Below are 41,332 nucleotides of genomic sequence, written 5' to 3' on the forward strand. Positions count from 1 at the left end.
TTGTCGGAGACGGAGAGCAAGGCGCGGGCGATCTTCACGTCGGTCATTTTCTTCCTTTCGAGCGGTGCCCCGCCTCAGCCTGACCCGCGGCATTTTTCAAGGGCTGAGTTGGCCGCCCGCAGGCGGCTCAGTCGGTCCGTTCCTCCGGCCGATCGTCCCGCGGCAGCCGCCATTCGACGCGAAGCCCCGGATCCGCGGACTCGAAGCGGAGGTGCGATCGGTGGTAGGCGGCGATCGCCTGGACGACGGACAGGCCCAGGCCGAGCCCCGGGACGCCTTCCACGGAAGGCGCTCGGAAGAAGCGCTCGGCCACCTTCTCGCGATGCTCCGGCGCGATGCCCGGTCCCGTATCGGAGATGGCGACGAGAATTTCGCCGGCGACGAGACCGACGCTAACCGCGACGAGGCCGCCGGCCGGCGTGTACTTGATCGCATTGTCGAGCAGATTGCTCACCGCCTGGAACAGGAGGTCGCGATCGCCTCGGGTCTCGAGACCGGGCGCGACGCTCGCCGTCAGCCGCTGACCTTTTGCCTCGGCCGCCGGCTGATAATAGTCGACGGCGTCCAGCATGAGCTCGGAAAGATCAACGCGCTCGAAGGCCGCGGCATGACGGGACGCCTCGATCCGGGAGATTCGCAGCAACGAATCGAAGATGGACTGGAGCCGGTCGGCTTCCTCGATCGCGCGGCGGAGCGGCTCGGCCCCGGCCTCCGGCTCGGCCTCGAGCTCGATGAGGCTCGCTTTCAGTCGGCTCAGCGGCGTGCGCAGCTCGTGGGCGACACTGTCCGACACGCGCCGCACCGCCTCGAGCGACGCCTCGATCCGGTCGAGCATCAGGTTGAGGGTCTCGGCGAGACGGTCGAAATCATCCCCGGCTCTGCCCCGTGGTATCCGTCCCGAAAGGTCGCCGGCGATCACGCGGCGCGCAGTGGCGGTCATGGCGTCGATGCGGCGCCCGATCGCCCGGCTCATCAGGGCGCCGCCCGCCAGAGTCAGCAAGGCCAGCGCCGGCAGCAGCCAGACCAGGGTTTCGCGTACGCCTTCCTCGAGCTCGTCCAGATCCTCTATGTCGCGACCGATCAGCAGCCGCGCCTCGCCCTCGAGCGGCAGGTCGAGCGCGAGGGCCTCATATTCGTCCTCGTCACCCTCGCGCGCGACGTCGGCTTCGATCCGCAACCAGCGCGTCGTGAAGGACCTCGGCCAACTCGGCAGGTTGCTCGTGACGACGCTCCCGTCCGGGCGAAGCAGGGCATGATAGGCCAGGCGCGGCGACGGATCGCCGGCGCGGCGCTCGAGCAGGGGCGCGAGCGCGTCCGCGCCGCCTCGACGGTAGACGGCCGACAGCGCCTCGCCTTCCTGCGCTAGCTGCTCGCGCACCTGGCCGAGCGGACGAGCGATCGCTGCCCAGAAATAGAGACCGCCGAGCAGGGAAACCGATACAGTGAACAGGCCCGCATAGATCAATGCGAGCCGGAAGGAGAGGCTGCCGAACAATTTCATCCGGACCGCCGAATCGTGTAGCCCGCGCCGCGGACCGTCTCGACCAGCGAAGTTTCGAAGCCGCGGTCAAGCTTCTGGCGCAGGCGGCTGACATGCTGGTCGATGATGTTGGTCTGCGGGTCGAAGTGATAGTCCCAGACATGTTCGAGCAGCATCGAACGGGTCACGATCCGGCCGGCGTTACGGGCGAGAAATTCGAGGATCCGGAATTCCCGGTTCGTCAGTTCGATCCTCCTGCCGGCGCGCGAGACGGTCCGCCCCACCACGTCAAGATCGAGACCCGCGATGCTGATCCGCGCGGGTTCGTCGGGCGCGGGGCGGCGGCGGCCGAGCACCTCGGCCCGCGCGAGCAGCTCCGACAAAGCGAACGGCTTTGGAAGATAGTCGTCACCGCCGGCGCGGAGCCCCTTGACCCTTTCATCGAGGTCGCCGAGCGCGCTCAGGATGAGGACGGGGGTCAGGTCGCCAGTAGCGCGTATCGTCTGAAGGATTTTCAATCCGTCGACGCTCGGAAGCATGCGATCAAGGATGATCAGGTCGTAGCTTTCCAGCGAGGCCTGCAGCAGCCCGTCTTTCCCGTCCGAGCGGTGGTCGACGAGATGCCCCTCCTCGCGCAACGCCTTCGTAATGAAGGCGGCGAGACGCGCATCGTCTTCGATCAGCAGGACGTGCATGGACCGCTTCTGGCAGTCGGCTCGACGGAGTTGAAGGCCGGCCGGCGAAACATGGTCGTTTTCAAATGTTGCCGCAATCGGAGGCAAAGGTCCCGCGGATATTGCGGCGGCATGTGGCGGAAGCGCACGAAAGCCGAATCGACCGGTGCCGAGAGCGACGCCTGCGCCTGCTTTGCAGCAACGATATCCCTGCTCTTGTGGGCAACCCGAAACGCGCGGGGCGAGTCGCGGCGCCGCCTGACGGCGCTTCGCCCGTCGGACCGCATCGCACGAGGAGGATGCGCATGAGAATGGTCGCAACGGCCGCCTTCATTTGGGTCGGACTGGTCGCCGCGGCACCGGCCCAGGGCGACCGGCCGCCGGATGCACGCGAACGCGTCGCCATCGAGCGCGTGCTGCGCGCCCAGGGATTTGTAAGCTGGGAGGAGATCGAGCTGGACGACGACGGGCCGCGCTGGGAGGTGGATGATGCCCGCGACTCCTCCGGACGACGTCATGACGTCAAACTGGATCCGAGGACGTTGCGCATCGTCCGCCGCGAACGAGACCATTGATGCTTCGGCGCGGGAGGAGGGCGTGCAACTGATCTGCGGCCTATTCGGCCATCATCCCGCCCCTGGGATCATCCGCAGGGCCGGCACGCAACTTCGAAGCTGCGTGCTTTGCCACAAGCTCCTGGTTCGGACCGTCGACGGAAGCTGGAAACCCGCGGAGGAGGAAGGCGCGGCAGGTGAGTGCTGCCCCGAGCCACCGTCGAATGGTTGAGCCCGGCCCAGCGAGCCCGGCGATCATCGTGCCCGCTTGAGCTCCCAGGAGATGGTCATCCCTTCGGGCGGCGTCTGGCCGCCGATCACCAGCTGCAAAGTCGCGCGCGGCCGCGCATGGCCGTCGACCCACAGGCTGTCCTCCGTCGACAGCAGGCCGCCGCGGCAGCGGAACTGCCAAACGCCTCCGCCGCGAATGCGGAGCAGCGCGCCTTGACCGTCGGCAGTCGTGGTCGCCTCCACCGACGGGGCCAGATGGAAGCGCACGGCGAACGGAATATTCTGACTCCGCCTGCGCCGGCGCGCTGCGCCGTACAGACGATCCTCGCCGGTGAGTTGGAGGCCGTCCGACGAGAGGAGCAGTCGCCGCTCATGGATTAGACCGAAGCGCCGCATATAGCCGTCGTGGCTGGCCTCGACGCGAAGAATGCCTCCCGTTTCATCGCGCGACATCTCCACCTCGGCGACTCCCTTGCCGAGCGAGCCGTCCTCATGGATCGCGGTCGAGTTACGGTCGCCCAAGGTCAAGGTGGAATGGGCGGCTGTGGTCCTGAGCGCGTGGACCAGCGAGTCGGGAAGGGCTCCCTTGGCTTCTCCCACTCCGCCGCAATTGACGATAAGCCGGTTGGCGCCGTCGCTGAACTCGAAGGCGAGCGTCGAGGCGCAACCGCCGATCAGCGCACGCGGCGGAGGCGGCGGAGCGGCATCGAACACCAGTATGCTCGCCTTGGCCTGCAGGCGCTGATAGCCCCAGCCGCGCGGCCGCCGAAGCGGCGGGACGTCCGCGCCGGAAGCGTCCACCGCGGCCAGAACGCGGCGCCGGCTTGCCATATGCCCGCCCTGCCAGCTGGATAACGCTTCGTCGCCGAGCGTCGCGGCGAGCAGGGCCGCCGCGGCGGAGACCAGCGTTTCGGACAGCCATTCCGGCACGTCGCGCCGACCGGCGATGTAGACCGCCCGAAGCTGGGCCAGGGTCTCGACCAAGGCGAGCTGCTCGGTCGGAGATCGGCTCGCCAATCCACCATCGTCATGGACCGAAGTCGACAATGCGCGCATCAGCCCCGCTTCGCCCGTGCGGAGGCGGGCCGGGCCTCCCTGCACGACCAGAGCCGCTGTAATCACCCCGCTCCAGGCCATGATCCGCGGCAGTCCAGGCAGCACCTTGTCGGCGGTGCGGTCGAGATGGCGGGCACCGCGGGCGAGGGCATGGAGGAGCCGAGAGCGATAAACGAGATCGCGGCTCGACAGGATGTAGGGTGCATAAGCGGTCCAGAAGAGGATCCGCCGCCCCCATAGGTCCGCCCGCCAAGCCGGCTCGCATACCTCCTCGTCGAAGGCTGCGAGCCATTTGCGGACGAGTCCTTCGGCGACCTTGGCGCCGCGCTCGCGCGAGGCGGCCGCTGCGAGGTCGCGCAACCAGGCGAAGCTCTGGAGATAGAGGCTGAAGTCCTGGGGAAGGCCGAGCGTGGAGAAGTCCAGCCGCTCGATCGAAATTTCAGTCCCATTGTGAAGGAAGCGCCCGTCCAGCAGGGCCTCGCCGGCGGCTCGGTCGCCAGCGACCGGGTCCTTCGGCACCGCCAGCAGCCTCAGCGGCACTCGTCCCCGCAACCGCAATTTGTGCAGCGGCGTCCGCCACGCGAGACGATGGAGACGGTAGTTGAGCCGCTCGAACAGGGATAGCCCGCGATCGTCGCCGACTCGGATCAACCGCTTGCCCGGCGCGATCTCCTGCTCCTCGGCTTCGGCTTCCACCTGCTCGAACAGGCTCACCCCCTCAGCGCCCGAATATTGTCTGCATAAGCGGACGGGCCGCCGCGAAACGTGGCGGTGCCGGCGACGAGCGCGTCGGCCCCGGCATCGATGATCCTTCGGCAGTTGGATCGGTCGACGCCGCCGTCCACTTCAAGGTCGATCGACTTTCCAAGCTGGTCGATCCGCTTGCGTATCGCCTCGACCTTGCGAAGCTGGCTTTCGATGAAGCTCTGGCCGCCGAACCCGGGATTGACGCTCATCACCAGGACGAGATCGACCTCCTCGAGGATATAGTCGAGCGTCTTGGCCGGCGTCGCGGGATTGAGCGAGACGCCGGCCTTGCGGCCGAGCCCCTTGATCGCCTGAACGGTGCGGTGAAGGTGCGGGCCGGCCTCCGGATGAACCGTGATGATGTCGGCGCCCGCCTCGGCGAAGGCTTCCAAATAGAGATCCACGGGCGAGATCATCAGATGGACGTCGAAAGGCTTGGCCGTGTGGGGACGAAGCGCCTTCACGACCGCAGGGCCGATGGTGATGTTCGGCACGAAATGACCATCCATCACATCGATGTGGATCCAGTCGGCGCCGGCCTCGTCGATCGCCCTGACCTCCTCGCCGAGGCGAGCGAAATCGGCGGAAAGGATCGAAGGAGATATACGGACGGGCTGCTGCACGCGCGAATCCTATCATCGCCCCGACTCGGGGGGCAAGGAAGCCGCGCTACTTATCCCCCGCTATTTGCGAACGAAGCGGGTAATGTAGAAGCTGTCGGCGCCGCCCTGGTCGAGCCAGGCGCCGGGGAGGATGCGCCGGACTTCCTCGCGGTGGAAGCCCGCTTCGCTCGCAAGGAAGGAATCGGCGACCATCTCGCCTTCCTCCGGCTCGAGCGAGCAGACCGAATAAACGAGCGTCCCGCCCGGCTTCAGCCAGCTCGCGGCGCGGGCGAGCATCGCCTTCTGCGCCTCGGCCAGGCCGCCGATGGCGCTCGGCCGGACTCGATGGAGGACGTCGGGATGGCGGCGGAAGATTCCCGTCGCGGAGCAGGGCGCGTCGAGGAGGATTGCGTCAACGGGTTCGGACGGTTGCCACGACATGACGTCGGCCGCGACGATCTCGGCTTCGAGCCTGGTGCGGGCGAGGTTCTCGCAAAGTCGCGCGAGGCGACTTTCGGAAATGTCGACCGCCGTCACTCGCCATCCCGCTGAGGCGAGCTGCATCGTCTTGCCGCCCGGCGCGGCGCACAGGTCCAGCGCCGTCCGTCCGTCACCTGGCCCGAGCAACCCGGCCGGTATAGACGCGGAGATGTCCTGGACCCACCAGCGGCCCTCGCCATAGCCGGCCAGGCCGGCGACGGCGCTTCCTCGAGGCAGGCGCAAATGCCCGGGCACGAGACTGACTCCGTCCAGGCCGGCGGGCGCAGGATCGTCGGCGAAAATGAGGTCGAGGGGCGGCGGGACCGCGATCAGCCGGGCGGCGGCGTCGACAACCTCCGGGCCCCAAGCCTTGCGCCAGCGCTCCGCTACGGGTGCCGGAAGCGCTGGGACGTCGGGCAGCGACCAGCCCTTGCGCAACACCGTGCCGAACACGCCGTGCAGGAGACGGCGCGGGCCACCCTCGACGAGGGGCAAGGCGGTCGCGATGGCCGCATGGGGCGGCGTTCCGAGCACCAGCGCCTGGACCAGCGCAATTCGCAGCGCGGAGCGGGCCTTGGCATCCCCGGGTAGGCGGCGGCTGGTGGCCCGATCGATCAGGGCGTCAAGATCCGGAAGGCGGCGCAACGCCTCCGCCGCGATGGCGTGGGCAAGCGCGCGGTCCTCGGCCTTGGCGAGCTGACGTCCCGCCGATTCGAGCACCGATTCGAGGGGCAGGCCCTTGCGCAGTACGCCGTCGAGCAGGTGCAGCGCGAGGCGGCGGGCTGCGAGGCCAGGAGGATCGTCGACGGGCAAGTTCCGGGTCAGGCCGCGGCCCGGCGCGCGATCATCGGCTCAGTTCCGGCGCAGCGGATCGAGGGCGCTGGAGCCGCGGCGGCTGCGCGGCACCGCCGTGGCCGCGCCGACAGGCCTTTCGACCAGCGGGGGCGGCGAATGAAGGCCGGACTCGCCGGCCATCGCCTCGAGCGCGGCGATCCGGTTCTCGGTCGCAGGATGCGTCGAGAATAAGCTGTCGCCGCGGCTGAGGCCGGGGACGATGTAGAGGGAGGCGGCCGCGGGATTGCGAGCCGCCACCGGATTAGGGACGCGGGCGGCGCCGGCGGCCAGCTTGGCGAGCGCCGAGGCGAGATGGCGCGGATTGCCGTGGATTTCGGCGCCCGCGCGATCGGCGCCATATTCGCGAGTACGACTGATAGCCAGCTGGACGATCATGGCCGCAAACGGCGCGACGATGACCGCGAGCAACATGGCGAGCATGTTTCCGCGATTGTCGCCGCCGCGGAAGAACAGGCCGAAATTGGCGAGCATCGAGATCGCGCCGGCAATGGTCGCCGTCATGGTCATAATCAAGGTGTCGCGATTCTTCACGTGCGCCAGCTCGTGCGCCATCACCGCCGCGACCTCCTCGCGGGTCAGGATAGCGAGCAGGCCGGTGGTCGCGGCCACCGCGGCATTTTCCGGATTGCGGCCGGTGGCGAAGGCGTTGGGGTGGGGCGAATCCACCAGGTAGACGCGCGGCATCGGCAGGCCGGCACGGGTCGCCAGTCCTTTGACGATGCCGTAGAGCTGGGGCGCCGAGGCCGCATCGACCTCTTTCGCATCGTGCATGCGCAGGACGATCTTGTCGGCATTCCAGTAGGTGAAGAAATTCATGCCCGCAGCAACCAGCAAGGCGATCATTGCGCCGCCGGTGCCGCCGAGGGTGTAGCCCAGCGCCATGAACAAGGCGGTTAGTGCCGCCAGCAGCATCATCGTCTTGAAGCGGTTCATCTTGCCTCGTCAGCCTCCACGACCGAAATGTGGGTTCTGACCCGCCCTTATTCAAATGGAATCGATCATGTCCGGAACCCGCCCGCCCCACGTCAAGCCGCCCTCTCATTTGTCGAAGAGTCCGCCGGTGCCGGAACCCGAGCCGGCGATACCGGCGGAGGAGCAGGGCGGGCCGAAAGGCAAGGAGCCCACCCGCTATGGCGACTGGGAGAATAAGGGGATCTGCTGGGACTTCTGAGCCCCTTACACGCCCTCCGGCCTGAGCGGACGGGAGAGAAGTCCCTCGACCACCTCGTCGACCGAGGCGAGGCCGGCGAGAAGGGCGCAGACCGCGGCGACTATCGGCATGTCGACCCCGAGCGAGTCGGCGACCCGCATGAGCACCGGCGCGGTGAAGGCGCCTTCGGCGACGGTCCGCCGGTCCGCGAGCAGATCGGCGGGACGCCCACCCTCGCCGATCCCCTTGCCGAGACTGAAATTGCGCGAACTGACCGACGAGCAGGTGAGGACGAGATCGCCCAGGCCTGCGAGTCCGGCCAGCGTCTCGGCACGAGCGCCCTTGGCGAGGCCGAACCGGGTCATCTCGGCAAATCCGCGCGAGATCATTGCGGCGCGGGCGTTGAGGCCGAGCCTCTTCCCTTCGACCACGCCGCAGGCAATGGCGAGCACGTTCTTGACCGCGCCGCCGACCTCGGCACCGGCGACGTCGTCGGAACAATAAGGCCGAAAATGAGGGCGGGCGATTCTCGCCGCCAATGTCTCGCCCAGCGCAGGATCGTCGGCCGCCAGCGTGACCGCGGTCGGAAGGCCCGCCGCGACTTCGTGCGCGAAGGTCGGCCCTGAGAGGATGGCAAGCGGCGAGCCGGGCTGCACGGCTCTGGCGACCTCGTGCATGAGCAGGCCCGTGCCCTCTTCGATTCCCTTGGCGCAGAGGACGAGCGGCCGGCCGGCAGCGGGCAGCCCAGCGACTGTGGCGCGAAGATGCTGGGCCGGCGTGACGATCAGGAACGCGTCGCGGTCGGCGAGGTCGGCGAGGTCGGCGGTGGCGCGGATCGTCGGCGCCAGTGTCACTCCGTTCAGGAAGAGCCTGTTCTCACGGTCCCGATTGATCGTTTCGACAACCTCCGGCTCGCGCGCCCAGATCGTCACCGACTGACCGCCCGACGCAGCGACCTGGGCGAGCGCCGTGCCCCAGGCGCCGGCGCCGACGATGCCGATCCTCATGCCTTCACACCGGCGCCGCGAGCGGCCTCGGCGCCTGGGTCGAGCGGCCAGCGGGCGCGGGCCGGGGCATCGAGGGGGTCGGTCATCCCGGCCTCGTAGCGAAGCGCGCCGGCCCAGGCGATCATCGCCGCATTGTCGGTGCACAGCCACAGTGGCGGGGCGGCGAAGGGAAGCCCCCGTTCGTCGGCGAGGCCGGTCAAGGCCGTGCGGATCGCCCGATTGGCGGCGACTCCCCCCGCTACCACCAGGGCGGTCGGTCGATCCACGCCTGATGCGGTATCGATAGCGCGAGCGGTGCGGTCGATGAGGCAGTCGACCACCGCCTGCTGGAACGAAGCGGCGATGTCGGCAGCGCGATAGCGTCCCGATTCGCGGGCCCGCAGGACGGCGCTCTTCAGGCCGGCGAAAGAGAAATGGGGCTCTTCCGACCCGACCAGCGGCCGCGGCAGCGGCACGGCCGCCTTGTCGCCGGCCTCGGCCGCCGCCTCCACGGCGGGACCGCCTGGATAGCCGAGCCCGAGCAGCTTGGCGGTCTTGTCGAATGCCTCTCCGGCCGCATCGTCGATCGTGGTGGCGAGGCGCCGGTAGCGCCCGACGCCGCGAACCAGCAGGAGCTGGCAATGGCCGCCGGAAGCGAGCAGCAGCAGATAGGGAAAAGCGAGATCGGGATCGGTCAGCATCGGCGACAAAGCGTGAGCCTCGAGATGATTGATCGCGATCAGCGGCCTACCGCTGGCCAGTGCAAGCCCCTTGGCCGTGACCAGGCCGACCATGACGCCGCCGATCAAGCCCGGACCGGCGGTTGCAGCGACGGCATCGACCGAGTGGAGCGGAACGCCGGACTCCTCCAGCACCTCCTGGACGAGCCGCGGCAAGATTTCGACATGGGCTCGGGCGGCGATCTCGGGCACGACGCCACCGAAGGGTCGATGCGCCGCCTCCTGGCCGGCGAGCCGATGGGCGAGAATGCGCCTGTCGCCGGCGACCAGGGCCGCCGCCGTCTCGTCACAGCTCGATTCGATGCCGAGTATCAGGGTCATGCCGCTCTCCTGCCATTCCGTTCGGCGATGGGCCAGCCCCCGGCATTTCGGAGCACGAGGCTTCCGCAGCGATCGATCAGGCACTAGCAAGCGCCGGATGGATCGCCCCCTTCGCATCGGCACCCGCGGCTCGCCGCTCGCGCTCGCCCAAGCCCATATGGTGGCGAACGCGCTGCGTGCCCACCATGGCTGGCCGGAAGAAGCGGTGGAGATCGTCCCGATCACCACCAGCGGCGACCGGATCCAGGACCGACCGCTTGCCGAGGTGGGCGGCAAAGCGTTGTGGACGAAGGAACTGGACCGCTGCCTGCTCGACGGCCGCACCGACCTGTCGGTTCATTCGATGAAGGACGTCGAGACGGTGCGGCCCGAGATGCTGACGATCCCCGCAATGCTCCCGCGCGCCGATCCGCGCGACCGCCTGGTCGGCGCGGATAGCGTCGCGGCCCTGCCGCACGGAGCGCGGGTGGGAACGTCTTCGCCGCGGCGGAGCGCTCAATTGCTGGCGCGCCGGCCGGACCTCAGGATCGTGACGATGCGCGGCAACGTGCAGACACGGCTGGCCAAGCTGGAGCGGGGCGAGGCCGACGCCACCTTGCTCGCCGCGGCCGGTCTGGAGCGGGTCGGCCTGAGCGAAGTCGGCACGGTGCTCGACGACATGATTCCGGCGCCGTCGCAAGGTGCGATCGGAATCGAAGTGCTCGCGCAGGCTGAAGGCATATCCAAGCTGGTCCGACCGATCGACCATGCGCAAACCCACCGTTGCATCGACGCCGAGCGGGCCTTCCTCGCGGCGGTCGGCGGCGACTGCCGATCGGCCGTGGCGGCCCATGCGCGCTGCATCGGCGGCGGAATCCGGCTTCGCGCCGAAATCCTCCTCCCCGATGGATCGGAGGTACGTGGCGGCGAGGGCGAAGACCCGGCGGCCCTGGCGCGCAAGCTGCTCTCCGACGCCAGTCCCGGCCTGAGGGCGCTGTTCGCCGGGTGAGCCGCGAGCTCCTCATCATCCGACCGCAGCCGGGCGCGTCGCAAACCGCGGAGCGGGCACGGACGCTGGGGCTCGTCCCCATCGTGGCGCCTTTGTTCGCGTTCCGGCCGATCGCCTGGCAACCGCCGGACCCCGCCTCTTTCGACGCGATGATGCTGACCAGCGCCAATGCAGTCCGCCACGGCGGCGACGCCTTGGCGGCATATGTCGACTTGCCTTGCTACGCCGTGGGCGAAGCAACCGCCAAAGCGGCGCGGGCGGCGGGCTTCGAAAATGTCCACACCGGGCCGGCCGACGCCGCTGCTTTACTCGATCTCATGGCGGCAAACGGGGTGACCACGGCCCTCCACCTCGCCGGGCTCGATCGGCTCGAGCTCGCCCATCCCGCCCTGCGCGTCCATGCGGTCGCGATCTATTCCGCCGACGCGCTGGACGGACTGTCCGCCGCTGCAGAGGCGGCGTTGGCGCGCGGCGCCCTCGTCCTCATCCACTCGCCGCGCGCGGCTGCCCTCCTTTCGACACTGGTCGGCCGGCTGCGCGCACGGACGAGGATCGCCGCGATCAGCGCCGATGCGGCCGAAGCGGCGGGGCCGGGGTGGGCTGCGGTCTCGATCGCCCACCGGCCCCGCGACGAAGCGTTGCTGGAGCTTGCCGCAAAGCTGTGCCAGAACGGCGGCGAATGATCCGCAACGACGAACCTTCGGACATCCAAACCACGCCTCCGCGGCGGCGGACCCTGATTATCTACGTGCTGCTCGCGGCAGGCTTCTTCCTGCTCGGACTTGCCGCCATGGGCTGGACCCTGTCGCGTTGGGATAGTGGTGCGCGGATGCTCGGCATCGTGCCGGAGCCGGCGCAGGCGCCGCCGACGACAATCGAACCGGCGCCGACCGATCCCGCCGCCGAACCGGCGGGGGACAGCCCGGAGGGAGATTCGGCCCTGCCGGAGCGCATCGTCATCGACCCCGAAATCACCCGCCGTGTCGCGGCGCTCGAACGGCGCATCGCCCTCGTGGACACCCAGTCGCGCGCCGCCGTCGGCAATGCCGATCGTGCGGAAGGGCTGCTCGTCGCCTTCGCCGCCCGGCGTGCGCTCGATCGGGGCGTCGCTCTCGGCTTCCTCGAGGCCCTGCTTCGCCAGCGGTTCGGCGACACGCAGCCGCAGGCCGTCGGCACGATCATCACCGCGGCGCGCGAGCCGGTGACCCTTCAGGAGCTGCAGGACGAATTGCAGCAAGTCTCGCCGCAACTCGTCGGGGCGGGGCCGGAGCAGAGCTGGTGGGATGCACTGCGCGCCGAGCTCGGGAGCCTGATCACTGTCCGGCGTGAGGATTCGCCGTCCACGGAGCCGTCCGAGCGGTTACGCCGCGCCACCCGCCGGCTGGAAGCTGGGCAGGTCGATGTCGCCCTGGCGGAAGTGCTTCGCCTTCCCGGTCGCGAGCATGCCGGGGACTGGATCGCCAAGGCGCGTCGCTACGTCGCCGCCCGGCGCGCGCTCGATACGGTCGAAACCGCAGCCCTGCTCGAGCCGCGCGCGGCACGGCAGGCCGTTCCGACCCCAGCGCCGGCGCCGACGCCGGTCGGTCCCGCACCTGGCGCGGCGGAAGATGAGCCAGACAGCGCGGCGCCCGCGACGGAGTCGATGCCCTAGATCTCGATAAGGGCGTAGGGCCGCGAGAATTCGGCTTCGGCGACCATTTTCGCGCAGTTGTAGACGGGAATGCCACGCGCGGTGCGGCCGCGGTAGCTGCCGCGATGGGCGTGACCGTGAACGACCGCGGAGACATGATCGAAGCGGTCGATCGCGTCGGCGAGGCGCGAGCAGCCCAGGAAGGGAAAGATTTCGAGCGGCTCTCCCTCGACCGTATCGACAACCGGCGCATAGTGCAGCACCGCAACGCTGCGATCTGTCTTGAGAGAGCGCAATGCATTTTCGAGCTTGCGCGCCTCGTCGAGCGCGGCATCGACGAAAGTCTTGATCGCCGGCTCGCCGAACGCGCCGAGCTCGCCGCGTCCGAAACCCCCAAGGAAGCCTTTGACCCCGGCGAAGCCGACGCCTTCTATGATCACCGCCTGTTCGCCGAGCAGCGTCATGCCGGCGCCATGGAGGATCTTGGCCACCTCGTCGGGCTGGCCACATTCGTAATCGTGGTTTCCGAGCACCCCGACGATCGGGATGGTGCATCCGCGCATGTCTTCGGCGAGGATCTCCGCCTCGCGGATCTTGCCGAAGTTGGTGAGGTCGCCGCACAGGGCCAAGACGTCCGCCACCTCCGAAATCTCGACGAACATGTCCCGGTAGCGATGCTCGGTCGCCTCCGTGACGTGCAGATCGCCGATCGCGGCCAGCGTGATCGGCTTCGCGGCGGGGACGGCTTCACTCGTGTCGTTCATGCTTCTCTTCGATTCCCTTGCCGACCACGTCGGCAAAGCCCCATTCGGCAATGTCGACAACATAGTCGCGCGGCGACAGTAGTCGGCCGCGGCAGATCTTCATCTGCGCCGGCGGCATCTGCGCCTGGGCGCTGAGCCGCTCCATCAGCTCGTCGAACAGCCAGCGCGGAATGCACTCGCGCTGGGTGGGATAGATAAAGCGGAAGTTCAGCACGTGGATGAGCAGCACCTCCCAATAGAGCTCCATCGCGTTCAGGAGCCGATGCCAATCTATCTCCTCATGCTTCTTGAGGATGACGTGCGCGACGTCGGCGCCGTCATAGCGGTAGCGATCCTGGAGGAAGAGCTTGGACAGAATGAACTCGGTCGGGGGCGTAATGCGGACGGTCGTGCCGTAGACCTCGACCTCATACACTTCACGGAACCATTCGTCCGTGATCGGGATGCTCGCGGTCGAGATGTTGTAGATGACGTCGAAGAAGTGGTTCTCCTTCCACACCTTGCCGATCCAGCGCTCGTCCTCGATCTCGATCCGGTGGCCCAGATTCTTGAAGAAACTCAGGATTTTGGGCGCATCACTCGGCTTGCAGAAGATGTCGAGGTCCTTGGTCGGGCGCGTGATGCCGGTGTAGCAGGACAAGGCGTAGGTGCCAGACAGCAGAAAGGGGAAATCGGTTTGCCCGAGCAAGCGCAGACACTCAACGTAGAAGTCGACCGCCTCCGGCGGAGGCTCGAACACGGAGGCATCGAGGGTCTCGAGTTGCACGCTCATGGAGCGGTGAGAACGGCGAGGGCATGCGAAGCGTTCCGCCTGCGTGACAAGATGCCGGGGATTGGCCGCCGCAGCCCTTCCTGGCCCCAGGTAAGCCGCGGCCTGGAGACGGCTGACGCCGACTGGCGCCGCTGGCCAAGGGCTTGCGCCGGCGGTCGCGGCAGCATTCCTGGATTATGCCGACTCTCGCGCTGGCAATTCGCAGGCGAGCCGCATCGCCCGGTCATTCGGCACGCTCGCGAGCCGGGGCCCGCAACCGATCAGGCCGCGCGCTTCGCCTTCTGGCCCTGGATGATGGTCAGCGCGAAGCGGTCCCAGTCGGCGAGGCCCCAGCGCCCCGGCTCCTCGCGCGCCACGATCCGATCGGGTTCGGGCTCCTGCGCGAGGTCCAATTCCTCCACGGGCAAGTGGCTGCGCTGGGCAACGGAATAGAAGACGCGGACGAGCGGACGGGTGAGCCGATCGCGACGCTGGGCGACGACGCAGCCAAGCCGTCGAGATTCCAGACGCACCAGGCTGCCGACCGGATAGATGCCGATGCTCTTGATGAATGTGGTGAGCAGGCCCTCGTCGAACTGGCCCTTGACCCGGTACATTTCGGCGACGGCTTCGGCCGGACCAAATGCGGGTCGGTGCGGACGCTCCGAGGCGAGCGCATCGTAGGTATCGCAGATCGCGGCCATGCGCGCGAAGAGGCTGATATCATCGCCCTTCAGCCCGTGAGGATAGCCGCTGCCGTCATAACGTTCATGATGGTGGAGGCAGACATCGGCCACGATGCTCGACAGCTCTCCAGCGGACTTGACGGCTTCGGCGCCGAGCTGCGGATGGCGCTGCATCTGCGCCCGCTCCTCGGGCGAGTAGAGTCCCGGCTTGCCGAGCAGCGCGGGCGGAAGAAGGCCCTTCCCGACATCCATGAACAAACCGGCGGTGCCCGCCTGCGCCACATATTCGGCGGGCAAGTGGAGCTGGCGCGCGAGATTGATCATCAGCGCGCTGACCGCAACCGAATGCATGTACGTATATTCGTCGAGCGTCCGTACGCGGCTGAGGGTGATGAGCGCGTCGGGGTTGCGCTCCACCGATTCGGCAATGCCGCTGATCAGCGGCGCCGCATCCTCGACGGCCGAGGCGTTGCCGCGGCGGATTTGCGCGAACAGCTCGCCCACGGCGGCCTTGCAGTCTTCGACGACCGCCTGGGCGGCACGATATTCATCGACACGCGGCACGCGGCGCCGCCGCGGCTCGGCAGCCGCGGGTGCGGAGAGCTGCGGGTCCCCCGGCGCAAGCTCCTCGAAAAGGCTCGACCGGCGCGCGGGCTCCTGGGGCGCGAGATGGGCGACGGCCGGTGCGAGGCTCTTCGCTTCGTCGACCAGGATTGTGTCGATTCCGCTGCCTTGAAGCGCGCGAAGATCCTCCTCCTCGGTGAGCAGGAATTTCGTGCGCCAGAATGGATGATCGAACCAGGAGCCTTCCAGCGACTGGATGTACATGCCCAGCCGCAGATCCTCCTTCCTGACCCGCAACATGCCCCCATTCTCTCCCCTATTGCCCCCGGCGTGAGTGACGCAGGAAGGTTGGGAAACCCTTAAGGCCATCACCGTGATGCGCCCTGAGCGCGAGAGGACCGCGCGAGGTCTCGGCGCCTTTCACACCTGGGCTCGGGCAGGATCACCAGCCGTATCAATCATTTGATGTCAAAGTTGGAATGCCCGATCGGCTGTATCGGCACGCGCGCGCGACCACTCAGATGCGTGACATGACATGTGCGTTTTGACGGATTATGGGCTCCCCAAGAGCCCGGTTCCTGCTAGGGGAAGTCGAGCGGCGCGGCGCAGTAAATCGGTCTCGGTTGAGCGCCAATGCCGGCAGGCCTGGCAGGTAATAAGGGTGATGAAAGGCTCCGAATTACATGAACGACAGAAGCGCCTACGATCCTAGCAATCCTGACTTCCGGCTCGAGAACTCGCCCTTCTACCTGATGGCGCATGCGGACTTCAAATACCACGAAGATATGGACAAGGTGCTTCACAAGCACGGTGTCTCGAAACCCATCTATCGAATCTTGACGGTCCTGCGCGAGCGCCAGCCCGCCAGCATTGGCGCCCTTGCCGAAGCGGCATTGACCAAGCGGACGACTGTCAGCCGGATAATCGACAGGATGATCGAACAAGGTCTCGTAACGACGGCCCCCAACCCGGAAGATAATCGCATTACGGAGGTGATGCTGACTTCCGCCGGGCAGCAGAAGCTACGCAAGCTCACGCCTATCGTCGGCCGCCAGTTCGTGCGGGCGATGGAAGGGGTGAGTGACCGCGACATCGCGCATCTCCTGCGCACCTTGCACAAGATCAGCCAGAATCTCAGCAAGCTGCCGATCGAATAGGCCGCGGATCAGGGCCGGTCGCGTTCGACGACGATTTCGCCGTCGGCGATGACGTAGCGAACGTTCTTCAAGTTGGCCAAGTCGTCGAGCGGATTGCCGGCCGTCACCAGAATGTCCGCGATCTTGCCCGGTTCGACCGTCCCGAGCTTGTCTCCCATCCGCATGATCTGCGCGCCGACGCGGGTCGCGGAGGCGAGCACGTCCGCATTCGAAAGGCCGGCTTCGCGCAGATATTCCAGCTCGCGGAAATAGGCGTCCGGATAGCGTTTCTCGTTCTCGAACGGGATATCGGTTCCGACTCCGATCGGAACGCCGGCACGATGCGCTTCGCCGACCCGCTGAAGATGCTTCTCCTGATCGATCGCGAACCGCCGGGAATGGGTGTAATAGAATCCCCCCGCCGGGATCCCGGCGGGGGGATAGCCGGTCGTCAGCAGGTTGTGGAAAGCGCCGATCGTGGGCACGAAGGCGGTGCCGTGCTCGCGCATCAGCGGCACCGCGCGATCGCTCATGTGGAGCGGATGCTCCAGCGTGTCGACGCCCGCACGAATGGCGATGTCCGTGTAGGTGCCATAGCTGTCGATCGCCACGGGAACGCCCAGCGAATGCGCCTCGTCGATCGCGGCCCGGATCTCCTCCTCGCTCGCCGGGGCACTGATCTTGATCCAGTCGGCAAGGCTCCTGACCTGCTCGCGAACCGCCTCGCGCCACTCCCATGGACCATTCGCAACCCGGCGGCCACCGGTCGTCGCGCCCGAGCGCTGCCGACCGGTCGCGGTGGACGTGACCTCGTCGCCATGACCGCCGGTGCTGGCGATCAGGCCGCCGCTCCAGAAGACGCGCGGTCCACGGATGATCCGGCGGTCGACCCCCTCCTTGATGCGAAGCGCCACGTCCTGCACCGTTCCGACATCGCGCGCCGCAGTGATCCCGGCTTCGATGAGCTGCTCGGCCAAGGCGACGCCGCGTATCGCGGCCGCCGCCGGGCTGTCGGCGTAGTGCCCCATCTCGTCGCCGCGTTGCTGGGTGAAGTGAATGTGCAGATCGATCAGCCCGGGGAGGATGTGGAGGCCAGAGGCGTCGATCACTCGGGCTGCGCCCGGAGGAATCGGCGTCGACGTAGCCGGTCCGGCGGAAAGAATGCGGTCGCCCTGGAGAACCACCACCGCATTGGGGACGGGCGCGCCGCCGCGACCATCGATCAACGTTCCGCCAGCAAGGGCGATGATCGGCTCATGGCTGCGGTCGACGGGTGGGATCGGAAGCCGCCGGACATCGTCCGTCGTGTCATAGGCGCCGCGCTGCGCCGAGGCGGCCGAAGGCAGCAGCGAGAGCGCGGCAGCGATCAGGAGAAGGCGCACATTCCCGAGCACCGATCCTCTGTGACGGCTCGCCATGTCGCGCCTCCCGCTGTTGTAACCGTTTACACATGATTTAAAGCGTGATTGTGTGGCCGAGACAAGCGGTTTCTGCCGCCGCGCATCTTGCGGCCGTGGCGGGCGATCGGGACCTTTGGGAGACCCCATGAGGCAGGAGTCTATGCGGCAGATGCTCGGCGAGGCGATGCGGCTGGGGCAAGCCGGGCGCAGCGAGGCTGCCGAGAAGCTGCTGCAGCGCGTGCTGCATGCCTCGCCCGATCAGCCCGACGCCCTACAGCTGCTCGGCATGCTGGCGCGGGCGCGCGGCGCCAACCTGGAGGCGATCGCGCTGTTCGAACGATCGCTGAAGGCCAACCCGCGCCAGGCGCACGTCCTCAACAATCTCGGCAATGCGTTGCTCGAGCTCGGCCGCCATTCCGAGGCCGTGGACTCCTATCGGGCCGCCCTGCAGCTGGACCCCGGGCGCCGCGACGCGCGGACCAATCTCGGCCTCGCCTTGATCGCGTCCGGAGAGACCCGCGAAGCCTGCTCTCTCCTCCAGGCGACCGTGCGCGATTCGCCGCAGGATGCCAAGGCATGGGCGGCGCTGGGTCGCGCCTTGCGGGCGCAGTCGCGGCTCGACGAGGCGATTGCCGCCCTCGAGATCGCGCTTTCGCTCAGGCCCGCCCACGTGGCGACGATGCACAATCTCGCCGTTGCGCTGCGCCTTGCCGGACGGCCGCAAGATGCGCTTGGGCTTCTGAGGGCATGTGCGGCGGCCGATCGTAACGCACCGGAGATCAAATACAATCTCGGTCATTGCCTTCACGATCTCGGCGATCTCGCCGGGGCGATCGAGGCTTATCGCACGGCGATCGCCCTCCGGCCGGGCGACCGGGACGCGCACGCTTCGCTCAACCGCCTCTACTGGCAGCTCGGCAACGAGGACAATCATCTGCGCACTTATCGCGAGGCCCTGCGCAGCCGCCCGGCCGATGCGGGCCTGCTCGCTGACTTCGCTCATCAACTGAATCTCACCCATCGGCAGGCAGAGGCGGCGGCGTTGCTGTCCGAGGCCCTGGCGCGCGGAGTCGATGGCGCCGAGCTGCGCCATCGCCTCGCCCAGGCGCTGTGGTCGCAAGGCCGGCCGGATGAAGCCCTCACCCAGTTGGCGGCCGGACTGGTATTGGATCCGGGCAATTCGATGCTCATCCGGGAGAAGGCCCGCTCGCTCATCTTTCTCGAACGCTATGACGAGGCTCTTGCGGTGCTGGGCGACGACGAAGGCGACCAGCAGGCCCTCGCCTATCGGGGCCTTTGCTGGCACTTTCTAGGCGATCCCCGCGCGGCTCGTCTGAACGACCATGACCTTTTCGTCAGTAGCCGCGTGCTGAGCCCGCCGGCCGGGATGGGCGGCGTCCAGGCGTTCAATGCGCGCCTCGCCGCCATCCTGGGCGAGCTTCATACCATGGCCCGCCATCCGCTCGAGCAGACGCTTCGCGGCGGTACGCAGACCATCGGCGACCTGCTCGATCGGCAGATCCCCGAAATCCAGGCGGTGCGCGCGATGATCGAGGCCGACCTCGCGCGCTACATCGCCTCGCTGCCCGACGATGCCGGCCATCCCTTCCTGCGGCGCAAGTCGAACGGCTTTGCCTTTTCGGGCTCATGGTCCGTCCGGCTCGGGCGCGGCGGCTATCATATGAACCATGTCCATCCGGAGGGATGGATCAGCTCATGCTATTATGTGGCACTGCCGCCGTCGGTGGAGGACGGCGGAAGGCATTCGGGATGGCTGAAGTTCGGCGAGAGCGCGCTCGGGCTCGGCGCGCGCGAGCCTCTCGCCAGGCTGGTGCGTCCCGAGGTCGGAATGCTTGTCCTGTTCCCTTCCTATTTCTACCACGGCACGATCCCGTTCGAGGATGAGGTCGCGCGCACGACCATCGCCTTCGACGTCGTACCCCGACCCTGACCGTGATGCCGGGCGCGTGCCTAGTCGGCTGCGCCTTGGCGGTCCGCGATCCAGCGGTCGACGAGCCGTTCCAGGACACTCATGGGCACCTGGCCCTGGGCAAGGATCAGATCGTGAAAAGCGCGCACGTCGAACCGGTCGCCCAGCATGCTCTCGGCGCGGGCGCGAAGCGCCACGATCCTGAGCTCGCCCACCTTGTAGGCGACCGCACCGGCAGGCGCGCCGATATAGCGGGCGAGCTCCGTGTCGATGTTGATGTCGGCGAGCGCCGTATTCTCGACGAAGCAGTCGCGGGCCTGCTCGTAGCTCCAGCCCATCACATGGATCCCCGTATCGACGACCATCCGGCACGCTCGCCACATCTCGTTGGACAGGCTGCCAAAGGCTTCATAGGCGTCGCGGTAGACGCCCATCTCGTGGCCCAGCCTCTCGGCATAGAGAGCCCATCCCTCGCGATAGGCAAGCATGTCGCGCTGGCGCCGGAAGGCCGGCAGATCGTCATATTCGCTGGTCAGTGCGAAGTGGGTGTGGTGGCCGGGGGCCGCCTCGTGAAGCGCCAGCGAAGGTAGCTCGTACAGCGGCCGCTGGTCCAGGTGCGAGGTGTTGACGAGAAAGCGCCCCGGGAAACCACGGGCGAAATCTCCACCGCCATAACGCGCCGTCGTATAACCCTCCTCCACGTCGCGAGGGACGGGCTCGATCGTGAACGGCTGACGCGGCAGCATGCCGAAATAGCGTGGAAGCACGCCGTCGATCCGCTTCGCAACCGCGCTCGCGCGCTCGATCAGCTGCTCGCGGCTGGTCGCATAGAAGCGGGAATCGGTACGCAAAAACTCCAGCCATTGGGCGAAGCTGCCCTGGAATCCGGCCGAGGCGATGACCCTGTCCATCTCGCCGCGAATGCGTTGCACTTCTGCCAGGCCCATCTCGTGGATCTGCTCGGCGCTGAGGTCCGTCGTCGTATAGTAGCGCAAGAGGAAGTCGTAATAGGCCCGGCCCTGCGGGATCGAGGCGATACCGATCGCCGGCCGCGCGCGAGCGCGATAGGCGCCATCGATATAAGCCAGCATCTCGCGCTGCGCCGGCCGGACTTGGTTCGCGACAATGGCCGTCGCCTCGGCGATCCATGCCTCGCTTTCAGGCAGTTCCCTCAGAGGATCGAGGAGCGGATCGTCCTCGGGCCGCCGCCCGAAATGATTCCGAAGAACGCTGACCGCCACGTCCACCACGCGCTCGGGCTGTGTCCAGCCGGTGGCGACACCGCGCTCCAGATTGGCGCGCTGCTCGGCAAAATAAGCGGGAATGGCCGAAAGTCGGTCGATCCAGGCGCGTGCATCGGCCTCGTTCCGGACGATCGTCGAGCGTGCTGCGGAATAAGGCGTATTGTAGAAGCCCTCATGTGCGACGAAGGCGAAGCGGCGCTCGTCGAAGTCGATGCCTTCGATACGCCAGTCGACGAGCTGGCGTAGATAGTCGCGATTGATCGCCTCCTCGTCAGACAGCGATTGCCCCTCCGTCGCGGCGAGCGCGTCGCGCAGGGCCACGAGACCGCTCCGACGCTCGGCCATCGCGCCGGGCGTCTCGCTCGGCCACCCTTCGGGCGCGCGGGAAGGATCGGAGCGGCCCGCCTCCATTGGATATCGTTCGGTAAACCGTTCGTAGCTGGCGATGATCTCCGAAAGCTCGGTTCGAGGCGCGGCCGCAACGAGCGCGAGGGCAGCGGCCCCGAGCCCGATCGACCTGGTCAGGCGGACAATCAATCCGGCCACGCGAAGCTCCCTCCTCAGTCCGACAGATAGGCCATGGTCATCATCGCCTTCGGCAGCAGCTTCGCACCCCGGTAGAAGCGGATGGGGCTGGGCTGACGCGGGCGCACCGACAGGGCCTCCAGGTCGCCGGTCACGAGCGCCGTCGCCAGCTCGATGCCGATGGCCGTATTGATCGATATTCCGCGGCCGTTGCAGGCCTGAATCGCATAAGCTTGCTGACCGAGGTCATAGACTTCCGGCAGAAACGAGGCGTTGATCCACGCCACCCCCTCCCAGAGCACCTCGATGCCCACCGTCTCCAGCCCTTTGAAGCACTTCCCCAATCGCCGCTTCGCCTCGGCGCGAAAGGCCTCTTGTCCGGAAACGAAGTAGGATTTGGGGAAAGCCGAAATCAGACGTCCGGCGCCGTCGTAGCGCGCCGTGAAGATATAGGGAGCCTTGTCGGTGAACGCCCCGCCTTGGGGAAGGATGAGGGTACGGAGATCGCTGGACAGCGGCTCCGTGGCGAATTCGACAACCTCGAGCGGCAGAACCGAGCGGTCCATCGCCGGGTGCAACCCGGGATTGCCGCCGTTGGCCGCCAGTACGACCCGCCTCGCGCTCACCACTCCCTTGGACGTCCGCGCCTGCCAGCGATCGCCGACATAGCCGAGTGCCTCGACAGGGGTGCGGATGTGCAGCTGCGCCCCGGCCGAAGCGGCAGCCCGCGCCAGGCCGCGGACATAAGCGATGGGATTGAGCGAGCCGCCCTGCCCGAAGCGCGACGAACCGCAATAGGCCGAGGTCCCGATCATGCGCTCCGTCTCGCGCGCGTCGAGAGTGGCCACGTCGAAGCCCCGCGCGCGCCACTGTTCGGCCGCGATACGTTGCGCAGAAGCGCGGCTGGGCGTGCAGACCGGCGAATAGAATCCGTCTTGGCGGGAGTCGCAGTCGATGCCGTGCCGCGCGATGAGCTCGAAGCAGCGCTGCGCCGAGCCGCCGACGAAGCGTGTCAGCCGCTCACCGGCCGCTCGGCCCAACGCCTGGCCTACCGCATCCGGATTGTGGCGCACGAAATCGGGAGCCACCAGGCCTCCGCTCTGACCCGTGGCGCCGCTGCCCAGCTCGCCGGCCTCGACCAGGAGAACGTCGCTTCCCGCCTCCGCGAGGTGCAGCGCGGTCGAGACTCCGGCAATCCCGCCGCCGACGATCAGCACGTCCGTTTCCGCATGGCCGGCGAGCGGCTCAAGCGCCGGACCGGCCGGCGCCGTACCTTGCCACAAGGACGGAGAAGAGGCGCACGGCTCGGCCGGTGCGCTTGAGGTCCGGCTCATCCTGCCCTCGGTCCCGGGGGAGCAATGAGAAGCGTGGAGGCGGTGCCGGAAGGAAAGAACGCCCTTCCGAGGGCAAGTATCGGCTGCGATGTCATCGGACTCGATTTTCCCTGGCGCCGCGGGGATGGCGCGCATGTCGTGACTTAGGCGGCGGCCACGGCCGCGCCGGCTCTTCGGCGCGCGATGGCCACGAAGATCAGCACGACGACGAGCGCCACCGGGGTGTTCAGGATCATTGGCAACGACATCTCGTTATTGCCCACGATCGAAACGGCGATGAAGATGGCCGTGCCCTCCTGCCGCATCAGATGCTCGATCCCGATCGCGACATTCTCGCGCCTGGTGAGGCCGGCGAAGCGCACCAGGAGCATCACCAGCGTGATCATCGCCACGTTGAGCCCGACCGTGATCCAGAACAGGGCGCCGAGATTCTCGCGCAGCACCGGAATCTGATCGGCGAGGATGAAACCGAACGAGGTGAACAGGACGACCGTCGCCACGCGCTTGACGTGACCCTTGATCCAGATCGCGAAGTCCGGGCGGATCGCGCGGATCAGGAACCCCATACCGGCGGGGAGCACCGTGATGGAGAAGATGTCCCAGAAGAAGGAAGCCAGCGGCACTTCGACATTCGCTTCCACGCCCAGGAAGTGGAGGATCGCCAGGTGAGCGTAGAACGGGACGATGAAGACATAGACCATGCTGAGCAGGAGCGTCATCGACATCGACAAAGCGAGATCGCCCTTGGCCATGTCGGTGAACAAGTTGGACAGCATGCCGCTCGGCGTAGTCGCGAGGAGAATGAAGCCGACCGCCAGCGCCGGCGTGGGCGCAAGCGTCAGCGCGATGGCGAGCCCGATCAGCGGCGGCACGATCAGCATCGAGCAGAGTCCGATGATCAGAGCGCGCCTGTTGCGGAAAACCTGCCGGAAGTCGTCGGCGACCAGGGACAGCCCCATGGAAACCATGATTCCCACAAGCGCCCCCGGCAGCAGCCAGTCGCCCATGAACGCCATCAGGTCGGAATAGGACATGTGCCGGCCCCTGCGCTCAGGCTGCTTCGAAGGTGATCTGGCAGACCCCGTTCCGCCGGATCATCCGCAGGTCCGCCTGCGCTTTGGCAAGGTCCTCATCGACGATGCGCGCGCAGACGTTCGCCTGGATCCACCCGAAGGGCATCAGCAAGCGACCGCCGGAACCGTAGAATATCCCGACGTCGTAGAAGTCCCCCGGAGGCAGTCCCTGAGTGCTGCCCGCCGGGAGGTAAGCGAGAACGACATCTCCCGAGGACGGAAAGGAAGTGGCGTTCTCGGCCCTGATCTCGGGGCGCGGCATGTCGGTGGGGAGCAGGTCCGAAGGCATCGGCACGGAGAGCTCCGGACCGGTCCAAACCGCGTGCATCGCCTCGAAGGTGGCGCGCCGCGACGCCAGCTCCAGGAGGAAGGCGCAGGAAGCCGGTGCCTCCTTCTCGAGAAGGGTGCAGCGAGCGTCGAGGCCCGAAACCACCTCGGAGATTCTGATGAGGGTCATCGTTCAATCGCCCGCGTCATGGTCAGATACTCTTCCTTCTGCAGCGCGATCGGGACGTTGCCGTTCTGCCACAGAAAATCGTGGAAATGTCGCAGGCTGAACCGATCACCAAGACGGGTGCGTGCCTCGGCCAGGAAATCGAGCGTCTGCAGCTTGCCGATCTGATAGCTTATCGCCTGCCCGGGCGAAGCGGCGAAGAAGACGGCTTCTTCCTCGGCGGTGGCGCGGTCCATGGGAACGGCCGCCTCCAGATAGTCGGCAGCCTGGTCGATGGTGAAGTCGCCGAGCGCCAGCTTCACGTCGACCTCGACGCGCAGGGCCCGCAGGCGCGCAAAGCCGTAGATGATCTCCCGCGTGCGCGGCGAATCGTCGAACAGACCCGCCTGAAGCATCATCTCCTCGGCGTAGAAGCCCGTCCCTTCGTTCGCCGCGCTGTCGTAATAGTAGCGGCGTAGCGGATTGGGATGCCGCCAGCTCATCGTCAGCTGGAGGAAATGGCCCGGCACACCCTCGTGGACGATGATCGGCCGCGGATCGCGGGTGATCGAAAGGTTGAAGTAGCCGAGCGACGGCGACGGTTCCGGAAGGTAGACGGTCGCATCCTGCCCGACCCGCGCCACGCTCGTGAGGTCGAACGTCCGGCCCAGCCACCCGATCGGCGCGAGATAGGCAGGAAAGGCCATCGCTTTGTAATGTCCCGCCCAATCCGGAACGGTGAGCAGGCCCTGCGCGTCGAGGAAGGCGCGGACCCGCAGCTCCTCGGCATTCAAACGGGCGAGGACATGGTCGATCGAAGGACCGATTGGCAGCTCGGGCACGTCTCGGTTGCGGTTCCGCTCGAGCGCCTCGAACTGCACCGTGCGGGCCCATTCCTGCCTGCCCATCACCAGCAGCTCTTCCGGGCTGTAGGGATAGAGTGCGACCTGCTCGAGAAAGAAGAGGTAGGCGTCGCGACCGACGGCAGTTTCCGACGGAAGGCCGGCACGGCTCGCAACGAGGTGGTCGCGAAACCGGTCGAATGCGGCAGCGGCGCGGTCGATCGCAGCGAGCATCCGGCGCTTCTGGCCCGGGTCGGCATAGGGCTCCAGGCCGGCCGCCATGCCTTGGAGGCTCTCCGGAACGAGACCCAGCCGGGCCAGCGTCACGTCGACGAACGGGCCGCGCATGTCGTCGAGATTGGCCTTGCCCGCGGCGAGCGTCGCCGGAACTCGCTCCAGTAGCCGAATCACGCCTTCGACGCGTTCCGCGGCGACGGGCGGCGGCGGCAGGAGCAGCTCGAAGATCGGGATCAGTGCCTGATCGACATAGAATTGAGGCTGGCGGCGCCAGGCCGCGACATGGTCGAGCTCCCAGCGCACGCGCGCAAGCGCGGAGCCGACCAGCCGGTAGTCGACCCGCTCGCTGACATTGCCGGGGCTTTGCGCCAGCGCGCGCCAGCGGCCCTCATAAGCGGCCAGCTGCGCCTGCCGTGCCTGCACTGCCTCGGGAGACCAGTCCGGCACCCAGCTGTCGGGCCGGACGATGCGAGGAATGTCGTCGCTGGTGGCGGGCTGGGTACGCGCCCGCCACGCCCAGAATTCCTGCGCGAGCGCCTGCACGGGCTGCGCCGATGCCGAGCAGGCTGCGGCAAGGAGGCTGCCGGTCATGACCATGCGCAGGAGTCGCCCCAACATCTACGGGTTCGGAGTCAAATGCCGGTTGAAGAACTCGACCATCTTCTTGAACGCGAAGCGGGTCTGGGCGAGATTGTCGCTGGCCCAGGCGTGGTTGGCACCGGGCAGCGTCACCAGCTCGAACATCTGCTCGTTGGCGATCATCCGCTCGGCCAGGGCGATCGTATCCGAGTAGAGCACGACCGGGTCGCGCGTGCCGTGAATGATCATCAGTGGATCGCGGACGCCCTGCACCTGGAACAGCGGCGACTGCGCTTCGTATCGGGCGGGCATGTCCGGGCCGTCCGGCGGGCCCATGATCCACATCTGGGAGGGGTAAGCGTGCCAGACGTTCGTGGCAGGCGCGCCCGCAATGCCCGCCGCATAGACTCCCGGCTTCTTGGCCAGCGACATGATCGTCATGAGACCCCCATAGCTGGAGCCCCAGATGCCGACCCGCTGCGGGTCGACAAAGCCTTGCTCGACGAGATAGCGGACGCCGCTCTCCAGGTCGTTGATGTCCGTCTCGCCGTAGCTGTGGAGCTGGCCGTGCGTGTGGCTCCGTCCTTGGCCCCAGCTTCCCCGGATGTTGACGTTGAGAACGATGTAGCCCTGGGCGACGAAATACTGGTCGATGCCCCAGGTCGGGTGAGCGCGGCGACCGCCCCACTGGTTGCGGACGGCATCGGAATAGACCGAGCCCACGATCAGGGGATAATGCCTGGAAGGGTCATAGTTGGCGGGAAGGCTCAGCCGGCCGATCAACGGAGTCCCGTCGACATGGCTGGCAAATTCGACATAGCTGATGTCCGCCCAGGTCTGGCGGGAGAATTCCGGCTGGGGTGAACGGGTCACCTGCGCCGGCTGATCCGGCCGATCGGGATCGAGGACGAACAGTTCGGGCGGCGTCATATCGTTGGTGAAGAAGCTCGCTATGCGGCGGAAGTCGGGAGAATAAACGGGCGCGTGGGTGCCGGGCGTGCTCGGGCTCACCCGCTCGATAGCCCCGCCGGCGAGGCCGACGCGGTAGAGCTGTCGTTCCGCCAGGTGGGATTCGTTGGCAACGAAGTATACCCGCTCGCTTCGACCATCGACCGCGAAGGACTCGATTTCCCATTCACCATGGGTGATCTGCCGCGGCGCGCTTTGGGCGGTCTCCTTGTGGTAGAGATGGAGATAGCCGTCCCGGTCGGTGAGGATGATCAGCCCACGATCGCCGGGAGCCCAGGCCACCCGCCAATCCGGACGGATATGGCGTGGGTCGCGCTCCTGGTAGAAAATCTCGCGCCTCCCGCTCGCAACCTCGTAGACGTAGACCACATGCTCCTTCACCTCGAGGTCGGAGCTGTTGATGAACAGGCGACGGCCATCCTCGGAAAGGCCGAAGCCCCAGACGTGATGCTTCGGATCAGGCCGCTCGAACAGGCGTGTCTCGAGCGTCGAAAGGTTGACCGTTCCGATCTGGGTGCGCGTCGTCTCGTCGCCGGGAAAGGCGCGGATCACGCGATTGTTCTGAAGCTCGCCCTTGGCATAATGATAGATGTCGCGTTCAGGCATGGCCCGATCGTCCGACAGCTCGAAGGCGATGGTTCGGCTGTCGGAGGACCAATGATAGGACGAAACATAGACCTTCGGATCGTCTTCGCCCGCAACACGGCGCGCGCTGTCTGGGCGTGAGGCGGCCGCATCGCGGGTCCAGAGGATGCCACCGCGCGTGACCCGGTTGCGCGGATCGAAGGGGGCGCCGGAAAGAAAGGAAAGGTGGCGCCCGTCGGGGGACAAAGCGAGCTGGCGCACGGCCTGCTTGTCCTGCTCGACCGGGATAATCGCGCCGTCCGGCTCGCGGATATGAAGCTTGCCGTCCAGCGCGAAGGCGATCCGATCTCCCTGCAGGAAGACGGCCTCCGCAATCCCGCGCTTCTCGGTCTCTGGCGGCACGTCCTTCCCGAGAAAAGTGAGCCGGGTCCGTTCGCCGCTCTCCGGGACGTAGGCCCACAAGTCGCGGAAGCTGTAACCTTCGTCGTTCCAGAGAAAGAGCACCCTCTTGCCGTCGGCCGACCAGCTATAGCCTTCCGGCGTCGTGCCGATCAGGCTCCGATGCTGGTAGAGCTCGTCGATCGAGAGGCTGGTCCCCGGCACGGCCGCCGTTCCCGCCGCCCGCGCATGCGATTGGGCCTGCGCGGAGCTCGCGGGAACGATCGTGACGAGCAGCAGCAGCGCGGCCGCCGCCATGGAGAGCATGCGGTGTCTGTTCATGACGGGCTACCTGAACGATCTGCCGCTCGGAAGTCGAGTGCGTCGCATCCTAGAAGTTTGCCGTAATGCCGACGGTGAAGCGGCGGCCGATCGCATCGTAGGTCTGGCGCTCGTAGAGCTGGAAGGGCGGATCGCGGTCGAACAAATTGTCGACCGTGCCATAGAATCTGAACCGCTCGTTGATGCGGACGCTGGCGGAAAGGTCGAAATAATGGACGTCCGGGGTCTTCGGCACCGCCAGCAGCGGCGGCGCCGATCCGGTCGAGATCGCGGCGGCGAAGCGCCCGTCGGTGGCGGACCCTATGAAGCGGTGGCGCAGGGACACCTGGTAGATGTCCTGCTCCCATGTCAGGCGTTGGGTGAAGCGCCAATGCGGGTTGGCGCTGCCGCAGCTTCCTCCGCCGATATAGCCGGCGCAGTCGATCGGATTGAGAACCGGGCTGCTGGTCGTCTCATTCTCGAAGAGGTAGGCGCCGGCGAGAAAGTAGGAAAGTTCTCCATAGCGTCCGATGCCGTGCCGGTAGTCCAGGCGGAAATCGATGCCCGATGCCGTGATCTCGGCGATGTTCTGGTTGAGCAGCGGAACGTCCTGGAGCTGGCCGTCCGGCGTGCGGGTCGCAAGGGGGACGCAGAACGGGTTGGCAAGGGACAGCTCGGTCCTGCAGGCGTTGATGGTCGGCTGGAGGCCGCCGCCGAACACGGCGATCGCGTCGCTGATCTTGATGTTGTAATAGTCGACCGTGACTTGCAGGTTCGGCACGAATTCGGGGCGAATGACCGCGCCCACAGACCAGGTGTCGGAGGTTTCCTCGTGCAAGTCGGGGTTACCGCCGGTGATGGCGCGGATCTGCACATTCTCCTGCTGAAATACGTCGATCAGGCTCGCCGGAACGCCGAGTTCCATGCAGAAGGTGCGTTCGGCGGCCGTTCGGGTCGGCGTCGCATTACAGAAGTCGGTCGCGAGCGGAGCCGTGTTCGTCGCACCGGAATAAAGCTCGGTGATGTTCGGCGCGCGGACCGCTCGCTGGTACAGTCCGCGGAACTTGATGCCCCGGATCGGAGAATATTCGCCGCCCGCCTTGTAGGAGACGACCGAGCCAGCGGTCGAATAATCGGAGTAGCGGACGCCGCCTTCGAAGGCGAGCAGTTCGAAACCGGGGCGATCGGCGAGGATCGGAACGTAGATTTCGCCGAACACCTCGCTGACGTCATAGCTGCCGCCCGTCGGCTGCAGACCGGCCGAGCGGGAAATCGCCTCTCCCAGCACGTAGAGCTGGTCGGGCCTGAAGCTGGCGGATTCGCGACGATATTCCGCGCCCAGTGCTATACCCACGTCGCCGGCAGGCAGAGTGAAGAGCGACCCGGAGAGCGTTCCGCCGACCTGGGTCTGGCGGACCCGGGTCATGTTCGTCAGGTCGACGTCGTAATAGTCCACCATTTCGGGCGTGAGGGAGCCGAGGCCGAACGGATTGATGACGACGCATTTCGGATCGCCGTTGGCACAGGCATAGGGATCGTCCGGGTCGGTGAGGAACATCGCCGCAAAGCGGTCGATATAGACCCCGCCGCCCTGCTGGTCGGTGAGGTCGTTCTCGCCATGGTTGAAGAAGACCTCCCAGTTCAGGCGATCGGTGAGGCCGCCCCTCAGGCCGATCACGCCGCGCCAGAAGTCGCGCTGCTGGTCGCTGGTGCGCGGACCGGATTCGAGCACTCGGCGGTTGATGTTGAGCGGGACCAGCCCGTCGCCGTCCCCGTCCAGGCTGGCGCTCAGGAAATCGCGCAGGGAAGGATCGAGATAGGGGTTGCGCAGGTCGAGCTGGAAACCCGGGATGAAGCCGGAACTGCTCATCGGCAGCGGGCCGAGGGCCGACTTCACCCGGTTGCGCGCATAGGTGCCTTCCCAGAAAAAGGTGACGCCATCGGTGACGTCATAGTGGCCAAGCACCGCGCCCTGGATTCGTTCGAGCGGGAGCTGGAGATTGTTGAACGGACGGTCGTTGAAGCCGTCACTGGTCCGGTAGGCGCGCCACCCTTCCTCGGCAAAGAAGATGCCTTGAGGGCCGATCACATTGCCGAACTGATCGGTACGGCCGACCAGGGCAGGCGAGAAGATGGTGCCTTGCGGGGTTACCGCATTTCCGCCGGGGACGAGCACGCCGACGCCGTTCTGGACCGAGTCGACCAGGAATTCGGTCGCATGGTCGCGCGCCGAAGCGAAGGTCTGCTCACGCTTGAAGTAGTTGGCATAGAAGACGATGTTGCCGCGACCTTCGGCGAAGTTCCCGCCGACGGTCAGGTCGACATTGTAGCGGGCCGAGTCGCCGCGCTCGGAGATCCCGGCCTGGGCGCCGATCTCCACGCCCTCGAAATCGTCCTTCATCACGAAGTTGACGACGCCCGCCATGGCGTCAGAGCCGTAGACGGCAGAGGCGCCGCCGGTGACGACGTCGATGCGCTCGATCAGCGCCGGCGGAATCAGGTTGATGTCGACCACCCCGTCCTCGCCCGAGCCGACTATCCGACGGCCGTTCATCAGGACGAGCGTACGCACCGTACCGAGGTTGCGAAGGTTGACCGTCGCGGTTCCGTTGCCGGGATTGTTCGACTGAGAGCCGAAGCCTGCCGTGAACTGCGGCATCGAGTTCAGGATCTGCTCGGTTTCGTTGGCCGCGGTCAGCTGGATTTCCTCCGCGCTGATCACGTTGACCGGGCTGTTGGAGACAATGTCCGGCCGCGGAATGCGCGAGCCGGTGATGACGATCGAATCCTCTGCCCCGGGCTGGCTCGCGGCCGATTCGGCAGCGATCGCGTCGTCGGCCGTCTGGGCGACCGCCGCTTCGGCGGCGAATGCCGCGAGGATGATCGCCGTGCCGTCCCTGAGAGACCTGCGCCTCGCCATAACCCCCTTCGATCCCATGGTCTTGCTCCTCCCGCCGCAGCGACAAACCGTTTTTGAGTGAAGATATGCGTGATTTTGAGCATAACTGGAGCAGGCAATCAAGCGGGTTCGACACAAAAGTGAAAAATTGACGACATTCTGGCGTTGCGGGGGCACCATGCGGCCGAGCAAAGATCGCTCGAATCGGTGAGGCGACAGTATCGCTACGCGGCAAATTCCTGGACCTCTCCGAACCTTCAAAGCGGCCAGTTGGCGCCTGGCGAGAGGTTGACGACCGCGCAAAACTGAAACAATGTCCAAAATCACATGATTCAGTCGCGTATGTCGACATCGCATGCAGACTGCGCCGCCGCCCGGCGCGGCAGAGGAGGACAGATGCTAAAGGGAACGGGTCTATTCGCCGCCTTGCTGTTGGCGGGGTGCGCGGCGCTCGCGCCGTCGGCCGCCGTCGCGACGGAAGCGAATGCGCAGACCGCACCCGACCCGGCCGGCCCGCCCCGAGGGCCCGGCAGCTACGAAGACTTCGTCGCCTTCTTTACCGAATTCCACGAATGGCGGTCGTCACGTCCGGCCGACGGGGTGGTCGACTATAGCCCTGCGGCCGTCGATCGGCGCCGCGAGCAGCTTCGGGCTTTTCAGGCGCGACTGCCCGCTTTTTCGGTCGCGACCTGGGACCGTCACAAGCAGGTCGACTATCTCGCCGTCCGTGCGCAGCTCGACCTGGAGGATTTCACGCTCAACGTCACCAAGCCGTGGGCGCGTGATCCCGGCATGTATATCGACGAGATTCAGCGTCTCGCCTACACCGAACTGCCGCTCCAGGGGGACGAGCTGGCGACGTTCCGGACCCGACTGAGCCGCATTCCCGCTTATCTGGCCCAGGCCAGGGTCAATCTCGATTCCGTGGCGGGCGATTATGCCGATCTCGCTCTGCACAATCTCTCCAACGGCGATGGCGTGGGCCACGGCATGCCCTACCGGGCGGTGGAGCCGGAAGGCCTGATCGGCTGGTTCGCGGATTTGCGCGAGCGGGCCGAACGGCAGCAGCCGGAGCTGGTCGCCGATATCCGGGCTGCCGAGGAGGCAATCGAGCAATATCGCCAGTGGTTGGTGGCCAACCGGCCCCGCATGACCGGACAGGCCGGCGTGGGACGGGCGGCCTATGACTGGTTTGTGACCAACGTCCGCCTGATGCCTTATACGTCGGACGAGATCGTCGTGCTCGCCCAGCGCGAGCTGGAGCGTCACTGGGCCTTCTATACCGCCGAGCGGCATCGCAACCGCAATCTTCCCGAGCTCGAGCTGGCCCGTTCCGAGGAGGAATATGAAGCGCAGCTTGCCGGGACCGACGCGATGATCCGACGTTGGCTGGTCGAGGAGGAGATCCTTAGCGTCCCCGACTATATGCCCAAGACTTACCAGGAGATGGGCTACAACGCGCCGTGGATCGTTCGCCCAGATGGGCCGATGTTCTGGGAGCAGGTCCAGTTCCGCGACGCGTCACCCGACCACCTGCACGCCACGTTCCCCGGCCACCGGTTCGACGGGCATGCGGCTCGGCGGATCCAGCACCCGATCCGTGCCCATGTCCAGGACAGCGGACGCACGGAAGGTTGGGGATTCTATCTCGAGGAAATGGCGCTCCAGCTCGGCTTGTTCGACGAGCGGCCCCGCACGCGCGAGCTCATCTACATCTTCGGGCTGTTCCGCGCCGCCCGGACGATCGGCGACGTGAAGATGCAGCGCAACGAGATGAACGTCGAGCAGGTAATGAATTTCTGGAAGGAATGGACACCCTATCTCGACGACAATGTCGCCCGGGTGGATGCGGCCATCTACCTGCGCCGCCCGCCGGGGTACGGGATGACCTACACGATCGGAATGATGCAGCTCCAGCGGCTCCTCGTCGATCGACGCCGGCAGCTCGGCGATGATTTCTCGCTGCGCGATTTCCACGATTATCTGATGAGCGCCGGCCGCCTTCCCGTATCGTTGCTGCGATACGACCTCACCGGCCACGATGACGAGGTCGCGCGGCTCTGGGATCATAGACCGCTGACACAGCTCGAACTCGATTGAGCCCGACCCTTCGTCGACCACCCCGAGCAGCAGTCCAACCCCGGAGCCCCAATCGATGAAATGGCCGTCAAGGCGCCTGATTCAAAGCTCGAGGAAGAGCTTTGGCATGTACGAGCAGGCTGCGCAGCTCGAGTCCGCGGGCCTGGACCTCATCCACCTCGAATTCGGCCGCCCGCACGCCGACACCCCCGTACACATCAAGGATGCGGTCAAGGACGCGCTCGATGCCGGCATCGTCCACTATGGCGACTTTCGGGGCACGCTTGGCTTGCGCGAGGCTCTGGCGGCCAAGCTGCGCGACTTCAACGGGCTCGACTATGGGCTCGACGAGATACTCGTCACCAACGGCCTCACCCACGGGTCCTTCGCCGCCTTCATGGCCGCGATCGATCCGGGCGACGAGGTCATCCTGCTCGAGCCCTATTATCCGCAGCATATCGGCAAGACCGAACTGGCGGGTGGGCGCGTCGTCACCGCACCGCTCGATGCCGCCAACGATTTCGCGATATCGAAGGAAGCCATCGCGGCCAGGATCACGCCCCGCACCCGGATGATCGTGCTCGTCAATCCGGCGAATCCGACCGGCCGGGTCTATTCTCGCGAAGAACTTCAGCATGTCGCCGACCTTGCGATCGCGAACGATCTGCTGGTCCTGTCGGACGAGGTCTACGAATATATCACCTACGACAAGGCCGAGCATGTCAGCATCGCCAGCCTTCCCGGCATGCGCGAGCGCACGATCACCTGTTTCGCCTTCACCAAGGCCTATTCGATGGACGGCTGGCGGATCGGCTATCTTTCCGCCGACGCGAAGCTGATCCCGGCCATCCTGCGGATCATCATGACCGACGTGACGCATGTGAACGTCTTCGTCCAGGAAGGGGCCCTGGCCGCGGTGGCCGGTCCGCAGGCGCCGATGCAGGAGATGGTCGAGCAGGACCGGCGCAAGCGCGACCTGGTCGTGCGTGCGCTCAACCAGATGCCCGGAGTCACCTGCCGCGCGCCGGAAGGCACGATCTACGCCTTTCCCGACATAAGCGGCACCGGGCACAGCTCGGAAGCGCTCGCCATGGCGATCCTGAACGAGGCGCATGTCGTGACGGAAGCGGGGTCCTTCTACGGACCCGCGGGCGAAGGGCATTTGCGTATCTGCTTCGGCTCGGAATCCGAGGCGCGGGTGAGCGAGGCGATGGAAAGGCTGAGCCGCTTCTTCAACCGGCTCTGACGGGAGGGGACGGTTCGAGGCGCCCATGGCCGCGGCAATGGAGTGATGGAGATGATTCGGATCGAACGCCTGAAGCTGGGGGCGGCCCTGCTGGCGCCGACGCTGCTGCTGGGTGCGTCTCCGGCCGCTGCGGCCCCGACGCCACCCGCCTCCTCCGGCGCAGCGCGGGCCGCGGCCTCCGAGGCCGAGCCGGCCGGGTATCGTGCGCTCGTCTCGCTATACGATGAATTTCGCGCCTTCGTGCCGCCGCCGGTCCGCGACGGCGTTCCGGATTACTCGCCGGCCGCCATGGCCGAGCAACAAGCCGGCCTGCGCCGCTTCATGGAGCGGTTGCGAGCCATCGACGACAGCAGCTGGCCGATCCCGCTGAGAGTCGATTACATGCTGGTGCTCGCCGAGATGCGGGGCCTGGAGTTCCAGCACCGGGTGGTCGAGCCGTGGAAGCGCGATCCGGCCTTTTACAGCACCACCAATCTCGGCTTCGGACCGAAGATGCATGGCGCATTCGGCATCCCCCAGCTGCCGATGCCGGCGGACCAGGTCGCCGCCCTCGCCGAGCGGCTGAACGCGGTCCCCGAAGCGCTTCGCCAGGCAAGGGCGAATCTCACCGACCCGCGCGGCGACCTCGCCCGGCTGGGGATCCAGCAGAAGCGGATCGAGGTGAACGTCTTCACCCGGCTCGCCGAAGACGCGCGGACCCACCATCCGGAGCTGGTCGCCCCGTCCCTCGGCGCCCGCGCTGCCGCCGCGGAGTTTCTGGCCTGGCTGGAGAGCATCGAAGCGACCCTGCCGCCCCACGGCGGCGTCGGAGCCGAGAATTACGACTGGTACCTGCGCCACGTGCTGCTGCTGCCGTTAACCGCCAAGGAGATCGAGACGATCGGCGAGCGCGAATATCAGCGCATGATCGCCTTCCTTCGGATCGAGGAGCACCGGAATCGGGGGCTGCCGGAGCTGCCGATGGTCCGCACGCGCGCGGAGTTCGACGCGAAGCGGGCGCAGGAGGATGAGGATCTGCTTGCCTTTCTCAGGGAAGGAGAGTGGGTGACCATTCCGGACTATGTCCGGCACGATCCGGAGGAGGGGCCTTATATCCTGCCGGCGGAGAGAGATCCGAGCCGGCCCGGCCTCTTCGACGATCCGGAGAACGTCCACTTCTTCTTCCAGACCGAGTTTCGCGACGGCCTGCCCCTGCGGGCGCACAACCTTCCCGGCCACGCCTTCGACCAGCTCCAGTCGGCGCGGGACGAGCGGCCGATCCGCGGAAAGCGCCGCCTGTTCTTCGTCGACGGCCTGCGCAACGAAGGCTGGGCCTTCTATCTGGAGGAGTTGATCCTGCAGGCAGGCCTCCTGGACGACCGGCCGCGCACGCGCGAGATCGACTATATCCTCGGCGCCAAGCGGGCCGCCCGCTTGCTGCCGGAGCTGCGCATGCAGGCGAACGAATGGACCTGGGCCGAGGCGAACGCCTCGCTGGTCAGCCGCACGCCGCGCTGGATGGAGCCGGGCGACGCGATCGCGCAGTTCGATATCGAGCTCTACCTGCGCCAGCCCGGCTACGGCATCGGCTATCATATCGGCAAGGTGGAGCTGGAGAGGCTGCTCGCCGAACGCTCGATGCAGCTCGGGGATTCCTTTGACCTTCGGGCCTTCCACGATCAGTTCCGCGCGTCCGGCGCCATCCCGATCTCGCTCATCCGCTGGGAAATGACCGGCCGCGACGACGAGATCGGCGCCCTGCGCGGCGACTTCTGATCCGGCGCTCAGCCTTCGCCGGGCGGCTGACCGAGATTGTCGTGCAGGCGGTTCAGGCTCGCGATCAGCTGTTCGAACTCCCGCCGCGAGAAGCCCTTGATCACCCGCTTGTACACCGGAGCCGTGACCGCGCGCGCGACGGCGAGCTTTTCCTCGCCGTGCGCGCTCAGGCGCACCTCGGTGACCCGAGCGTCGTCCGCCAGCGGCTTGCACTCGGTGAGGCCGTCCCGCGTCATCCTCTGGATGATCCGGGTCATGGTCGAGATGTTGATGACGCCGGCCTGCGCGATCTCGGCAATGCCGCGAGGCGCGCGCTCGCCCAGGATCATCAGGACGCGCCAGGTCGGAATGTCGATTCCAAGCTTCCTCAGCTCGGCGCCGATGATCGCATTGTAGCGGCTGACGACCCGGTTCAGCAGGTAGAAGGGATATTGGTCGAGCGTGAAGGAGCTGCGACCCGGATCCCCCAATTCGCGCGGATCGTCCATTGCACTCCACCAAGGTCGCCGTTCGCGGCTACCTGCCCGCCCAGGTTCGCGCAAGGTCATATAATGGTTGCACGTGCAAGTAATATATGTCAGCCTCGCGAAGGTCGATAGGAGACGGAAAATGCCAAGCCTGGCCTTGCAGGACTTTGCTTCAGCTGTCGCTTCGGGAGCCATCCGAACGGTCGATCTCACCCAGACGCTTTCGCCCGATACGCCGACTCTCGTGCTGCCGCCGGAATTCGGCCAATGTGCCGCGTTCAGCCAGGAGGAGATCTCCCGCTACGATGAGCGGGGAGTCGCGTGGTACTGGAACAATTTCACCGTCAGCGAGCATACGGGTACGCACTTCGACGCGCCGATCCACTGGGTGACGGGCCGCGACCTCGCCGACAATTCGGTCGACACGATCCCGGCAGCCGACTTCGTCGCTCCGGCGGTGGTGATCGACATCTCGCGCAAGGCGGCGGAGGATCCCGACTATCTGCTGACCGTCGCGGACATCGAGGCGTGGGAAGCGGAGCACGGGCGGATACCGCCGCGTGCCTGGGTGCTGCTGCGCACCGACTGGTCCAAGCGCTCGGTCGAGGATTATGTGAACAGGCGCGAAGACGGTGCACACACGCCGGGTCCGTCCGCCGAGGCGGTACGCTTCCTCATCGAGGCGCGCGACGCCCACGGCCTGGGCGTCGAGACGATCGGCACCGACGCCGGTCAGGCGCACCGGCTCGATCCGCCCTATCCGGCGCATGCGCTCTTCCACGGCGCTGGCCGATACGGGCTTCAATGCCTCGAGAATCTCGACCAATTACCGCCTACCGGCGCCGTCCTCGTCGCCGCGCCGCTCAAGATCCGGGGCGGCTCGGGCAGCCCCTTGCGGGTCCTCGCCTTCGTCGAGACATAGGTCGTGGCGGAGCGCTCCTTCGCAAGCGAGGTCGAGAAGCTTCGCCTGGGTGCCGGTGAGCGCTTTCACGGGGAGGGGATTCTCGCCGTCACCAAGGCCTTGCTGCAGGCGGGCGTGGCCTATGTCGGCGGCTATCAGGGTTCGCCCATCTCCCACTTGATGGACGTATTCGCCGACGCCAATTCGCTCCTGGAGGAGCTCGGCGTCCATTTCGAATCGAGCGCGAGCGAGGCCTCGGCGGCCGCCATGCTCGCGGCCTCGGTCAACTATCCCCTGCGCGGCGCGGTGGCGTGGAAGTCGGTCGTCGGAACCAACGTGGCGTCCGACGCCCTCTCCAACGTCGCCTCGGGCGGGGTCACCGGCGGAACGCTCGTCATCGTCGGCGAGGATTATGGCGAAGGCTCCTCGATCATGCAGGAGCGGACCCACGCCTTCGCCATGAAATCCCAGATGTGGCTCCTCGACCCGCGCCCCAGCCATCGACTCATCGTCGACCTCGTGGAGCGCGCGTTCGAACTTTCGGAGGCTTCGAACACGCCGGTGCTGTTCGAGCTTCGGGTGCGCGGTTGCCATCAGACGGGCAGCTTCATCGCCCGCGACAACAAGCGCCCGCCGATGACGGTCGGAGAGGCGGCCGCCAATCCCCGCCGCGACCTCGACCGCATCGTCCTTCCCCCTGCCAACTTCCTCCATGAAACCGAAAAGGTGGAGAAGAGGTGGCCCGCGGCGATCGACTTCATCCGAAGGCACGCGCTCAACGAGCGTTTCGGGGCGAACCGGTCAGACGTCGGGATCATCGTCCAGGGCGGTCTTTTCAACTCGCTCAACCGAGCGCTCGAACTCGTCGGCCTTTCCGATGCCTTCGGCAATGCCAGCCTGCCCCTTTACGTCCTCAACGTCACCTATCCACTCATTCCGGACGAGGTGGAGCGCTTCTGCGCAGGCAAGAAGGCCGTGCTCCTGCTCGAAGAGGGGCAACCGGAGTTCATCGAGCATGAGCTGAATACCATCGTACGACGCGCCGACCTTCAGACGAGGATCGTGGGGAAGGAGCTGCTGCCGCGCGCCGGAGAGTATGTCGCGGCGGTCATTCTGGACGGCGTTTCCGCCTTCCTGAGGAAATGGGCGCCCGATATCGCCCCGACGGAAGAAAGCCGCGACGAGCCGGCCCTGGCGCCCGCACTGGTGCCCGCCCGCCCGGCCGGCCTGTGCACCGGCTGTCCCGAACGACCGGTCTTCTCCGCGATGAAACTGCTACAGAAGGAGATGGGCGACTTCCACGTGTCGGCCGATATCGGCTGCCACCTCTTCTCCATCCTCCCGCCCTTTCACATCGGCAACACGACGATGGGCTATGGGCTCGGAACGGCTGGCGCTTCGGCCTTCAAGCCGGGGGACCGGCGAGCCATCGCGATCATGGGCGACGGGGGATTCTGGCACAACGGGCTGACCTCCGGAATCGGAAACGCCGTCTTCAACGGCGACGACAATCTCACCGTCATCATCGACAACGGCTATTCGGCGGCGACCGGGGGCCAGGATCTGCTGTCCTCGCGGGCCGACAACCGCATCCGCCGCACCAAGCATCCGATCGAGAGGGCCGTCCGCGGTATCGGCGTCAGCTCAGTAAGCACCATCACGCGCACCTATGACGTTGCCGGCATGCGAGACGCGCTTCGCCGGGCGCTGACCAGCAAGGAAAAGGGGCCCAAGGTCCTCATCGCCCAGTCGGAGTGCCAACTGAATCGGCAGCGCCGGGTCAAGCCGGCCACGGCCAGAGCGATCCGGGAAGGCCGGCGGGTCGTTCGCGAACGCTTCGGCGTCGATCCGGACACCTGCACCGGCGATCATAGCTGCATCCGCCTGTCCGGCTGTCCGTCGCTGACGATCCGCCCCAATCCGGATCCCCTACGCGACGATCCCATCGCTCATGTCGACAATAGCTGCGTCGGCTGCGGCGTCTGCGGCGAGGTGAGCCACGCGGCGGTCCTGTGCCCGTCATTCTACAAGGCGGATATCACGATCAACCCGACGGCGGCGGACCGGATGAAGGCGCGAATCCGGCGTTTCGTCATCGGACTGTGGCAGCGCCGCTCGGCCAGAGCCCTCGCGGCGCGTGCCTTCTGAGGACGGGATGGTGAGCAGAGACCCCCGGCGCGAGCGGATCACGATCGCCATCCTCGCACTGGGCGGTCAGGGGGGCGGCGTGCTCGCCGACTGGATCGTGGCCCTTGCGCAGCAAGAAGGCTTTGTCGTGCAGGCAACCTCGGTTCCCGGCGTGGCGCAGCGGACGGGATCGACCGTCTATTATGTCGAGCTGTTGCCGGCAGACGCCGCCGAGAGCCGTGAGCCGGTCCTGGCACTGATGCCGGCGCCCGGTGACGTCGACATCGTCATCGCCTCCGAGCTGATGGAAGCGGGAAGGGCCATCCTTCGCGGCTTCGCGACGGACCGTACGGTCCTCATCGGCTCCACCCACCGGGTCTATTCCATCTCGGAAAAATCCGCGCTAGGCGACGGGCGGGCGAGCAGCGAGCGAATCCTCGAAGCGGCGAAGACGCGCTGCGCGCGCTTCATCGGTTTCGACATGGAGGAGATCGCCTCGCGTGCCGGAAGCGTCATCAGCTCCGTCATGTTCGGCGCGCTGGCCGCGAGCGGCGCCCTGCCCTTCCCCCGTAATGCATTCGAGAAGGCCATCAGGTCCGGGGGCAAAGGCGTGGAGGCGAGCCTGGCAGCGTTCGCCGCCGGCTTCGAAGCGGCCGACGCCGCACCCCAGGCAGCGCGGACCGAACGCACCGCGCTTGAACCCACGACGCCCGCCGGGGCGGCCCTGGCGGATCGCATCGCGCGACAGCTGCCTGCGCCGGCTCAAGGCGTCGCGCGCGAGGGCGCCAGGCGGCTGATGGAGTATCAGGATCGTCGATATGCCGAGCTCTATCTCGATCGCCTCGATTCGGTGCTCGCGGTCGACTCCGCATCCGGAGCCTGGCGGCTGACGACGGCCGCCGCGAAATATCTCGCGCTCTGGATGAGCTACGAGGACGTGATTCGGGTCGCCGACCTCAAGGTTAGGGAGAGCCGCTTCGAGCGCGTGCGGGAAGAGGTTCGGGCGCCGCACGGCGCAATTCTCGAGCTCACCGAATATATGCACCCGCGCCCGCAGGAGATCTGCGAAATGTTGCCGGCGAGCCTCGGTCGGCGCTTGCGCGGGAGCCGCCGGGCGCAGCGCCTGCTCGGGAGATTGTTCTCGAAGGGGCGTCATGTCAGGACGACGAGCCTTAGCTGGTTCTTCGTCCTCGCTTTTCTCGCAAGTCTCAGGTCGATCCGCCCCCGAACGCTTCGCTATGTCGTCGAACAGCAGCGGATCGACGAATGGCTCGCGCTGGCGCGTTCCGCGGCCGCCGCCGGCCGATACGAGGCGGCGCTGGAGCTCGTCGAATGCCAACGCCTCATCAAGGGCTATGGCGACACCCACGAGCGGGGACTGGCAAGCTACCGAACGATCGTGGAACATTGGCCCGCCCTTCAGGCGAGGGTGGATGCAGCCGCAAGCCTGAGGCGCCTGCGCGAGGCCGCCCTCGCGGACGAGGATGGACGTGAACTGTCCGAGGCGCTGCGCCTGATCGCCGCCTGAGTGGTCGGCTCTAGAAGGCGGCGAGGCCGGTGATGGCCCGGCCGAGGATCAGGGCGTGGACGTCGTGGGTGCCTTCGTAGGTGTT

At 66.6% G+C, this 41,332-nt stretch carries 34 protein-coding genes (1 of these 34 running past the window's edge); 13 read left to right on the forward strand and 21 right to left on the reverse strand.

Features of this window, described 5'->3' with window-relative positions; genetic code table 11:
• The 3 genes from purH to EKM57_RS08595 form a co-directional block, all read right to left on the reverse strand.
• Positions 1-47, reverse strand: the 5' portion of a protein-coding gene (gene purH / locus EKM57_RS08585) for a bifunctional phosphoribosylaminoimidazolecarboxamide formyltransferase/IMP cyclohydrolase (RefSeq protein ID WP_129792069.1). The gene continues 1,543 nt to the left of window position 1, outside the view; the window shows 47 of its 1,590 coding nt (coding positions 1-47); the start codon lies at positions 45-47; its stop codon lies off the left edge, out of view.
• Positions 48-127: 80 nt separating this feature from the next.
• A complete protein-coding gene (locus tag EKM57_RS08590; RefSeq protein WP_129792070.1) occupies positions 128-1,501 on the reverse strand; it encodes a HAMP domain-containing sensor histidine kinase in 1,374 nt (457 codons plus the stop codon).
• A complete protein-coding gene (locus tag EKM57_RS08595) occupies positions 1,498-2,175 on the reverse strand; it encodes a response regulator transcription factor (protein ID WP_129792071.1) in 678 nt (225 codons plus the stop codon). The genes EKM57_RS08590 and EKM57_RS08595 overlap by 4 nt, the downstream gene beginning before the upstream one ends.
• Positions 2,176-2,459: 284 nt before the next feature.
• On the opposite strand from EKM57_RS08595, the gene EKM57_RS08600 reads away from it, so the two are divergent.
• A complete protein-coding gene (locus EKM57_RS08600; RefSeq protein ID WP_206185353.1) occupies positions 2,460-2,729 on the forward strand; it encodes a PepSY domain-containing protein in 270 nt (89 codons plus the stop codon).
• A gap of 234 nt (positions 2,730-2,963) precedes the next feature.
• Here EKM57_RS08600 and EKM57_RS08605 read toward each other — a convergent pair whose 3' ends face one another.
• The 4 genes from EKM57_RS08605 to htpX are packed head-to-tail and all read right to left on the reverse strand — an operon-like array spanning position 2,964 to position 7,612.
• Positions 2,964-4,709, reverse strand: a complete 1,746-nt coding sequence (locus EKM57_RS08605) for a heparinase II/III family protein (protein ID WP_129792073.1) — start codon at positions 4,707-4,709, stop codon at positions 2,964-2,966.
• Positions 4,706-5,365: a ribulose-phosphate 3-epimerase gene (rpe, locus tag EKM57_RS08610; protein WP_129792074.1), complete on the reverse strand. Its 660-nt coding sequence runs from the start codon at positions 5,363-5,365 to the stop codon at positions 4,706-4,708. The genes EKM57_RS08605 and rpe overlap by 4 nt, the downstream gene beginning before the upstream one ends.
• Positions 5,366-5,425: 60 nt before the next feature.
• Entirely contained in the window at positions 5,426-6,637 is a 1,212-nt protein-coding gene (locus EKM57_RS08615; RefSeq protein WP_129792075.1) for an RsmB/NOP family class I SAM-dependent RNA methyltransferase, read from the reverse strand.
• A gap of 39 nt (positions 6,638-6,676) precedes the next feature.
• Positions 6,677-7,612, reverse strand: a complete 936-nt coding sequence (gene htpX / locus EKM57_RS08620) for a zinc metalloprotease HtpX (protein WP_129792076.1) — start codon at positions 7,610-7,612, stop codon at positions 6,677-6,679.
• Between the two features lie 67 nt (positions 7,613-7,679).
• Here htpX and EKM57_RS08625 point away from each other — a divergent pair, with 67 nt between their 5' ends.
• Positions 7,680-7,850 carry a DUF1674 domain-containing protein gene (locus EKM57_RS08625; protein WP_129792077.1) on the forward strand — a complete coding sequence of 57 codons (171 nt, stop codon included), beginning with the start codon at positions 7,680-7,682 and terminating at the stop codon, positions 7,848-7,850.
• Between the two features lie 5 nt (positions 7,851-7,855).
• On the opposite strand, the gene EKM57_RS08630 is transcribed toward EKM57_RS08625, so the two are convergent.
• Together EKM57_RS08630 and tsaD are read right to left on the reverse strand one after the other, a co-directional pair.
• The gene (locus EKM57_RS08630) at positions 7,856-8,836 is read right to left on the reverse strand and encodes an NAD(P)H-dependent glycerol-3-phosphate dehydrogenase (RefSeq protein WP_129792078.1); all 981 of its coding nucleotides are present in this window, start codon (positions 8,834-8,836) and stop codon (positions 7,856-7,858) included.
• The gene (tsaD, locus tag EKM57_RS08635) at positions 8,833-9,876 is read right to left on the reverse strand and encodes a tRNA (adenosine(37)-N6)-threonylcarbamoyltransferase complex transferase subunit TsaD (RefSeq protein WP_129792079.1); all 1,044 of its coding nucleotides are present in this window, start codon (positions 9,874-9,876) and stop codon (positions 8,833-8,835) included. The genes EKM57_RS08630 and tsaD overlap by 4 nt, the downstream gene beginning before the upstream one ends.
• Before the next feature lie 97 nt (positions 9,877-9,973).
• Here tsaD and hemC point away from each other — a divergent pair, with 97 nt between their 5' ends.
• Genes hemC through EKM57_RS08650 form a run of 3 tightly spaced genes read left to right on the forward strand, consistent with a single transcriptional unit; the run spans position 9,974 to position 12,515 of the window.
• The gene (hemC, locus tag EKM57_RS08640; protein ID WP_129792080.1) at positions 9,974-10,864 is read left to right on the forward strand and encodes a hydroxymethylbilane synthase; all 891 of its coding nucleotides are present in this window, start codon (positions 9,974-9,976) and stop codon (positions 10,862-10,864) included.
• A complete protein-coding gene (locus EKM57_RS08645) occupies positions 10,861-11,547 on the forward strand; it encodes a uroporphyrinogen-III synthase (protein ID WP_129792081.1) in 687 nt (228 codons plus the stop codon). The genes hemC and EKM57_RS08645 overlap by 4 nt, the downstream gene beginning before the upstream one ends.
• Entirely contained in the window at positions 11,544-12,515 is a 972-nt protein-coding gene (locus tag EKM57_RS08650; RefSeq protein WP_129792082.1) for a hypothetical protein, read from the forward strand. The genes EKM57_RS08645 and EKM57_RS08650 overlap by 4 nt, the downstream gene beginning before the upstream one ends.
• Here EKM57_RS08650 and EKM57_RS08655 read toward each other — a convergent pair.
• The 3 genes from EKM57_RS08655 to EKM57_RS08665 form a co-directional block, all read right to left on the reverse strand.
• Entirely contained in the window at positions 12,512-13,258 is a 747-nt protein-coding gene (locus tag EKM57_RS08655; protein ID WP_129792083.1) for a metallophosphoesterase, read from the reverse strand. The two genes, EKM57_RS08650 and EKM57_RS08655, sit on opposite strands and share 4 nt — an antisense overlap.
• Positions 13,242-14,030 (reverse strand): nucleotidyltransferase family protein, encoded by a 789-nt coding sequence (locus EKM57_RS08660; protein ID WP_129792084.1) that lies wholly within the window; start codon positions 14,028-14,030, stop codon positions 13,242-13,244. The genes EKM57_RS08655 and EKM57_RS08660 overlap by 17 nt, the downstream gene beginning before the upstream one ends.
• A 260-nt stretch (positions 14,031-14,290) precedes the next feature.
• A complete protein-coding gene (locus tag EKM57_RS08665; RefSeq protein WP_165357286.1) occupies positions 14,291-15,559 on the reverse strand; it encodes an HD-GYP domain-containing protein in 1,269 nt (422 codons plus the stop codon).
• 383 nt (positions 15,560-15,942) lie between these two features.
• Between EKM57_RS08665 and EKM57_RS08670 the strand changes: the two genes are divergently transcribed.
• Complete coding sequence (locus EKM57_RS08670; protein ID WP_129792086.1) at positions 15,943-16,416, forward strand: MarR family winged helix-turn-helix transcriptional regulator; 474 nt, start codon at positions 15,943-15,945, stop codon at positions 16,414-16,416.
• A gap of 8 nt (positions 16,417-16,424) precedes the next feature.
• On the opposite strand, the gene EKM57_RS08675 is transcribed toward EKM57_RS08670, so the two are convergent.
• The gene (locus EKM57_RS08675) at positions 16,425-17,813 is read right to left on the reverse strand and encodes an amidohydrolase family protein (RefSeq protein WP_165357287.1); all 1,389 of its coding nucleotides are present in this window, start codon (positions 17,811-17,813) and stop codon (positions 16,425-16,427) included.
• Between the two features lie 127 nt (positions 17,814-17,940).
• Here EKM57_RS08675 and EKM57_RS08680 point away from each other — a divergent pair, with 127 nt between their 5' ends.
• Positions 17,941-19,746 (forward strand): tetratricopeptide repeat protein, encoded by a 1,806-nt coding sequence (locus EKM57_RS08680; protein WP_129792088.1) that lies wholly within the window; start codon positions 17,941-17,943, stop codon positions 19,744-19,746.
• Positions 19,747-19,766: 20 nt separating this feature from the next.
• Here the strand turns inward: EKM57_RS08680 and EKM57_RS08685 are convergent, their stop codons facing one another.
• The 7 genes from EKM57_RS08685 to EKM57_RS08715 form a co-directional block, all read right to left on the reverse strand.
• Positions 19,767-21,515, reverse strand: coding sequence for a DUF885 family protein (locus tag EKM57_RS08685; RefSeq protein WP_129792089.1), 1,749 nt, complete (start codon positions 21,513-21,515; stop codon positions 19,767-19,769).
• Between the two features lie 14 nt (positions 21,516-21,529).
• Positions 21,530-22,828, reverse strand: a complete 1,299-nt coding sequence (locus EKM57_RS08690) for an FAD-binding oxidoreductase (RefSeq protein WP_165357288.1) — start codon at positions 22,826-22,828, stop codon at positions 21,530-21,532.
• A 143-nt stretch (positions 22,829-22,971) separates the two neighbouring features.
• Positions 22,972-23,862, reverse strand: coding sequence for a bile acid:sodium symporter family protein (locus EKM57_RS08695; protein ID WP_129792091.1), 891 nt, complete (start codon positions 23,860-23,862; stop codon positions 22,972-22,974).
• A gap of 16 nt (positions 23,863-23,878) precedes the next feature.
• Positions 23,879-24,358, reverse strand: a complete 480-nt coding sequence (locus tag EKM57_RS08700) for a DUF3830 family protein (RefSeq protein ID WP_129792092.1) — start codon at positions 24,356-24,358, stop codon at positions 23,879-23,881.
• The gene (locus EKM57_RS08705) at positions 24,355-26,031 is read right to left on the reverse strand and encodes a DUF885 family protein (RefSeq protein ID WP_129792093.1); all 1,677 of its coding nucleotides are present in this window, start codon (positions 26,029-26,031) and stop codon (positions 24,355-24,357) included. The genes EKM57_RS08700 and EKM57_RS08705 overlap by 4 nt, the downstream gene beginning before the upstream one ends.
• Positions 26,032-28,266 carry a prolyl oligopeptidase family serine peptidase gene (locus EKM57_RS08710; protein ID WP_129792094.1) on the reverse strand — a complete coding sequence of 745 codons (2,235 nt, stop codon included), beginning with the start codon at positions 28,264-28,266 and terminating at the stop codon, positions 26,032-26,034.
• Between the two features lie 49 nt (positions 28,267-28,315).
• Positions 28,316-31,183 carry a TonB-dependent siderophore receptor gene (locus EKM57_RS08715; RefSeq protein ID WP_165357290.1) on the reverse strand — a complete coding sequence of 956 codons (2,868 nt, stop codon included), beginning with the start codon at positions 31,181-31,183 and terminating at the stop codon, positions 28,316-28,318.
• 357 nt (positions 31,184-31,540) lie between these two features.
• On the opposite strand from EKM57_RS08715, the gene EKM57_RS08720 reads away from it, so the two are divergent.
• From EKM57_RS08720 to EKM57_RS08730, 3 genes are all read left to right on the forward strand, one after another.
• Entirely contained in the window at positions 31,541-33,244 is a 1,704-nt protein-coding gene (locus tag EKM57_RS08720) for a DUF885 family protein (protein ID WP_165357292.1), read from the forward strand.
• 106 nt (positions 33,245-33,350) lie between these two features.
• Entirely contained in the window at positions 33,351-34,469 is a 1,119-nt protein-coding gene (locus EKM57_RS08725; RefSeq protein ID WP_206185354.1) for a pyridoxal phosphate-dependent aminotransferase, read from the forward strand.
• Between the two features lie 51 nt (positions 34,470-34,520).
• Positions 34,521-36,224, forward strand: coding sequence for a DUF885 family protein (locus tag EKM57_RS08730; RefSeq protein WP_165357294.1), 1,704 nt, complete (start codon positions 34,521-34,523; stop codon positions 36,222-36,224).
• Positions 36,225-36,232: 8 nt separating this feature from the next.
• Here EKM57_RS08730 and EKM57_RS08735 read toward each other — a convergent pair whose 3' ends face one another.
• Positions 36,233-36,712 carry a MarR family winged helix-turn-helix transcriptional regulator gene (locus EKM57_RS08735; RefSeq protein WP_129792099.1) on the reverse strand — a complete coding sequence of 160 codons (480 nt, stop codon included), beginning with the start codon at positions 36,710-36,712 and terminating at the stop codon, positions 36,233-36,235.
• A 121-nt stretch (positions 36,713-36,833) separates the two neighbouring features.
• Here EKM57_RS08735 and EKM57_RS08740 point away from each other — a divergent pair, with 121 nt between their 5' ends.
• Genes EKM57_RS08740 through EKM57_RS08750 form a run of 3 tightly spaced genes read left to right on the forward strand, consistent with a single transcriptional unit; the run spans position 36,834 to position 41,247 of the window.
• Positions 36,834-37,613, forward strand: coding sequence for a cyclase family protein (locus tag EKM57_RS08740; RefSeq protein WP_129792100.1), 780 nt, complete (start codon positions 36,834-36,836; stop codon positions 37,611-37,613).
• A 3-nt stretch (positions 37,614-37,616) separates the two neighbouring features.
• On the forward strand, positions 37,617-39,740 hold the full coding sequence (locus EKM57_RS08745) for an indolepyruvate ferredoxin oxidoreductase subunit alpha (protein WP_129792101.1): 2,124 nt from the start codon (positions 37,617-37,619) through the stop codon (positions 39,738-39,740).
• Positions 39,741-39,750: 10 nt separating this feature from the next.
• Positions 39,751-41,247: an indolepyruvate oxidoreductase subunit beta family protein gene (locus EKM57_RS08750; RefSeq protein WP_243450955.1), complete on the forward strand. Its 1,497-nt coding sequence runs from the start codon at positions 39,751-39,753 to the stop codon at positions 41,245-41,247.
• Positions 41,248-41,332: the final 85 nt, after the last annotated feature.

This window comes from Sphingosinicella sp. CPCC 101087 (assembly GCF_004151485.1).
Classification (GTDB): domain Bacteria; phylum Pseudomonadota; class Alphaproteobacteria; order Sphingomonadales; family Sphingomonadaceae; genus Allosphingosinicella.

Bases quoted from the DNA above. Each gene is read 5' to 3' on its own strand.
- EKM57_RS08600 (WP_206185353.1), top strand. From the start codon at position 2,460: ATGAGAATGGTCGCAACGGCCGCCTTCATTTGGGTCGGACTGGTCGCC.
- EKM57_RS08665 (WP_165357286.1), bottom strand. From the start codon at position 15,559: ATGTTGCGGGTCAGGAAGGAGGATCTGCGGCTGGGCATGTACATCCAG.
- EKM57_RS08660 (WP_129792084.1), bottom strand. From the start codon at position 14,030: ATGAGCGTGCAACTCGAGACCCTCGATGCCTCCGTGTTCGAGCCTCCG.
- EKM57_RS08650 (WP_129792082.1), top strand. From the start codon at position 11,544: ATGATCCGCAACGACGAACCTTCGGACATCCAAACCACGCCTCCGCGG.
- EKM57_RS08675 (WP_165357287.1), bottom strand. From the start codon at position 17,813: ATGGCGAGCCGTCACAGAGGATCGGTGCTCGGGAATGTGCGCCTTCTC.
- EKM57_RS08630 (WP_129792078.1), bottom strand. From the start codon at position 8,836: ATGAGGATCGGCATCGTCGGCGCCGGCGCCTGGGGCACGGCGCTCGCC.
- EKM57_RS08705 (WP_129792093.1), bottom strand. From the start codon at position 26,031: ATGTTGGGGCGACTCCTGCGCATGGTCATGACCGGCAGCCTCCTTGCC.
- tsaD (WP_129792079.1), bottom strand. From the start codon at position 9,876: ATGACCCTGATACTCGGCATCGAATCGAGCTGTGACGAGACGGCGGCG.
- EKM57_RS08725 (WP_206185354.1), top strand. From the start codon at position 33,351: ATGTACGAGCAGGCTGCGCAGCTCGAGTCCGCGGGCCTGGACCTCATC.
- EKM57_RS08730 (WP_165357294.1), top strand. From the start codon at position 34,521: ATGATTCGGATCGAACGCCTGAAGCTGGGGGCGGCCCTGCTGGCGCCG.
- hemC (WP_129792080.1), top strand. From the start codon at position 9,974: ATGGATCGCCCCCTTCGCATCGGCACCCGCGGCTCGCCGCTCGCGCTC.
- EKM57_RS08670 (WP_129792086.1), top strand. From the start codon at position 15,943: ATGAACGACAGAAGCGCCTACGATCCTAGCAATCCTGACTTCCGGCTC.
- EKM57_RS08720 (WP_165357292.1), top strand. From the start codon at position 31,541: ATGCTAAAGGGAACGGGTCTATTCGCCGCCTTGCTGTTGGCGGGGTGC.
- htpX (WP_129792076.1), bottom strand. From the start codon at position 7,612: ATGAACCGCTTCAAGACGATGATGCTGCTGGCGGCACTAACCGCCTTG.
- EKM57_RS08625 (WP_129792077.1), top strand. From the start codon at position 7,680: ATGTCCGGAACCCGCCCGCCCCACGTCAAGCCGCCCTCTCATTTGTCG.
- EKM57_RS08735 (WP_129792099.1), bottom strand. From the start codon at position 36,712: ATGGACGATCCGCGCGAATTGGGGGATCCGGGTCGCAGCTCCTTCACG.
- EKM57_RS08655 (WP_129792083.1), bottom strand. From the start codon at position 13,258: ATGAACGACACGAGTGAAGCCGTCCCCGCCGCGAAGCCGATCACGCTG.
- EKM57_RS08710 (WP_129792094.1), bottom strand. From the start codon at position 28,266: ATGAACAGACACCGCATGCTCTCCATGGCGGCGGCCGCGCTGCTGCTG.
- EKM57_RS08740 (WP_129792100.1), top strand. From the start codon at position 36,834: ATGCCAAGCCTGGCCTTGCAGGACTTTGCTTCAGCTGTCGCTTCGGGA.
- EKM57_RS08690 (WP_165357288.1), bottom strand. From the start codon at position 22,828: ATGAGCCGGACCTCAAGCGCACCGGCCGAGCCGTGCGCCTCTTCTCCG.
- EKM57_RS08590 (WP_129792070.1), bottom strand. From the start codon at position 1,501: ATGAAATTGTTCGGCAGCCTCTCCTTCCGGCTCGCATTGATCTATGCG.
- EKM57_RS08715 (WP_165357290.1), bottom strand. From the start codon at position 31,183: ATGGGATCGAAGGGGGTTATGGCGAGGCGCAGGTCTCTCAGGGACGGC.
- EKM57_RS08595 (WP_129792071.1), bottom strand. From the start codon at position 2,175: ATGCACGTCCTGCTGATCGAAGACGATGCGCGTCTCGCCGCCTTCATT.
- EKM57_RS08695 (WP_129792091.1), bottom strand. From the start codon at position 23,862: ATGTCCTATTCCGACCTGATGGCGTTCATGGGCGACTGGCTGCTGCCG.
- EKM57_RS08700 (WP_129792092.1), bottom strand. From the start codon at position 24,358: ATGACCCTCATCAGAATCTCCGAGGTGGTTTCGGGCCTCGACGCTCGC.
- EKM57_RS08680 (WP_129792088.1), top strand. From the start codon at position 17,941: ATGAGGCAGGAGTCTATGCGGCAGATGCTCGGCGAGGCGATGCGGCTG.